Here is a 57671-nt window from a genome sequence, read left to right as displayed (position 1 = left end):
GATAAATCAGTTGCCTCTAGTAATTCAGCATCTTTTAAAAGGCGGAGAATACCGCCTATATGATCGTCATCGATATGGGTAATTATCCAAAGGTCTATTATCTCCTTTTTAATGTTGATTATTTCATCTATTCTTTTCCTTAAGCCGCGTTGGTATAAATCTCCCTTTTCGCTGCCTCCGTCAATTAGAATATTGTGTGTTTTATAATCATTACCGATAAAATTAATATGTATTGCATCTGCACAACCTGCATCTAGAAAATCTATGTTCATCAAAATTTATGAAAGTTTTGTAGGATTCCTTATAAAATTACAATTATTTACTGCATACGCAACTTATTCAGTTTGCAAACTAAATATTATATTTACTTAAACAATATCGACCCTATAACATTAGTAGCGGTTTAATCTAATATTGATTAACAAATAATATTATCGAATTAATCCCTGCAAAATTATTAACCATAATACATAATTTCATGGAACAATATCCAAAAATATATTACCCAAAAAACCAGTTAAATAATGAAGACTTAATTGATTTTGAAAATTATAAATCAGGATTGAGTGAAAGTTACTTTGACTATAAATTAAGCAAATATTTCAAAGGACATATTAAAACAAAAAAAGTTATAGATAATGGTTGGAAATATCCATACCAACCTGATTTTATTTTATATTATCAAAAATATAACTTGTGTATTGATATAGAAATTGATGAACCATATGCAATGGGAAGCAAAAAGCCGATTCACTTTGACGATGATAAGAGAAATAAATTCTTTTTATCAAAAGGTTGGCACATAATAAGATTTGCTGAAGAACAGATTTGCAGATATCCTGATTTGTGCTGTAAAATGATTTCGGAGTTTTTACGGTTCGTAACAGGAGAAAGTATTTGGACTGAAGGATTAGAGGATTTTAAAAGCATTCCAGATATTTCTGCCTGGACAAAAACCGACGCAGAGAAGATGGCTGAGACTTCTTCTAGAGATTTCTATCTAAAATTTCTTCAAAAAATTGATCTGCAGAAACCTCAGGTTTCAATCATTGCTGATGGCATTTTTCTAAATTCTCAGATTATTGAAGCACATACTTTATATAGTGAAATCTGGCCGGAAAAGAAATTTTTAGACAAGGCAAAAGTTTCTCTTTTACTAAAAGAACTACTAAGATATAATTCTCACTTTAACGTTTTAAATTCCCTCACAGGTAAAAAATATTTAGAATTTAGAGTTTATATTTCCACCTATCATTCAATGTATAACTTCACTTTTGATTCCGACTTAATCTATTTTGGTGATTATATCATAAATGTTTACTACGTAAGAACTGAAAAAATAATCTGCTTTGAAATTGATGATTACATTTTAGACAATAATATCAATAATATTTTACTGATAGCCGATGATCCTGCATATCCAGGTCTAATGCCAAAATGGAACTGCAGTGAGATAATGCTAATGAGAAAAAGTCTTAATAGTTATATGCCATTAGATCTAAGATATATCGATTCTTCATTTCCATCAGGAAGAGCAATTGGATTAGAAATAAATGAATTATAAGAACTTTAAAACCTAATTAAAAAAATAAAAAGTTTAGTACAAGAATTTTATTTATGAAATCATGCCTTTCTAAATAGCATAGATGATTTCTAATTGTTTATCTTTTTCTGTTTTGTATTCACATTTTAGAAACTCCGAATTCCCCATTTATCAAGAAAAAAGAGAGTCTGAAAATAAATATGCACTAAATAGAATATCACGATTGACACTACCTTAAAAAGTGCTTGAAATCAATAATACTCACGGCTCGTTTTCTCTCAGTATCTTTTCTATTTTGCTAGATTCATATAAGTAAATATCACCTAGTTTAGTATAAGGGAGTATACCAGTCTGGCGGTATTTTATGATTGTATTATTTGACAGTCCAAATATTTTCTTTAGATCTTCATTTCTAAAATATCTCAGACTTTCTTTTGTATTGTTTCCTTTTATTTTAGAGTCTATTTTTTCAAGCCTTGCATATAAGGGATCCAGCAATTGTTTGATTGCCGTTATATAGGAATTTTTTGTTAGGTTACCTTCTTTAGACATAATCGTTAATTTTTTAGTATCACATTTTCAAATGATACAGATTACCAGCTAATTAGTTTGTTTTTTCTTTTTTCAAGTGTGTTAATCATACTTTCTATAAATTTTATCTGCTTTTCCTTATATGTAAATCCTTTTGATTCAGAAAACTGTTTACTAATTGTGTCTATATCCGTTTGAAGTCCGGAATCTCCTTTATAAGTGAAATTTTCTTCTACAAAAAGCTGAATTTTACTTCTATTGCATTTTTGATCGTAGTCATCAAAAAAGAAAATTTTCTCATCCATAAGCATATAAAAAAATTGTGCCAAATCACTTTTATTCAAATAAGTACTGCATTTTTCTTTATCTAAATGGTACAATGGCGAGTTCTTTCTTTTTAAATAAGGCTTATCTTCAAAAAGTATTTCTATTTTTTTCATCTTCTCATACAATTCTTCAACTGCATCGGGAAGTTCTTCAAAAGTTAACTTTTTCATACTCTAATCTTTTTTTGCAATTTTACTTCTATCTCATTTCGGTTAAGAATTGAAATAAATTGTACTCCGTTGGTTTCTATTTCGTTTTGGCAGATAACTGATATAACCATACTCATTTAGTTCACGCATGCATTTATGATATGTTACAGGTCCCGTAATCTTGGCTAATTTCATAATTTCATTTCGATATACCTGAATAGGATTAACAAAACCTTTTTCTGTTCTAAATTGAAGCAATGCAGCATATATACCAATATGCGTGATACTGATACGCTGGTCTTTTTCTATTGCATTAAAGAAATCCGATAAAGGTTTTAGCATTTTCATTATTTCGCGATTTATTAGCTTACACGCATACCATTTCTTTTGGAATGATTCTCCTGCTGGCTCTCACTCATTTTTTGTATTTGTTTTACAGTTTCCATTGTTTTATTACCCAATGCCGTCGAGAGTGTTATTTTTCTTGAGTGCTCATCATAAATGTTTACCGATTTAAACTGAGGGTTGGCTTCAATATAAAACCGATGTTCATTTCCGTTTCTAATTAAGATTACAGGTTGCCTATTCCCTTGTTTTAATGCATCCTTTAATTTATCCGCTTCAGTTTTATTTGATAATCCCTTTAAAGGAAGCTGCTGTAAGGCTTTTTCAAGATCATAACCATACCCGGAATGAAATTCCTTGATACGGTGATTGCCACTTGCGTCCTTGTCGCTAAGATCCAATTGAATCCAAGTTTTTTCCTTTTGAACCGCTCTTCCTGCCAACAAATTGTAAGCCTGTGTTGTGTCAACAGAATTCCCTTCCTGTAATTTGAAGTACTGACTTCTGTTTTCTTCAAGTTTTAACTCATTAGACAAACTAGCTTTATAACCTTCAAATTGATACTGCCCGCTCTGATTTTTAATAAAAGATAACTCATGATTCAGTCGTTCTTTTTCGTTGACATAATAAGCAACCGGAATAGTAAACTGCTCATGACCCTGTTTGATTTGCTGATCAATTTGATTTGACAAATCTCTAAAACCAATACGCTGCACCTGTTCGTGCAGCGATTGGTTGTTTATTTCTTCCTCTTTTGCATACTTGCGTACTGCAATTTGGTCTATGAGTGGCGCAACGAGAAGTTTACGAACAAGTCGTACTAATATATTAGGGTAAAGCTGTTTTAGTATCTTGCTCTTTTCCTGCTTGAGCATCTGCAAAGCAAAACGTTCCTCAATATTTTTAGTGCCTTTGTACTTTGTTCCAATACGCTCGTAATGATGCAGCTTTTCTTTAATCAGTGACCTATTATTGGTAAGACTGAAATTAAACAGTTTACTAAAACGCTCTTCCCTGGAGCGCCACTGGTCTAATTCCATCTCTACTCTGTTAACGGGAAGTTGTTCATTCATAATTCAATTTTTTTACTACATAGATGCGGAATGATTTATCGTTTTTTTCTTAGCTTTCTTCGGAACTTCAGGAGCATCTTCATCAGTAGTCTGATTTTGTTTTTTGCTGCCTTGTTTCTCCGAAGTTTGTTCTCCTTCAGACTGCTGTTCCTGCTTTGAATGACGGTTATCTATACGCTGCATATTTCCATCATAAATATTAATAGTCTTGAATTGTGGACTGGCATCAATATGTTGTTTGATTTCCTTTCCATCTATTAAGAAAGTTGCAGATTGCAGATTTCCTTTTTTTATAGAATTCATCAAGTCCTCTTTATACTTGGGCGTTTCCAATTCCTTAATCGGATGCTTGGAGAGTGCTGCCTCTAAATCATAACCATAATTTTGATGGTATTGATTTAGTTTAAAGTTTCCATTAGTATCAGTTTGTTTAAAATCCATCTGAATCCAAGAATTGTATTGCTCTCCTTCTTTATTGATAAGATCTTTATTAATAGATCTTCCTTCCATAAGGTTATAGGCTTCTTTCATCGTGATGTTACTGCCTTTATTGATGTAAAAGGTTTGCTCCAAAGCTTCTTTAGAATTTTCTTTCTGCAATTCCACTTTATAAGAATTAAAAAAATACATATCACTCTGATCTGATTTTTTAAAGTTCAATGTCGCATTGGCGGTATCAGTACCGTATTTAGCTGTATAGTTCAAAGTGAAATTGGATTCCTCTTTCTGCATTTTTTCTTTTAATTCGGTCTCTAATGCATCTCCAAAACCAGTGTACTTTACCTGGTCGCGTAAGTATTCAAAATTTTTCTCGTTCATGACTCTATTTTTTAAATGATTAAATAATTTATAGTTTAGGCAGTACAGTGACCTTTACCAGTTTTTTGTTCTTCACATTCAGTTCAACATGCCTGCCGCCATTTTTCTCCATGAGCTGTATTGCCAGGTATTTTTTTTCCGGAATTGTAAATTTTGGAAGTGCAAAAACAAAGGTATTTTCTGCTTCGCCTTCAATTTTAACAACGTTATTCAAGATATAGATTGGGATAATTTCAATTTCCTGAGAAGCCGTTCTTTTTACTTTTTTAGTATCTCTGATAAAAAAACGAAGCTGATCGATATCATAATTGATTTTGGAATTGTTGGTTACCTTTATTCTGTAGTACATTACCTCATCACGAATAAATATTCCATTTAGACTAAAATCAATATCGTAAAAGCTTTCTTTTTCACCTCGCACTTTTTTCTTGTTATAAAAAGCCAATTTGGAATATTCCTGAATATATTGGTCATTTTCAATTTCATCTGAGAAATAAATTTCCTGCCCATCCAGCTTTGTTTTATTCAGGGTGAGATTCAATTGCGGAGACTCTTCATCATAGTTTAGTACAAAAGAATAGAGTTTACCATCAGCAGTGACTACCGTAAGATTGGTCTGAAAAAATCCTTTTTGGGCAGCCTTGACCTGAAGGATATTTTCAAGGCCTTTTGCTTTTTGAACCAAAATATCAGGACTTCCTTTATCGACGCTTTTGATCGCAAAAGGAAATACAATATTGGTCGTTTTTGAATAGGCTATCATTAGAGAGTCCGATTCTATTTTGGATAAACGGTTTTTACTTGTTTGCTGCGCAAATGCACTGATGGTCATTAATAATAAATACCCGATCGTCAATAGCTTAAAATTTTTCATATCTGTGATTATTTAGTTTTTAATTAGACTCCTTTTGTTTCTCATCCCGAAGCAGTACCTTATATCCTGCTTTTACTACTACTTTAACTAACTTTACTTTTTTACTTAACAGGCTTTTAGCTGCTTCAATTCCGGCCCCTGCTGCCTGAGCTGCCCAGGAATCGTCCAGTGATGGAACTCCCAAAGTCTGCATGGAACGATCAGCGGAGGCTTTCGCGACATCACGATTAATGGCTCCCGGAATGTAAATCCCAATAAGCCCATCCATGTCATAAACAGATAAATCCACTGGAAATAAGGAGTTGTTGTATCTAATACTATTTATATTGATGGTCAGCCTTTCTCCTTTTAGGGAAGCTGTTCCAAACAGGAAATTGTCTTTTGGGATTTTAATGCCATTTATAAAAATGTCATTCATGAGTCGGAACTTAACTGTGGCTCCATTTACAATTGTTTGTGTTTCGTGGATCAATGCTTCAACAGCATTTTGTGCTGGATCGATAAGCGCAGTTTCATCCAAAGAATAAAATCCGTTTTGTGCGTATCCATTAGTATGGACCAGGTTGTTTTGTAAAGAAGAAACAGGACTTTCTTCCACTCTGGTGGAAATGGTAAATACCTGCCCACGCTGAGCCTCGGAAGCTTTTCTTAATTTTTCCTGTACCCTGTCGGGATGTTGGATATCCAAAATACTCTCCAGCATTCCACCGAGCTGTTGCAGTTCCGGATCCTGGCTTTCCTGCCCATCATTCATCGACTGCATCATTTGTTCCAGCCTGTCCACATCATTGGAATGTTTTGAGGTTTCATTTGATTTTGTATATCTGACATAATCATTGTTTTGTTCCTGAACTGATACAGGTGTATTGATTGCTTTTTGCAATGCTTCCAATTTCTGATGCACTTTTTCTTCATTCGGATCACGGTGCACTGACGTATTTAAACCAGTTCGTCCTTTTCTAAGAGTAACAGCAGTACTGTCCTCAGTTGAATCAATCTGAAATGATTGACCCAAATAGTTAGGATCTTTCTTTATAAGCTCATCAAGCTTTGCAGAATCAAGCGCCGCCAGGTCGTAGTAATTCATCTTATCCAAAAGAAGTCCTTCTTTAAGGTTCGCATTGGGCAGTTTTACATTAAACCCTTTTTGCTGTGGTGTTGCTGAATTAGCCGCTTCCATTTTTCCACCGCCCAATGCCCAAAATATAGCAGTTATAAATGGCAGGACCAACAGTGGTACTACCAAGAGCATTTTACGCTGCTTTAGTACTTTTAGTGATTTTGTTTTTTGTTCCATGATATTAATTTTTAAGATGTGAGTAATAATAATTTTCCAGCATTGTTAGACTGTCCAGAAGCTCCGGACGGTTTAGCACAATACTGTCATGCGTTTTTTTCCCTGTCGGACTACGCCCCAGACTATCCATATAGCTACGAAAACTTGTGATTTTTTCAAATTCAGTTTCGCTAATAATTGTATTGAGCTCAAGAGGCTTTTCTTTTGTGGGTACCAGATTGGTTGGTTTGGTAATCGGGGTTACTGTTATATTTTTAGTTGTATTACCTGAAAAACTCTTCACAATCAGATAAATACTGCAGCCTCCTGTAAACACTATAAAAGTGAATAGAACCACAATCCAATTGAGTCGGGAAAAATGGGCCGTTTTGCTCTTCAGCCAATTGGCACACTTATATTGCAATTGGACATTAGCCTGCTCAAATTTTTGCCATAGACTATTTTTAGTCTCTTTCCTTTTGCTATGTCTTTTTAGCGTGAATTTCATAATCAATAGTTTATTATTTTCGATTTTCGGTACCTAAATCCCTATTCTCAATGGTATTCCACCTCTCGATTAGAAACCCATGCGGGTTGTTATCGCTTCGCGATACATTGCGGAGATTACCTTCCGTTATCAGGCTGCGATGTGCAATGCTGGTAGTACGTATAATATTTTGAGCAGCATAACACCGGAATCCATACGGATAACTATTGATGTCAATTGTGATACTGTCAATCTTTATCGTTTGGCTGACATTCCCCGATATGATACCGGAGTAATAGCCGTTTTCTTTTAAATCATCGTAAATCCGTTTGGCACTGTCATCAGCCAGATAAAGTGCCTTGGTAACATTACTTTTAATGACTTTGTCATCCGGATCAAGGGTAAAGAAGAATTGGTGAAATGTCTTTACATGATCCCGTGCTTCTACGGGAATATTATCTTTTCGATCTGAAGCATAGGCTTCAAGTGCTTTTCCATTGGCCAGTATATAAACCTTGTTCTGCATTTGGGAGACCAGAGTGAAACTTTTATAAAGCGAAAAGCAGCTGATTAGAATGCAGCCTGAAATAACCAGTATGCTAAAGCCCCGAACATGCCGAAAGGCAGTGTCAATATTTTTCATTTTGCTAAACATAAATTTTCCATTTAGGGTTAAGATTTGCCTTTTAATTTATCGGCCATGTAACTGTCCTTGTCCTTGAAGTAAGGATTAGTAGTGCCGGAATCAGACATACTTTGATACAGTCGTCCGGCGGCATTTCCCATTGCATCTGCTGCCATACCGGCTCCTTGGGAAGTTGCACTCACCACTGAAGTTGTCGAGTTACTGAAAATACTGGTCACTTTTTGTCCGAGCGCGCCGCCGCCGCCGGCATGAACAATGTAATTAGCCACAGAAGGGACAGTAAAATACCCCACAATCCCAATAATCATAAACACCAGATAAGCAGCATCAGTCCTGCTAAAAAAAGTATCTCCATATTCTCCCGCTTGCGCGATGTCGATTTTCAGCATATTCTCCTGAATCTTTCCGATGATACTGCCAAATATATTGGCAACAGGAAGCCATAGATAGATATTAATGTAGCGTGCCAGCCAGACGGTCAGCGTATGCTGGAAACCATCGAAGACCGATATACCAAAAACGAGCGGCCCTAAAATAGAAAGCACTACTAATTGAAAAGTTCTAAGCGTATCAATGCAGAGCCCGGCCGCTTCAAATAAAACCCGCAGTACCTCGCTCAACCACTCTTTTACTGAATTGCGAAAATTATAAGAAGCTTTACTCATGGCAAACTTGATGTCATTTCCAATACTCGCCAATGCACCTTCTCCCTGTGGATCAGCATCATCATGAGTGTATTTATACCACTTGTCCCGGTCGCCACTTCCGTCCGAACCCACATACATTTTCCAGGGATCCGTTTCCTTGAGCGCTTCTTCTTTTTCTTTGAGCAATCTTTCAATCGCTTTATTTGATCCTTCCACCATTGAAGCAGTTGCTGTAACAGTAGGTTTCATAATACCATTAATCATGTCTAAAACAGACGGAAAAATCATAATGCAAAACCCTATGACAAAAGGACGAAACAGCGGGTAAAAATCTATAGGTTCTGCGCTGGCTATATGCTTCCAAACTCTTGAAGCGATATACCAGATAGCTCCAAAACCAGCAAGGCCCTGACCAACCCCGATCAGGTTACTGCACAAAGGCATCATCTCATCATACAATTGTTCCAATACACTATGCAGGCTGTTCATGTCGTCTGCCATTGTTTGCGCGCGACTCATAAAGGGTAATAAAATCACCATAATAACAAGTAATATCTGCTTATTTATCTTTATCATAGCATTGGATATTTTAATTGTTAAACTTGTAAATACTGCGCATGGCCGTTACATCATTACGCTCTTTTGCACGCTGCAGTGCCAGGACAGCCGTATTATTGTTGAAGTTTCTCAGGAACAAAAGCTTATCCTGCATATCTGCATATATTTTGTCAATGGAAGCCAGTCGTTCATCATCCGACATCCGCATTTTATTAGCGGTAATAACCGAGGTCAGCTCATCAAGATTCCTAAGGCTTTGTTTAAAAAGATTATCATATACCCTTTCGAGATAAGCAATTTCTTCAGCATTGAAATTTTTACTGTCCCGAAATCGACCAAAGGCTGACTTATATTCTTTTACCAGCATCACCTGATAATTCACAATGTCACCAATACGACTGTAATTCTTAACTGTGGGGCTAACCTGCATCAGCGCATCAAGAAATGTTTCATGAAGGCTGAAATTTCCTTCAGACAAATCTTTTACCGTATTATAACCCCCACTGAGTATTTCATAGCCCTTTTTCATATCCTTTAAAATCTGTTTGAACTGGGCCAATTTCTCTATGTTCAAAATCAATTGCTGGATTTCCTGTTTTTGAGCGGTTATCTGAGATGGAAATAGCAATCCGGTAAACACAATTCCTATAATCAGTAATTTTTTCATGGCAAATCAGTATTAATGCCGTTTACGACACGGCTGTTTTTTGCTTCTTTCAATTCGGTTGCTTTTGATACAGCCAGGATTTTAGTTTCATTACTGAAGCTCTCAGAAAAAGCGTAGTTATCCAGCATATTCTGGTAAATCATATCAATGCGTTTCATTCGTTCATCATCTTTCATTTCTAACTTTCCGTCCGTAACGATTGTTAGAAGTTCATCCAGATTGGTATCACAATTTTTGATTAACCTTTCAAAAACCCTTTTGATATAATCGACTTCATCTCCATGAAACAAATCATCCTGCTGGATTTGCTGATATAAGCTTTTGTAGCTTTTCATTATTTTGATCTGGAGCCCAATAATTTCTGTTACCCTGGCATACTTTTTTATTTTGGGGTTGACTGCCTTTAGAGAATTCAGATAATCAGTATGAAGATTAAATTCTCCACGTTTAAATTCGCCTATGGTATTCAGCCCCTTTTTGACGGCGGAATAGCCTTTTTGAGCATATCCGATATAGACTTGCAGGGCTGCTATTTGTTGTAAAAGCAACCTTTGCTGTTTTGCCTGTGCCTGAAGATTTCCTGTAATCAGTGTAGTAAAAAGCACTAGTAAAAATATTTTTTTCATGTTTTTTGATTTATTACGGAATTCCGTAAAATTGTTTAACGGATTTGACATCATGCTCTGTTTTCGCTCTTTGAAGACTCAGTAGTATGTTCTGCCTATTGAATAGCGTCAGGTCATCATAATTGGCATCAATCTGATCTGCAGCACTGTTTATGATCTCCAGTCTTTTGGCATCACTCATCTGTGTGGTGAAAGAATCCAAAACCAAGAAAATCTGATCGATATTTTTCAGGCTTTCATTTAATATTCCGGAATACACACTTTGCATATAATCGAGTTCGCTGGAATTAAAATGAGCATCTTTTTGAAACAGGTTCCATGCTCTTTCGTATTCATCTACCAAACGAACCTGCTTTTCACTGATATCTTTGATACGCTGGTAATAGGTAATGATAGATTTGACTTTTGCCAGTTCCTCGTAATAATTCCTATAGAGCTCTTTTTGTTTCTGGGTCCAATCGGAAATCTCATCCAATTTTAGTTTGGAGAGTATATTTTCTATCTTTTTCTGCGCATTCTGCAGCCAGATCGTTTTGTTCTGCAGTTTTTGAATCCAAAGGTCAATAGCCTTAATTACCTTTTTAGCAACCGCTTTTACAATTTCTAAAATTGGTATTGCTGCAACCGTTGCCGGTCTTGCCGGAGTGCTGATCAGTAAAAAGCACAACAGGCAAATCATGATTTTCTTCTTTGTTTTCATAAGTAGTGTAGTTTAGTTTTCATAATTTTTTATGCTCTTAAGTCATTGGCAAGTGCTGCAATCCCTTTTCTGATGTCACCATCAAATTTCTTAGCATACGCCTGTACTTTTACTTTTTCAGTTTCTTCGGTTGTGTAGGCGTAATATTCTTCAACGGACACTTCTGTACGGTATACTTTCGACTGCATGCCTCCAAGTGAGATGAATACTTCTTTGTATTTCTTATCAGGATCATTGGCTTTGTTTACCGAGAGTACCAGTGCTTTTTCTTTGTCGGTAAGCCCAAGCAGTTCTTGGATTTGCTCAAACTTATTTTGGTACTTGCTCTGGTCCAGCAATATCTTGCAGTCACTGTTATTAATGATAGCCTGCTTGACCACTGGCGAGGATATAATATCTTCGACTTCCTGAGTCACTACAATGGCTTCACCAAAGAATTTACGCACGGTCTTGAACAAATACTTTATGTATTCCGACATACCTTCCTTGGCAATGGCTTTCCATGCTTCTTCAATTAGGATCATTTTTCTAATGCCTTTAAGCTTACGCATCTTACTGATGAAGACTTCCATGATGATGATAGTTACCACAGGAAAGAGTATCGGATGGTCTTTGATGTTATCGAGTTCAAAAACAATAAAGCGTTCTTTTAATAGATCCAGATTCTCAGTAGCATTTAAGAGGTAATCAAATTCACCTCCTTTGTAGTAAGGACGAAGCACATAAAGGAAATTATTCACATCAAAATCCTTTTCCTTTACCTTGTCGCCCTCCAAAATGGTTACAAAATCATTTTTAAGAAATTCATAAAAAGTGTCAAAACAGGGAAACAAATCCAAATTGCTGTCTAACTTTTCAAAGTATAATTGTAGCGCATTGGACAGTGCCACATACTCACTTCGATTGAAGGTTTCATTGTCTTTTTTCCAGAGAGCTAATAACAATGTTTTAATACTTTCTTTTTTCTCCGTATCCAACGTATCACCTTCGCTGATGTAAAATGGATTAAACCTAATCGGGTTCTTTTCATCGTAGGTAAAGTAGTAACCCTTTACCATATCACACAATCCTTTGTAACTATGTCCTACATCAACAAGTACAATATGAGTTCCCTGCTCATAATAGCTTCTCACCATATGATTGGTAAAAAAAGATTTTCCGCTTCCAGATGGCCCCAGTATAAATTTGTTCCGATTGGTACAAATACCCATCTTAACTGGCTCATCACTAATATCCACATGAACAGGTTTGCCGGTCAAACGATCTCCCAAGCGAATTCCAATTGGACTAAGGGAAGAGCGATATCCTGTTTCCAGATTCAGGAAGCATGTGGCTTGTTCTGTGAACGTATCGAAAGTGTCATTCATTGGGAAATCTGCAGAATTACCGGGAATTCCTGCCCAGAAAATCTGTGCAGCGCCCACTGTCTCTTGTTTCGCAGCTGCATCCATCTGAGCCAGTGCAGACGAAACTTTGTTCTTCAGGTCTTTCAGTTCTTCTTTATTGTCCGTCCAGATCAGTACATTAAAATGTGCTTTAACAGGCAGTCGCTGCTGGCTGATAGCCTCGTTAAGAAAATCATTAGTGGCATCACGTGCAATCAGGTTCTCCCTGCTATAGGCTGATAAGGATTGTAGACGCAATCTTTTACTTTCGAGTTTTTGCAACGTTTTCTGAAAATCCTCTATAAAAATATATTGATTGTATATGTGATTACAGGACAATAATTGACCAAGAGTCGAAGCAAATCCGATACTGAATTTTGTCTTATCGGTGGAATACCTGTCATAGTTGATTCGAGAACCACATAAGGCAGGCAGATCAGCTGCATCCCCTAAAGTATAAATCTGGCAATGCTTGTCACCAACCTGCAGGCCATCGTCAAAAGCAATGTCCTTAAAAACAAATGAGTTTTGTTTTTCAGACAAAAAACAATATTGTTCAATGATACCGATCTTTCTACTGTGACTTCTGAGCTCATCGTTTCCAAGACGGGTCAGTTTCACAAAACCACTGTCTTCCAGTATACGTCTGAATTGTCCGGTACTGTCAATAAATTCCTGACGCAGCTGCGCTTTTAATGTTTCTTCGGGAACTATTGAACTTCTAAGTAAATTAGAGAATAAGGAACTGGACGTTTTTCTGCCTGCCGGTTTTTTGGTCAGGAAAATATAACACGAATGATCCAGAAATGGTCGTTCATTAAAAAATCGCTCACTGCTGCGGGTCAGAAAACTAGAGTCTTCACTTGTGAAATCCGGCTCAAAATTACTGTCTATAAACCAATCTTGTTTATGGAATACGCTAAATTTCGGAAGCAGTTTTATTGCTTTGAGCCATGCCTGATGAAATGCCTCGTATTCCTGATCCGACAAAGTAAATATTTCGGGCAGTTCTGCTTTGAATACCACTGTTACATCTCCTTGTTTGGACAGGATGCAATCGTGCTCTACATCCATAATCGGTAAAATATCATCTATCATCTTTTCCATCTTCATTTTTATTTACCACTCATTTCATTTTGAGCAAATTTTATTTTCGCATCATAAATACCTTCCTGCTCTGGGATTTCACTGCTTTGGGAACCTGACGTTTTGCTAGTGCTTTCATCATTCCATGTTCGCCGTATTGCTGGCTCATCTTATATATTTTCAAAACCCATAATGTCCCCGAAATACCAATTATTGCTATGCAGATAAGTGAAGGCAGTCCAGCTATGTACACAATAGCAAACAGTATCATGAGCACAATAACACCGCCGCCCAAATACCAGATGTATTGTGCTTTTAATCCCTTAAACTGGATACTTTGGTTTATTCCCTTGTTGATTTGATAGACACTGTTTGACATATTATTTATTTTAAAATTTCATTCTGTTGCTGCGCCTCATTTCCGAAAAAGAGCGTTCCTGCCATTTGTCAGTATTACTTTCGGCAGTTGTGCAAACCTTTGCCTCTTCACCGTTCTTTACCGGCAGTTGAATTACCGGCACTGTATCGGTTAATTTGGTTTCATTACTGAGCTTATCATCCTGCGGATTGGCTTCCTTCAATTGATTCTCTTGGATTTTTAGGGCTATTTCCCTTTCCAGACTACTGAGATCGCTTTTCATTTTTTGCAGTTCATCTTCCTGGCTAAATACTTTTGTACTTAATTGCTGTAATTCCGGCAGCTGGTTTTCAATATCCTTTAAGGAGTTTTGGTACTTTTCCTTTAGATGTTCCACCTTATCAATTGCATTTAGAAAATGGCGGGCTGCCAACTTCGGATTGTCCATATTTAGAGTTCCTCCATTGGAAGTATATTTAATACCATCTTCCAAACGTTGCGCATAAAAGCTGTTAGAGTAACGATATTGGTACAAACCATCATTTTGAAACGCTTCACGTTCTCTTTTTATATAGAGTCCAAAATCATATAATTCTCCAATCTGCTTGGCCTGATTTTCACCTTCAGGAGGCTTCCAGTTTTTGTAGAGCAGGATAATTTCTTTACCGATACTTTCCGAATCTGCTGTCCTGCAGTCGTACAACTGTATAGGATTCGCTTTGGAACCATCAGGTTCATACTTCAGACTGTTTTTGTAAATACTGTGATCAGCAGTTAGTTTGTCAAGTGTTCTAGAGGTGATTCCTTTTTCCTCCATTAGGTATTCAACCTGATATTTAGTTCTGGAAATTTCTTTATAATGAGCTTTTTTAAGGCTTTCCATTACCGCTACTTTTTTCTCCAGTTTTGATTTTTCCAGTAATGAAGTATCACCTGATAATACTGCGATATATTCTGAAAAGTTCATTCCACTTTGCTCATCCATGGCTCCCTCATCAATAGTCCTCACATTAAGTTCACAGTTTTTCATCTGACTGATAAAAGTCTGTTTGTTCTTCAAAAGGTTGAATTTGTAATTGTCCAGGGATTGCTCTGTGGCATAGATGAAGTTCTTTACTTTATTACCATAATGCTGTTTCGCAACTTCGTTCCCTTGTCTGCTGCCTCGGCCATTGCGTTGTCCCAGATCTGATGGTCTCCAGGGAATATCCATATGATGCATCGCCACAACACGCTTCTGCACATTAAGCCCGGTACCTGCTTTTTCTGTACTTCCCAAAAGAACACGTATCTCACCTGTATTCATTTTAGAAAACAACTCTGGCTTCTTCTTATCAGTCCAATCGTGTATATAGGTAATCTCATGAGCCGGGATATTAAAATCCCTTACCAGTTTTTCTTTAAGGGCATCGTACATATTAAAGTCATCCGGCTTGGGTGTCCCGATATCCGAAAAAACAATCTGAGTGCCTTTATGCTCCATGGAAGCATGGTGAATTTCAGCCACATTTCTGGCGCATGTATTCACTTTATTATTCGGATGATCACCATATCCTTCATTTATCAGCCTCATATCGGCGGCCATTTTTTTAGCGTAATTAGTAGCTATAAGCATCCTGCCTTTATCTTCCTGCGTGGTAAGGGGTGCCCTGCCGATAAGTGTCGCATTACCTGTTTTGGCAAACTGCATGAGCTGGGTAATAAACTCACTTTGCTCAGGTGTAGGACTGATATTGATAAGCCGTTCCTCAATGTCAGGTTTGTCCAGATCAATATGTTTGGCTGTTTTGTAATCGGTAATCTCATTATAAAATAGTGCCAGTTCCGGAACTTTAATAAAATGGCGAAAACGCTCCTTGGCAATAATCTCATTGGTGACAGAAAACTCAAAATCAGTCGTTTTTCTGGCAAAAACAGCTGCCCACCCGTCAAAGTTTTCAATCTGCTGGCGTTCCATTTCTTTAGGGCGCAGGTATTTGAAAAGCAGATACATTTCTGTCAGACTGTTTGAAATAGGAGTACCTGAAAGAAAGGTCACACACAGATCCGAATCGAATTTTTCCTGAAGCGTGCGTACCGCAAATAACATATTAAGCGCCTTTTGGCTTCCCTGCATATTTCCAATTCCGGCAACACGGTCATGACGGGTAGTGAAAGTCAGATTTTTGAATTTGTGAGATTCATCTACAAACAAATGATCAATCCCCATTTCTCTAAAGTTGATGCCGCTGTCCTTTTTATCTTCTATATCTTTCAGCAGTGTTTTTAGCCTGCCGTCCAGATTATTTTTTCGTATTTCAAGACCTTTTAATATTTTCTTGGAGATATCGCCTCCCAGATCTTTGGCCGTATCAAGGTCCCGTTCTATATTATCCAGCTCATTTTGTAAGATCTCTTTTTGTATTTCGGGTGACTGCGGAATTTTACCAAACTGATCGTGGGTTAAAATGATACAGTCCCAATTATTATTTTTAATCTCATGGAAGAGTCTCATTCTTTTAGCAGGAGTAAAATCATTTTCACCAGGTGCTAATATTCGTGCATTGGGATAAGCCTTTCGATAGGTTGATGCAATTTGATTTACATTGGCATTCAATGCCAGTATTGCAGGTTTGTGAATAATCCCTAATCGTTTCATTTCATTGGCAGCGACAATCATGGTAAGCGTTTTACCAAGTCCTACCTCATGATCGATTAAAGCGCCGTGGTTTTGAATAATACGCCATGCCGCATTTTTCTGAGAACTGTACAAGTCATCGATTTCAAGGGCTTTTTTATCCAAACCCGGAAAACTCAAATGGCTTCCGTCATACTCGCGTAATACATAACAATTGAAGGTATTATTATAGAGGCTTTCCAATTCATTTTTATCATTTATTGGTAATTCCTGCAGCCATTCAATAAACCCGTTACGGATGTTCTCAATTTTTTGATGTGCCAGCTGAATGGCTTCATTATCCGGCAGTCGGATCGGTTTACCTGCCGGTCCAGTTACTTCGTAGGTAAAAAACGGAGCAGTATTTTCCAGAGCGTGTTCTAATATAGTGTAGCCGTAAGTGGTTCGCCCGCTCTTTGGAGTTACGGCAAATTCCCTATCGATCTTGGTATTATGTCCCGAACTTACTTTAAAGGTGTCCAGTGATGGGAAGTAACTTATTTTTGTTTCCTGATCAAATAATTGTCCGGCAAAATTTTCATAGTAATCAATAGGTATCCATCGCTCACCAAGATTAAAATCAAGTAATTCAAAAGGGATACGCTCGGGTTGCACCTTTTCAAGCGCATGCATTCCTTTATAGTATTGCATGTTTTCAGGATACTGTTGTACTGCCTGTTTAGCCTGTAGCAATTTTTCCACGACATTACCACTAAGGTACAAGTCCGAGGTCTCCCAATCCTGACGCATGGGGTTTAGATAAATATAATGGTTCAGATTCTCTATAACCTCATTTTCTTCAAGACCAGTTGCTGCACTTATAAATCCTAAATCCACATCTCCTTTTTCATTGAGACAGCGGGCAAGCGCTTCAACCGGATCGTCTGTATAATAACGCTCTTGCTCTTTTACTACAGATTCACTTAGGATATCGGACTTTATATAACGCTCTGCTTCTTTGCGTTCCAACGAAGAAAGAATAGTAAACCCAAACGCGGAATCCTGCATAATCAGCCTGCGATTCTCAGGACTGTTAAGAATTCCATAGCGAGAAACAAAGTCTGTATACTGCTTATCCAGATTTTCCCGAATTTCTTTATTGTCAGCGTTCTCCAATTGTTCTTTTTCAAACAGGTCCAGGTAATGATCCCGAATGGCAATATAGGAGTCGTAAAATTTTAAATTACCTTGTGATGCTAATGGCTGGAAAAAAGCCTGCTTGTGTTCGCTGTTGATATCACTTATAATTCCAACAGCTTCTCCAAGGCGAACCAGTGTTCCTTCTTTGTAGAACGGTTTGAATGAAAGATTTTCTTCATAAAGTTGTCTTTCCAAATTAAAGGCCGATTCAAGGGTTTGATCTCCTTCGTAAATATACTTGTGATCGTAGTATTGAAGGGTATTGGACAACCCCAATAATTCGTGAGGCAATAATCCGCCATTCATCCAATTGGCTGAAAAACCATCAATTTCTTTTACATTAGAATATAATTTATATAAATATCGATTGGACTTATTTTGTTTGGCGGCAATGAGTACGACATTTTCATGAGATGGATTATCAGCTGTGCGTATGGTGCTCAGTATTCTTGCTGTTTTTTTGTCCACTATTGTTTCATCGAGAGGAATTATATAATCCATCGCACGATTGATGTTCTCTGCCGGTGCAGTGTCAAATAATCCCAACTGAACGGAAATACCGCTTGCCTTACTCTCCGGCATGGGCAGGTAATTGAATTTTCGTGTGCTGACTTCAGGCTGTTGAACAATGCCTGATTTTTGAGCCTGTTCAAAACGCTCTAAACTGAAATTATATTTTAAACCACTCGTAATATTTTGCGCCAGAGGATTTTCAATAGAATTAATATCGCCACTTTGTCTAATGCTTTGATGTGCCTGACCATATTGGTTTTTACCGGCAAACACTTCATTCCCAATTAGGAGCTCTGGTCGATTGTGCAGGTATTTATTGGTACTGTATTTTCCAAACTCATTTTCAAGTTCAACAGTTTGCAGCAGCTCTTTTTCATTGTCAGACAACGTTTCTTTGTGCTCATTTTTCTGAACGATCAACAAGTGATTGGGCGCATCTGTATTTCCTGTTTCCTTCATCAGGTTGTCAGGCATAACTGCAGCACTTACAAAATCTGCATTTTGAAAAAGATATTCTCGCACGCTCTGATTGGAAGGACTGTTTAAAAAACCGTCTGTCGCTATGTATGCCATAAGACCACCATCAGCGAGTTTATCTAGTCCTTTTGCAAAAAAGTAATTGTGGATTTTTCCTGAAATGGCTTTATAGGGATAGGCTTGGTCATACACAGAAAAATTACCAAAAGGAATATTGCTGACCACAAGATCATAACTTCCATTATCATTTATTGGAGCTTCTTCCAGCCCTATTACATGAGTGGTGTTTTTGGTTGAAAGTGTACTGTTTAATGCAGAAAGCACCAGTCCGCTCAATCGGTCTTTTTCGACAGCGGTAATTTGTTCCAAATTTTGGAAAGCCTTTTCTGCTTCAGTAATAAAAATTCCTGATCCTGCTGATGGTTCGTATAATCTTTTAGGATTAATACCTTGTTTTTCCAAAGCAGTGTACAAAATTTTGGGTACAATATCCGGTGTATAAAATGCTGTAAGTACACTGTTTCGCAGCGAAGAAACAACTGCATTATAATCCTTTTCAGAATAGTGTTCCTGCAATAATTCGTGCATCTGAGTTATCTGAGAATGAAGCTTCAGATCTTCTTTAGTTGCCCCGGATTTAATCCAGTCTTCGGTAGACCCATTTGGATAAAGTATAGCCTTTATTCCCCCAAAGCCTGCATAAGCTTTAAGTGCCAAAACTGCTTCTTCCGATAAAGCATCACCTTGCTGCCATTGCATTGCAATGGAAATCGCCCTGATATTGGCATTTAGTTTTTGGGATAGATTGTAAGCCATAATTACTACTTTTCATACTACATACTGCTGTAAACAGCTCAACTCACATAGTCAGCAATCTGACCGATAAGGGCATTTCTCAAAATGGGATCTTCTTCATTTTCTTTTGTAAAACCAATGGTTTCGAAAATTGGTTTGCAGCTTTCCATAAGGTTGATTACCTCATAGGTCAGGATTCCTGATTCCTGAAAAGCGAAATAGTCTTTCTCAAACTCATCAGAAAGCAACGAACGGATATATAGAAATCGGGAAGGTTTCAGGTCTTCGGTAAGTACATTGAGACAGATTTCTTCAATGATGTATTTAGGTGTACCATCAGATAACATATCGTCTAATATGGATTTAACACTAATTATTTTCTCATTGAGATAATCCAATACACTATAATCTTCCTGAAGTGTAAACATCAAATCGGGATTGTTATGGATAATGTAGAGCCATAACTTTTCTTTGAGTAAATCTTCCATGACGACCAGTTTTAGATACCAAAGAAGGATTTGATTACGGTAGCCACTACTACCAGAAAAACACAACTTCCAAACCAGGCAGCAGCCACTTTTCCGGTATCAGGATCACCTGCATTCCATTTTTGATATACTTTTACAGCACCTATTAGTCCCAATATCGCTCCGATGGCATACATAAGTTCAGTTCCTGCGTCAAAATAACTGCGTACCTGTTGATTGGCTTCATTGATTCCTGCCAGACCGTCCTGGGCGTAGGTTTCATAACTGATCACAAAAAGTAATTGTGCCAGAATTATGCAGATCTTATTTGTTTTTTCTTGAATAAACTTTTTAAAATTCCAGTTCCATTTTTTCATCACACATTATTTAAAGTTTAAAAATTCAGATAAAAAAACGGAGGTGCTGCCGCTGTCGCGTTCCACTTTCCTTTTACATCTGTCCTACTGCGCCGGGATGGACAGGAGCATTTCCTCCGTTATATTGTTTTAGATTTTTCAATTCCATAACCCTTCTGCTTCTGCCTGGGTAACACTTATAGATTCAAGTGTTTTGCATTCTGTCACAATAAGTTCGCTGACAGAAGAGCGAAAAGCAGAATCTTTTACAGATGGATATTCTTTTAAGATGAGTTGGATGTAGTCCAGGAATTCTTGTTTGAGCAGTTTTCTTTTTACAGCATCTGCTATAAAACTTTTTAGTCGGGCAACCAGCGCATCAACATCCTGAAAGGTGCTGTCAAATTCGCCAAAAGAAGTTTGATTTGAAATTGCTTCAGGCGACCCCTGATAGCTTTCTTCGGATTGAAAGTCTCCGTAATTGGGGGCTCCTAATCTGCGGAATTGAAATTTCCGCTTTCCTGATAGGACGTCTTTGAATTCATCAAAATAAAATCGAAATCCAACAAATAAATACCAGCTTGCCAGTAGCAGAATAACTACAACTATGTAATTACCCCATGAAATGTTTGTAAACATACCTCATCATTTTATCGTTCTACATTAGTTTCTCGCAATCCAGAATTCTAAATCCGGATCTTCATCATTACAGGGCAAAGAAACAATAGACAACAGACTGCCACAAGTACAACTTTTTGTTGTACCCCAGTTGTACCCCGTTGTACCACTAGTAAAATCAAGGAGAAAAAAAATAAAAAAAATAAAAAAAATAAAAGCCTCCCGAGTTGGGAGGCTAACTTGAATTAATGTATGGTGATTGTTATCATATAAGTGTCAACAAATATCCGATTAATGAACCGCCTAAAACCACACAAGCACTATTTAATTTCTTGAATCCAAATGCAATTACGATACTTAAAAATGCAATCAAAATTGTACGCCAATCGGTGATAGTATCTTTGCCCATTTCAAAACAAACAGCAATAATTATTGCTACTGATGCTACGTTTACAGAGTCTAAAAAAGCCGCAAACAGTTTTGAATTTCGCATTTTCCTTATGATTGGATTGAGTAACGCTACAAATATAAATGAAGGTAAAAATATAGCGATTGTTGAAATGACTGCACCTGTCAAACCGTTGATTTGATATCCGATAAATGTTACCGATGAAAAAACGGGTCCGGGTGTAAATTGTCCAACTGCAATAGAATCAATTAATTGTTGTCTTGTCAAAAGTCCTGCCGAAACTAATTCTGTATCTAGAAATGCGAACAAAACATAGCCACTCCCATAAAGTATTGCACCGATTTTTAGAAAAACCCAAAACAAGTTTGTATTAGTTGCAGAAAGTATTGTCGTATTTGTGATTTGTAGTAATGTTAATGGAAAAAAACTGCTTATATTATTTGGGTTTCTGTCCCTTAAATATGCCAAAAACAAAGCGAATAAACCTGCTCCAAACATTAAATAAATTTCGTTGATGTTTACAAATGATCCAAACAAAACAAGTACTCCGATGATTATTAGTTCTAGCGATTTTAGCGATTTTTTTGCCAATGGAAAAATTGCTCCTAAAATAATGGCGATAATGGCTGGTTTTATTCCATAAATAAATGGTTGTACTTCGGGAAATTGTCCATAAAGTTTGTAGAGATAAGCAAAAATTCCTGTAATAAAAACCGCTGGTAAAATGAAACAAAGGCCTGCAATAAGCAAACCCTTCCAACCTCCTTTTTCGTATCCGATATGAATTGCCATTTCTGTACTGTTAGGTCCAGGAATTAAATTAGTTGCACCAATCAAGTCCAAAAAATGCTGTTCAGTTAGCCATTTTCTTTTCGTAACCACTTCATCTTGCATCATAGCAATATGTGCAGCGGGACCACCAAAACCAATAATACCCAGTTTTAGAAATAATCTTGCGATATCTTTTAAGGTCGCTTTATCTACCATCTTTGGTCAATGTATTATCAGCCGACCAAAAGCCACCTCCTTTAATTAACAGAAATACATTTCCCAGAAGCATCGCCCAATCGGTTCTGCTTCCATGCATCATTCCCCAAAAACCTTTTTCGGCTAAAACTTCAGATTTGGTTGTCGCAATAGCTACCAACATTATAATGATAAGTGGAATACTTGCTAATCGTGTAAAAAATCCGAAAAGAATTAACGTTCCACAAAAAATTTCAAAAACGCCCACAAAACTCGATAAAAATTCAGGTAAAGGCAAACCAATTTTTTCGAATCGTCCAGCACCAAGTGTGTCAGCAAATAAAAATTTTTGAATTCCTTCAGAAAGAAATACAGCTCCAATCATAAGTCTAATTAATATTGTCGTTTTTGAATTGTCTGTATTTAATATTAGTTTTTTCATTTGTCGATTCATTATCTGCAGATAGTTATTAATAGGCTGAAACAGAAATCATAAATGCCATCTAAAAAATAGTATCAATAAAATTTTTGATTGTATTTCTGCATTAAATTAACTTTTGTCAAAGCGAATATAAGAAAAGTTTTATCACATTTTTTTTGACTTTTTTAAAATTGAAATAAAAATATTTTTTTTAGTTTTAATCTCATTACAATTTTTCCAAATCATCTATGAAATGATTTCAAACAGTACAATTCATATTCTAAAATGATAAAAATTCAATCTCCGACTTCTTATCCAGAAGCTTCCAGCCATCCTCGTTTCTTATAAAATAGACTTCATGCGTCAATGTATCTTTCAATCCATTTTTAATTGCAGCAGCAAAAATGTTCTTTTTTCGAATTGTAATGTATTCAACAATTGCCTTATTACCGGAACTCATAATCCTTATTGCTGTAATTGATCCAAAAACTTCATCTGCTACTTTTACACGTTGAATTTTACTTATTTTATCAGATGTCGGTGTAGGCAGTAAATACGGTTTTGCTGCAGAGGTAAAACTTACAAACGAAGTTGTATCTCCAAATTTTCTGGTTTGGAGTACCTTTACAAATCCTTTTTCTACGAGTCCCGATTTAAAAATAGTATTAGCATGTGCGGGATCTCCACAGAAAATATCATGATCTACAATTGCAGGATAATGATTTTTCTCTAAAATAAGCGTAGCAGCCAGTTTCTCATCCAGCTTTTTAGGTTGACAGCTTGTGATTATTAAAATCACAATAGTTAAAATGTACGATAGCTTTTTCATGGTTTTTAATTTTTAAATTATTTAGTTAATATTCTTTAATCTGTTTAATCATACTCTCTAATGTTTCGATTACAATCTCTTTATCTCTTTCTTCAGCAGCGTATGATTTACTTCGCATAGCATTATAAGAAAGGTCAGCTTTGTTTGGAGTGGAAAGAAAAGGAACAATTGTTTTAAATAAATGATTCATTGACTTTGAAATAAGAATCTTTAATTCATCGGAAGCTCTTAATATAAGGGCTGTTTGATCAGTTGAAAGTTTACATAAAACTTTACCGGAAGTGCTATTCACTGTTATTGGACTGCTTGTCTTCCTTTCAACAATTTGAAAAGGCACTGTTAAATAGTTGGCAAATCTTGATTCAACAAAAATTATTAATTCATCCAAACAGGATATCAATGTAGTTGTCACCTCTTTTAGATTATCTCTGTGTAAATCATCATTATTATTTATTTCTGTGATTTTACCCAAAAGAAATAGTAATGTTGAATAATAATTTCCAACTAAAATTTTGATTTGTTTCTCTTTGGTAAGTGAAAAAACCTGTATAGTAAACTGTGACTGAATGAAAAATGTTTGTTCGGTTGCCATTTCAATAATTGCTCTTGATTGAATTGGCGTAATCATTGAAAGATCTGTTTTGTTGGGATTAAGGGTTGAAGTTACCGTTAAGTCCATCCATTCTAAAAGATAGGTTTGAGTCATTTCTTTTACTTTTATTTAGTAAATATTTCTCCCGACTTGCAATCGACAGTACTCTAAATCAATGCTTATAGAACATTCTTAACCCAGTCAAAACATGTGTTGTTAATATTTAATTAGAATTTAATCGTAAACGGTATTCAGAAGGAGACAGGGAAGTATGCTTCTTAAAAAAAGTACTGAAAAAAGAAGTATTGGCAAATTTCAGTTCTTCTGAAATATACAAAATGGTTAAATCATTATTTTGAAGCAAGATTTTGGCCTCCAGAATGATTGCATTTTCGATGCATTGTTTCGCTGTGATCTCCGTAACCTGTTTGACAGTTTTAGTAAGATGCCCTACAGTAACATTTAAGATATTTGCATAGAATTTCACACTGTGTTCTTTTCTGCAGTGTAGTTCTAATAACCTAAAAAAATGGATAACTATTTTTTCATTTCCAGTATGTTTAACATTATCGTACCAGGATGATCGATAGTATGTTCCTGCCAGTTCATAAAGAAAAAGATTAAAACTCAAAAGCAATGTTTCCTTTTTCAGAATATTCTTATTTGAACTTCTAACCTTACTATTGATTAATTTAAGTAAATCTACAAGTAATCCAATTTCTTTATTTTTGAGAAAAATCTTGGAAGTATTTTTTGCAATAAAAAATTCAAAATATCCAATATGCGGCAATCTTATGCTATTAGCAAAAGCAAACTCCGAAGAGAATGAAAGCTGGCATATTTGCAATTGATTGCTCATTATTAAAACTTCACAAATAGACTTTTTTGGAATAACGATTAGTTCATTGATAAATAAATGAATCTTTTTACTGTTGATCAACAGGCATACTGCTCCGGAATTTATAATCAAAACGGTAAATCGATTCAATATAATTGATTCTTTAAAAGCAATTCTGGAGGAGAATGTTTCAAAAATGTAGACTTGTAAGCCTGATGGGTTATATTTTGATTTTAGAGATGCCAAAATAAGCGCTTTAAAATGTTTAATTTAATTATGCTAGAAAGTATTACTTATCAAATAATCTGGCCATCAATGAAACGCAAACGAAAAATAAATTTGAAATGCCGTTTACAAAAAATAGATAGGCCAATTTTCTGGGAGAATCAGTTTTTATCCCACCATCAATTAAATAGCCTATTATTTCATCATAGGATAATAGGTCTATGATGAAATAAAGGCTTACAATATTGAAAAGAATCAAAAACACGCAATACACATATTGCAGGTATTTTTCAATCGACTCAGTTATATACATGGCTAATCTGTTTGGAGATTTTGAATTAAGAGCCCTGTAACAATTGATTTGTTAACTGCACTTGAAGAATTTGCCAAAGCACCTTGTAAAGCTCCAACACGATTGCCAACAGAAGTATCCCAGTCTTTATCTTTGCGTTCTATGGCGTAATACGATGAATATCTTGCTATAGAGGAAGTGGTAAGAATGATTCTTTTGTCCTCAGTGCTAAACTCTGTGTTGGATATTACGGACGCTTCGAATGTAGTTATGGATTCATGAATTACAGCATAATCATTTGTTTCCCATAAAAGCATGGATGCCATAAAGTTGGAAAGAGAAATTTTGGCACCATTTGTCATTGATGAGTTTGCAATCGCCTGCTCTAATTTTATTTGAGGATTGTCAATAATTTCTTGTATCTCCTGAAAGTCAATAGGAAGATGCGTTTCCAAATTTAAATAATCACTATTCAAAATTGAGATGGAATCCACCTTTTGACTGACTTGGCTGATTGTATTGCAGGAATAGGTACCTGTCAGATAAACATCAAGAATGTCATTATGTATTTTACCTGCTATGTCATATATATTAGCAGGATTTTCAGGGTTAAGATTCTGAAGCAGTTTTGCCGTTTTTTTAGACTTCTCTATTGGTAAAGTACTGCTTAGAATTTCTGTATGCTCCATATTCTCATTGGTACAAGAAACGGATAGTGATGTAAGGATCACTAGCAATAATAAAAGATTTTTCATGATTAAAAGTGTTAAATGCAATGACTGTTTTTTTTCAGTCAGTTCATTTCACCCGGGTTAGCAGAACTTTAATCCGACACGATGCCAAATATTTTTTGCTATTGAATTCAGGACAAATCTATAAGTAGATTTTTTGATTTGCAAAACGTTGTATGTGGATTTTCCGAATATAGGATATCGATTTTCCGAAAATCGACATACCTTTTTTATTAGAAAAAATACTAATTATCAGCATGTTACGTTATTGTTAATGCTGTGTTAAGCAAAACGTAATATTTATTTACTCAGTAGTGTTTTTTACTACTAAAAATGCATTTTTAAATCAAATAATGTCTCATTTTTTAATTTAAGTTATGATTAAAAGATATATAATAGTGGTAGTTCTTTGCTTAATGAATCAATTGTATGCGCAGAAAATGGAATCTAAAATTTCCGATACGCTTCAAAGAAAAAGTTACGATTACCTCTTTGAACGCATAGAAGCAACGGCTAAGGATAAAGCTAAACAAGCACACTATCTTCAATACTTTTTGAACAAGGCGAAAATTGATCAAAATTCAGAGGAAATTGTAAATGGGTATAAAAATTATATATTCTATTTACCTGAGAAATTAAAATTGGTATATGCAGACAGTATGATTCATAGTGCCAAAAAAGCAAATGATAATGCTCTAATTGGGGCTTCTTATCTTTCAAAAGGAATAGTCTACTACGGACAGAAAAAACATAAATATGCTCTTGATAATTATCTTATAGCCGATAATTATATATCCAAAACCAATGATAAATATTTGATATATAAGGTCAAATATAACATTGCACACATAAAATACTACCTGGGGTTTTATGACGAGGCAATTTCTTTATTTAATGAATGCATTGATTATTTTAAAGAAAATAATACAAGAGCATACTTAAATTCTCTGCATTCACTTGGTTTGTGTTATAACAGAATTGGCAATTACGGCTTATGTTCGGAGATAAATGAAAAGGGTATTCAGGAAGGAATAAGATTAGACAATAATGAAATGAAAGAGTACTTCATTCATTCAGAAGGTGTTAATGAATATTTTAAAAATAACTATACCACAGCTATTAAAAAGATCAGCGCAACAATTCCAACGATAAATAAAAAAAAGGATTTTGCAAATGAATCTGTAGGGTATTTTTATATCGGAAAAAGCTATTGGAATCTCCACAACCGCGAAATGGCTTTACAGTATTTTTTTAAAGTTGATAAGATTTTTGATGACAAAGAATATATACGTCCCGACATGCGTCAGAATTATGAGCTGATTATCAAATATTATAAGTCTAAAAAGGACCTTAACAAACAACTTTACTATATTGAGAAATTGCTTAAAGCAGACAGTGTATTGGATAACAGGTTTAGATATCTTTCTGGCAGAGTCCGTAAGGTGTACGATACGAAAGTATTACTAAAAGAGAAGCAGGATATTGAAGATTTATTTAACAAGAGGCAGTATAATGATTTTATTTTTACCGGTATAGTAGTTTTATTCTTTTTAATCGTGTCATTCATTACTTATAGACATATCACAAACAAGAATATTTACAGAAAAAAATTTGAGGAATTGATGGAAAAAAACGAAGCTGTTCCTAAAACGGAAGTCAAAAATGGAGATAACGGAATTGGAAACATCAATAAAGATACTGTGGCAGACATACTGAAACAATTGGAAAAATTTGAAAAAGATAAAAAATTTTTAGCAAAGGATCTGACTTCGGCAAAGCTTGCTTCAATCTTCAATTCCAATCCAAAATATTTATCAATGATAATCTATGAGTACAGAGGAAAGAAATTTGTAAAATATATTGCTGATCTTAAAATCGATTATCTAATAAAGTTGTTGAAAGAGGACGCTAAAATAAGAAAATATTCAAATAGTGCATTGGCTGAAGAAGTCGGCTTTAGCAGTACCAAAACATTCACCCAAGCTTTTTTTGCACAAGCTGGGTGTCCAACCTCTTATTTTATTGGGGAACTAAATAAGATTTCTCAAGAAAATGAGATTCTCTAATAAAAAAATCAGGAAATGATTTCTATACAATTTATGAATTAAAAACGTTTTTATTTTTTGCAGCAAAGTTGGAATATAACAAGCAAAGTTTTATTTTCGCTGCCTTAATTTAATAAAAACATATTATGAAAGATTTAGTAGCCAAAATAAACACCGAAATCGAAATATTTAAAACAGAATCAGATTCACTAATTGAAAAAGGTGTTAAAGCAGCGGGAGCTAGAGCTCGGAAATCAACTTTGGAAATTGAAAAACTTTTAAAAGAGTTTAGAAAAGTTTCTATCGAGGAGTCGAAAAAATAATTCATTCTTTACTTTACTTAAAAAGCCTTTCAGACTTTCTGAAAAGGCTTTTTTTATAATAAGTAAATTGATTATGAACCTTGTAATAGATCTTAATAAATCTGTAAGTAACTTTAATTCCTGCGACTCTAATATTAATAAAAGTCTCAATTAGAACTTAAAAGAATAATTCCAATTATCTGTTTGGTTATCGACTGTTACCTACAGTTTCTAACTTTAGAGATTCACTAAATTTTACATGCTTTTCAATTTTTGGCCTCCATTTGTCTTGTGTTGACATCGTATCGCAAATTTTTTCATGAAAATAAACCTGAAACCATGTCTTTTTATGGAACTCACAAACATTCTGATATGTTTTTTCAGAATGTATCATTAACTTCAGAATAAATTCTTCTTTAGGTTCTCTATGATTGTTTATGACTTGACTTAAACTTACCGGAGTTATATCAATATCTTTTGCAAAACTACTTCTCTTATTGTAAATAGTATCAATATATGCCGACAAGAATTCTGAAAAATAGTGGTGATTATCATAAGCTGGTTTGCTTATATAAGCTTCCATTTTTAATTTTAGTTGTAATAGTTTTACACGAATAACCTGATCTGCGGATAAGTTTTTAATTCGTTGTAAACGTGCTTCCATTAAAGCCGCTCCATCGGTATCACGTTCTGAATTTGATTTGTATCTTGAATCTACTCCAAATTCAATATCTTCAATATTTACTTTCTTATTCATTATCGTATGTTTTTATCAAGTTTAAAATTTCCGGAACCTCTAGACTCAAAGTCATTCCGGTTATATTCATATTGTATTTGTCGATATAATGCTGGGCAATAGTACTTTTTGGTTTAAGTGATACACAGGCTAACTCTGCATATTCTGCTACTGCAATTTTCGCAGCATGGGTAATTAAGTTTGCAGCAATATTATCAAACTTCTTATTAGAACCTTTATTTTCTACTGAAACAGTCAGAAGTCTAATATGGACTCTCCATTCCTCGGATATTCTTTCCAAAGAAATAATTCCTAAAATATCATTTGAATTGATAATTTTTAACTTATAGATTTCATAATTCTTTTCAGCCTTCCAATCGAAAAAATAGCGTTTTTTATCTATAGACTTAAAATCAATATCTTCTACTGGCAGAATTTCTACATTGTAAATTTTTCCCGAAGAAGTTTCTTGAATTGTCATTTCACAAATTTACAAATAGTTTACTTAAAACGGAAACATTTATTGTTAAGTTTACGTTTTTTGGAAAATATCAGGTAATTTCTATTTACTAACAATTTAAGTAATTTTGCTGAAACGGATGCAGAGAATGTTAATCAGAGCTTTTAATATCAATCTATATTGTCTAAGTAAAATATTTGTTTAGGTATTCTCACTATGAGCATTAAAAAGACTCTTTTGACAGTAAAAAAAATCAGGTATAAATGAGAAATATAAAAGATTAACGACGTAAGGATTAAGTTCAGTACGCTTTCTTAAATATTCCTTTTCACACTTTTCGATAACCACATAAAGGATCGATGTACAGCAGTTTCATTCAATAAAAGTTTGATTGTTGTCCCTGTTAGCCCAACTAAACCTTAACTGTTATATGACACTTTTTTCTTCAATATTTTCTAAAATATGATTTCTTGTAAATGCAAATATTCCAAGACTAACTAGACTAATTATTGAGATGGCACCCGTTGAAAAATCTAATTTATTAAAAATTAAAATGTTTAATCCAATATTTGTTAATCCGATAATCCAAAAATAGGTTTCACAAATGTTTTTTAATTGTGTTACTCTCTTTCCTAATCTTAAATTTATTTCTGTAAAATATCGTTTTTCATCAGGAAAAATCATGAAAAACTTATTTGAAATTAGTTTTTTGTAATCTCTTTCAGAAACAGTTTTTATATATGCTAAATCGTTGAAGTTTATTTTTAATAAAAGAATTAAGTAAATATTAGTTATGAGTATTGTTACGATAATCATTGCTAAAAATTGAACTGAAACTTGAATTTTTTCTAAAGCAAACAAAGTTGTAGCAATAACAATTGGCAAACCAATTATTTTTTGGGTTATATTTGAGAGAATTTCTGAAATTTCCTTGAAATATTTAGATTTATATTCGTCATATTCCTTTTTAATAGAATCTATGGATAAGTTATTCAAATAAATTTCAAAGTTTATTTTTGCCGTTTTTATTATTGTTCCTAGATTTTCAAAAAACTCGTAAATTCTTATTTCTTTTTTATTTTTTGCTGAAAACTCTATAATTGAATTTTTCAAAAATTTTGGCAAATGTAAATTCTCTTTAGTAAAGCAAGTTGTAAATTCTTCAAATGAAATACTATAATCAACTTTATTGTCAAAATGATGTATTTCATTAAAATATTTCATAATTAATCTTCCTTTTTCACTTAAACTTGTGAACACAATTTTTCTATTAGTTTTATTTACATAATCTACAAAATGAAATGCTTCGTCAGAATCTATTTCTTGAGATTTCATAAATTCGATAAATTGATTGAAAGATTTTGAATTTGAAAAGAAAAAATTATTTTCATCTGGAATAAAATTGGTAAAAGTTTTATTGTCAATAAAAGAAAACGGGGTGTTTCTTTTATTAATTATTAATACATTTTCACTTTTAACTACTTCACTTAATTTTAGATAATCTTCTAAATTTTCATAAATATTTAAATTCAAATCACTTTTTTCGACAGTTAAAGTCTCATTTCTAATGTTTAAAATTTTTATATTTAAATCAGAAAATTGTTTTTCAATCTCGGCAGAATATTTAAAAACAATATCATCTGGATTTATTGAAAATTCAGAATCTTTAAATATCTTATATATGTTTTCTTGATAATCTATCATTAGTTGTTTTCTATTTCAACTCTTAATGCATTTGCAAAACTTTGTGATTCGATTATAACAATATTTGGGTCTTCTTCAGAAATTCTAATTTTTTCGTTTAAAGTTCCTCTTGAAAATTTTAAATTGATACCATCTCGATTAACTTCAAGCTTAACAAACTTTTTAAGCTGTCTTTTATTATATCTAAATTCCGTGTCCAATGATATATTATTTGCATTTGCATAATCCGAAACCGTATTTGGGTTTCCGTAAAAATGTTGGCTTAAATCTCTAATGTTAACAGTATCATTTGGACTTGAAGAAGCGTAACTGTAAACTAAATTTCTAAAAGTTTCAATTGGGTAGGGTAAAGTAGTTTCCGGGTCAATTGGTGGGACAATTTGCGTAATTATTGTGTATAAGGCTTTAGTGTAATCACTACTGCTTTCAATCTGTTGAATAGAAATCCAAGCTTTAAAATATTCCGAAACTTCTTGTTGCCTTAATTGTGTAAATGAAAGATAATTTATTTCATCTTCATCAATTCGATTTTCATTTATTCGACAAGCCATTGCAAGATTTTTGGTATCTACATACTCAACAGTCTGAATTGAATATGAATTTCGAGTTTTTCTTAAAATTTTACCTTCAACATCGCGAATTAAAAAAATTGATACAAAATTATAGCCATTTTCACTATATTCTGCAAAAATAACGTATCCACCTGTTGCAAAAATAACTGGTTTTATAAATCCAACTAAATTACCCATTACAAGTTTAGTAAAAGAAATGAAATCGGTATCATCTCTCTGGGCATGTCTGTATTCAGAAAATTTTTCTGGAAAATATTTTCCTTCTGTATTGTCAAATATTGCATATAAAATTCTATCGCTTCTATAGCTATCAGATAGTGCCGATACCAAAGCTGTCGATTCATCATTATTGGGAATTAATTCCTCTGACAGTACTATTTCAACTTGATTACTTTCTTTTTCTTTTATTAATTCGTGAATTATTAATTTCCTTAATTCCATTAATTATATCTTTTATTTTTTACAGTATGGTCGTTTATGATTTCCACTAACATTTCCTTGCAAGGCAGAGGCTCGGTATTAAGCTTTATTCTTGGATTTCCTAAATAATCCCCAAGTATAAAAACATTTTTAAATTAAGCAGATTGCCCAAACTTATTGAAGCAAATCCTGTAGGTAGTGATTCTATATATTTTCTATACTCCAAATTTCTTTGATTAAATTATTTATTGCTAAAGTTCTGTTATCAATTCCTTCTTTGAAGTTTGTAAGTGAGGAAAAACCCTTTTGAATTAAAAAATCCTGGTCATCTAACTTGTTGTAATAATTATTAGTTAAACAATTCGATAATTTTAATTCTTTTTTAAGTTTACTAACTTTTGTCAATTTATTATCTGGTCCAAATTCAATTGAAGTTGGATTAGGAATTAGTAAAAAGTTACCTAATTTTTTTTCAGTTGCAAAATAAGTTTCTTCATTTTCAAAATGACTGTTATACTTATTATATTCCCATATAATTGGTGTTAATACAAATCTATTATATTTTCTAGTTGCCATCAAATCATACATTTCGATTTCATTATTAGAATATATATTATTTTCAATATAAAGAGTGCAACGAGCTAATAGATAATGAATAAACTTTCTATTACCATTATTATAGAAAAACTTATCAACCTCATTAATGCTCTCTTTACTTGAAGATAATCTTTCTTTTAAAATTAATTTTAATTCAATAACACTTGTATTTCTTATGTCTTTAACTAAAGTATAGATTATGTATCTTAAAAATGATTGAGAACTACCTTTGTAGTTAATTGCTCTGGTTACTATCAAAATGTCAATAAAAGTTGAAACAGCTTTAAGTTTCTGTAAAATAGTTTCTTCATTATCTAATTTATTTATTGATGACATCAATAGAGGATAACTTAACGAAGAAGCAATACCCCAATATGAAGTTAAATAAAGTCTTTCAATTCCATAATTATATGAACTTTCGTATATTTTTATTTTTTCATATAATGTCGAATAAAATTCAAAATCACCTTTTATAAAATAATAAAATTCATCAGAACTTGAGAGCCCAATTTTTTTGTGGTTATCTTTTACCCAAGTATGAAATCTTGTTCCAATTTTTTCAAAATCCTCATTTTCAGCACCACGAGCACCGCTACGAATTGTGTCTGCATATTGACTTCTTAGCCATGCTCTAATAAATTCTAAATCTTCCTGAGTCGAGTATTTATGTAAGTTTGAAATTTTTTCTTTCCAAATAACATTTAATTCATCTATTTTGATAGGATCTTTTAAATGTGTCAATAAATAACCTTTCAACATTTCTGTTGGAGTTAGGTTTAGACCTCTATCATTCATTGTTTCAAAAATTGTATAAGCATTTTCATCACTATATGCTAGAATTTCAACAAAAACAACTTTCTCTTTAAGCCATTCAATAAATAAAGGCAATTTGTCATTTTTTAACTCATCAGAAAATATATTAGAAATATCAGTATATCTTTCAAACATATTTTTAATAGATTCATCAGTCTCCTTACTTACATCATAATCTTCACTATTAAAAAGTGCTTCTAAAATTTTAGTTCTATCTGGAACTTCGATATTATAAGTTTTTCTGCCACCTTTTTTGGAGTATATTAATGGAATAATATCTTCTGGATCAATACTGTCTTTTTGAAGGTTATGAAGATAGATAAGCAATAAAGTTATTGAAGTAAGTCTTTGTTGCCCATCCACAATTGAACGAATACTACCTTTTTCACAGATTACTACAGGACCTAGATAATATGAATTATATTTACTATTAATATCTAAGATTGTATTCCCAATTTCATAATTAGATAAAAAAGATGCTTCTAAATCAACTAACAATTGTTCAATATGTTTGTATTCCCATTTATATTCTCTTTGAAAATAATCAACAATATATTTATTTTGTAGTAATTCAAATAATTTTCTAGCGTTTGCTTGTATGTTATTGCTTAAGCTCATAATATTTTAATCTAAAGATTTAATTAGTAGTTTTAACATATAATATGCTGGCTCATATATTTTTAAATTGTCTTTATTGGGTTGGATTTCTCCATGAAAAAGAATGCAACGTAAATTATATATTATTTCTATTATTACTTGCGATAACAAGTTTGTGTCGTCTTTAAAAAATACACTTCCAATATTTTGTAATGAATCTTTCTTCTTTTCAACAATTAGGGATTCTTTTATTTTAGGATTTATTTGTTTGAATCCATCTTTTAAAATTTCCTTATTTTTTTCGCTTAATGCGATAAAAGAAGGATCATTAATAAAGTGCTCAAAATCATATTTTGTATGCTGATAAGCATAGATTGTGGCTCTTCTATTTTTTAAAACATCTACACGGATTTTTATATTATGTGGTTGAATAGGAACTAAGAGCTCAATTTTGAAGTTAAATTTATTGTAATCTTTTGTGAATATTGGGTTTGGATTTGTTCTAAAATTTATTGATTTAAAACTTAGTGAATTTGCAATATTTGGAACTTTACATCTTTCTAATTGCTTATGAAGTGTTATCAATTGATTTCTAAAAAAAACAGAGTCCTCGTCATCATTTTCGAGTAAAGAAATTAATCTTGTTCTAAAAAGATTATTATCAGTTTTAACTTCCCGTAAAATTGCACTATCTTGATTTTTAAATTGAGGATAGTTGTTACAGTACCATGCATTAAAAGGTAACCAACATTTAATAAATAATATAGGATATTCAAAATCACCGTTTGCAATTTGAAGCCATCTGTCTTTTTGATCTATGAAATTATTAGCCATTTATATATTTAAAGTTCTTTTTACTACGAATCTTATTTACCCACAACTTATTTATTGGAATCGTAAAAGGCATAGTTTTAATTTGGTTAGATTTAAACCATTATATTTAACTTTATCAAACATACAAAGCCATTTACCTATTATTTTACGGTTTTCCATAATTGAATTTTAAAATCGCAAATTAGTTTTTTGGTATATAAAGAAACCAAGTATAAATACCTGTTTTAAGTTATCATTGCGCATAAAAAAAGATGCCTAAGCATCTTTTCAAAATTTTTCATCTTTATAATTGAATTTCGAAATCAAATAAATCTCTTGGGCTTGCACCTAAAGCAATAAGTAACTCTAATATTGTTTCTAGAGTAATATTCGCTTCTCCTTTTTCAATTTTACTGATGTAACTATGATCAATAGTTTCACAAAGGGTCGCTAATTTCCGATAACTTAGTCCCTTTGATTTACGAATTTTATTAAGTCTCTTACCGAATCTAACTAGAAACTCTCTTTTTACATCATCACTAATCATTTTCTTTTTTATGCAATTTGTTTAAAACCAGCAACAAAACAGTGGTAATATATTGCTACATTAAAAATTATTATTATATTTGGACTTAATTATTATATTTGCGATACTTCATGTAAAAACATTTGAAGCATTCGCTTTGAATCTCGTCCTCAAAAACTGGTAATTTTAACACGCGAGATGATAAGTTTAAATGCTCACGCTTTAGGGCGTGGGCTCACTTATTCGCGTGTAGGTATACCAGTACCTTGAGGGCAATAAGCTGAGTTCCATGCCTTTTTTTATGTCATAAACTTTTCTTTTATTCTTAGTGGTTTTGCTTCTTTTTTTATCTAAAGTTTCGTTCTTATTCAAAGTCGAACCTTTTAAAATATTAGTGCCTGTGTCTTAAAAAAAATCTTCCTTCATGATCATTAAGCCGTTTACTTAATGCATAAAAAATGGCCCTCTACTGCAGCGACTAACTAGTGTAGAGGACCGTAGCCAATCAAACTATCGTTTAACTAACCAATCCAATATTATGAATAATATTTCATATTACAAGGATGGGAAAGGTCTTTATTGCCTGTTTTTTATCTGGCTTTTAATTTCTTTTTCATCTGTTTATGCCAGAAATACAATCCGGTACAGCACTGCTTTTACTCAACAACATCAAATTCAGGGAACTATTACCGATGGGATTAATCCGATTCCGGGTGTAACTATTGCCGTAAAAAATAAATCAGGTACCTCCGCAATTTCAGATTATAACGGTCAATACATCATTTCCGCTTCAGCTACCGATACGTTATTGGTTTCGTTTATAGGTTTTAAAACTGCCCTTGTACCAATAAAAGGGCGAAAAACCGTAGATATTCAATTGATTTACGATACTACAACTTTAAAGGAGGTTCGTGTGAATGCGGGATATTATTCTGTAAAAGAAAGTGAACGCACGGGAAGCATTGCCAAAATAACTTCCAAAGATATCGAGAACCAGCCCGTTACAAATGTTCTGGCGACCATGCAGGGACGCATGGCAGGAGTCAATATTGTTCAGACTACAGGGGTTCCCGGAGGAGGATTTGATATTCAGATCCGTGGACAAAATAGCCTGCGGACCAATGGAAACAATCCTCTTTATATTATTGATGGAGTTCCATACTCTTCAGACCCGATTGGCACAGGAATAAATTCGGCTGTCCTGCCCACACAGCCAAGCCCGCTAAATAGTATAAACCCAGACCAAATCGAGAGCATAGAAGTCCTTAAAGACGCAGATGCAACATCAATCTACGGATCTCGTGGCGCAAACGGTGTGGTACTTGTTACCACAAAAAAAGGCAAATCAGGAAAAACCAAATTTGCTGCCAGAATGTCAACAGGTACTGGAACCGTAACACGCTTTATGGATCTAATGAATGCGCAAGAGTATCTCAATATGCGAATAGAAGCATTTGCCAACGATGGAATTTCTCCTATACCTGATTATGCTTACGATGTAAACGGTACATGGGATCAAAATAGAAATACAGACTGGCAGAAAGAACTCCTTGGCGGTACAGCTGTAATCACTGATATTCAAACATCACTTTCAGGAGGTTCTGAGCAGACACAATTTTTATTAAGTGGGAATTTCAATAAACAGACAACTGTTTTTCCGGGGGACTTCAATTATAAAAAAGGGAATCTGCACTTGAACGTAAACCATGAATCTGAAAACAAAAAATTTAGAATCAACACATCCATTGGTTATACCATACAGAATAATAACCAACCCCGACTGGATTTAATGCGGGAAGCTGTGAAGATATCCCCTAACGCTCCGGCACTTTATAATACAGATGGTACTCTCAATTGGGAAAACAACACTTTTAATAATCCACTTAGAAACTTAGAAGGAAAATACTCCTCCAAAACAAATGATTTGATTGCCAATGTTATGCTGTCTTACAACTTAACACAAGACCTGCAGCTGAAATCAAGTTTTGGATATACTACTCTTAACAACACGGAAACCACCGCCAATCCATCAACAAGATATAATCCCGCCTTTGGGTTAGGTCCGGAGTTTTCAACGCTGATTGCCAGTGGTGCAGATCGTAAATCATGGATTATTGAACCTCAGCTCAATTGGAATAAAACCATTAGACAAGGCAAACTCAATATACTACTGGGAAGCACATTCCAATCACAGCAAAGTAATCAGCTGGTTCAGTATGCATCAGGATTTTCAAGCAACAGCCTTATTTATAACCTTTCCTCAGCATCTAATATTTTCACAATGGTAAGCGAGGAAACAGAGTATAAATATCAAGCTTTTTTTGCAAGGCTAAACTACAACTGGCAGGAGAAATACATCCTTAATCTTACCGGGAGAAGAGATGGATCAAGTCGTTTTGGTCCCGGAAATCAATTCGCTGTATTTGGTGCAGTAGGTGGCGCATGGTTATTTTCTAAAGAAAATATATTTAAAAACAATGCATTTTTAAGCTTTGGAAAACTAAGGGCAAGTTACGGAATCACAGGTAATGATCAAATTGGCGATTATCAGTATCTTAATACCTATGCTTCTACAGGAATTAATTATGGCGGTATTGTTGGGCTTCAGCCTACAAGATTGTTCAATCCTAATTTTGGATGGGAGACGAATAAGAAATTTGAAGTTGCACTCGAAACAGGATTTTTTAATGACCGTGTTTTTCTGACTGCAGCTTGGTACAATAATCATTCTTCAAACCAATTAACGGGAATCCCACTGCCTGGAACCACTGGTTTTTCTACTTTGCAAGGCAATCTTGATGCAACCGTACAGAATAGAGGAATCGAACTGACACTGCGCACTGTCAACATCCAAAAGAATGATTTTAATTGGAGTACCAATATCAATCTCACCATAGCCAGAAACAAACTGCTTCAATTTCCGGATCTTGAAAGTTCTACTTATTCCAACCAATATATAATCGGCCAGTCACTCAGTATTCAGAAAGTATATCATTTTACAGGAGTTGATCCTCAAACAGGTATCTACACCTATGAAGATGTGAATGGCGATGGGCAGTTGTCAGGTATAGAAGACAAAAAAACAATAAAGGATTTCAGCCCTCAATATTATGGCGGATTGCAAAATACGCTGAGATATAAACACTGGCAGCTGGATTTTCTTTTCCAGTTTGTAAAACAAATCAATTATAATGAGTCTATCTATTTTGGAGTTCCGGGCTCTTCGGGGAATCAGCCTAAAGCAGTACTAAACCATTGGCAGCAATTGGGAGATATTGCTGATTACCCAATCTATACTGATGGAACAAACAGTACTGCCGTGGATGCTTACTACAAATATTTTGAAAGCGACGGTGTTATCAGCGATGCTTCTTTTGTACGTCTGAAAAACATTTCCCTTTCGTATGAAATACCACTAAAAGACGTGCAATGCAAGTTGTTCTTTGAAGGACAGAATCTATTGACTTTCACAAAATATAAAGGAGCCGACCCAGAGTTCAAATCGTCGGGATATTTACCGCCGCTTAGAGTACTTTCTGCCGGAGTTCAGTTTAGTTTTTAATTTAAAAATGAAAAACATGAAAAATTTCAATATTAATAAGTTACAATCAAGGGATTCCAATCCTACTATTTGGAAATCGATACTTTCTCTGTCATGCCTTACCGTATTTGTCATCATGATAAGTTCTTGTGATAATTTTGTAGAAGTAGATCTGCCCGGATCTCAGCTTACTGCTAATGCTATTTTTGAAGAAAAAGCAACTGCAAATGCTGCAATGACTGATATTTATTCAAAAATAAGAGATGCTGGTGTACTTACGGGTTCCGCTTCAGGGCTGTCCCATTTACTTGGAAATTATTGCGATGAACTCAAATTTTATGGGGATCCACAAAATAGTACCGTTGCCTTTTACAACAATTCCCTAATAGTCTCCAATACAGAAGTAAAAGGATTGTGGGATAGTAGTTACAATCAAATTTATGCCGCCAATGCTGTTATAGAAGGTATGGATAAATCGGTTCATTTACCTGAAGTCGATAAAAAACAACTAAAAGGCGAAGCTCTTTTTGTAAGAGCCCTGCTTCATTTTTATCTTACCAATTTATTTGGCGATGTTCCTTACCTAACCTCTACTGACTATGAGCAAAATAGTATCGTAAAAAAGAAGTCTGTTACTATGGTTTACACTAGTGCCAAAGAAGATTTAGAGCAGGCAATACAGCTTTTACCGGAAAATTATGTTTCCGAAGACCGTGTGCGGCCTAATAAATATGCTGCCCATGCATTATTGGCCAGAGTAGATTTGTATGCCGGATTATGGGATGAAGCTTCTAATGAGGCATCAGCTGTGCTGAACAATACTGAACTTTATAATAACGAAGGCGATCTTGATAAAATTTTCCTCAAAGAAAGTACAGCCACTATTTGGCAGTTAGCTCCCGGTTTCAGCAGAGGGAATACATTGGAAAGCGTTACGTTTAATTTTACCAGCGGACCACCGCCTCTGTCTGCCCTTAATGATAGTTTTATGTCAGCATTCAACGACAATGATCTTCGAAAAACACATTGGATAAAAGCAGTTACAGATGGTACAACAACATGGTATCATCCTTTTAAATACAAATATTCCGATACTGAATCATCAAGAGAGTATTCCATCATCTTTCGTCTTGCAGAAATATACCTGATACGGGCAGAAGCCCGGGCACAGGCAGGCGAACTTATAGGTGCTAAAGAAGATTTGAACAAGATTAGAAATAAAGCAGGGCTCGGGGATACCCTTGCCGGTACACAAAGCGAAATCCTCGATGCAATATTGCACGAAAGACAGATGGAATTATTTACCGAATTCGGACACCGCTTTTTTGATTTAAAAAGAGTGGGTAAAATTCAGTCTGTTTTATCTATTGCAAAATCAGGTTGGGATACCCGAGATGTTTTGTTCCCAATTCCGGAAGTGGAACTTAATCTCAACCCCAATTTAAAACCTCAAAATTCGGGATACTGATGAATACGATTATGTCCAACTGCAAAATAATTGGAATTAGTATTATTTTGTTTTTGATAACCTGTCTGGTAAACGGACAGGTTAAAAAAACAAGGAAGCTGACTCCGACAGATTTTCATTTGTGGAGTACGCTCAAAGCAGAGGCTGTTTCAGATTACGGCAATTGGGTCAGCTATTCACTTACATACGAATCGGGACTAGATACCCTTTTTGTTAGAAATACCAACAATTTAGAAATCATTGCTTTTGCAAAAGGCTGCAATGGAAAATTTATAGCGGAAAATTGGTTTGCCTGTATGACTTCTGATGACATATTCCAAATGGTTAATTTAAAAACAGGAAAAACTCAAAATATTGAGAATGTACGGGCATTTTCATTTTCAAATTACGGAAAGTACCTGATTCTATATAGCAAAGAAATTGAAGGCAAAATGAAGATTGAAATTAGAAATGTCAATGGAAATTTAATTGATAATATTCACAATGTCACTTCCTACAATATGAACCCCAATAGTAGTATGCTTGGCTATTGTACTTCAGAATCTAATAAAAGCACAGTTGGTCTGCTTAAATTTGGAAAACAAATTTCCAAAACTATAGTAGTACAAAATACAGAGAGACAATTTGAAAATATAATCTGGCAAACAAAGGGAAAATCGATTGCCTTTGTGAGTCGTTTAACTTCTGGAAAACCTTTTACTGCCGATACGGTTTTGTTCTATAAAATTCAAGAGAGTCAACTTTCTGAATATGAAACTACTGTCGAAAAAACATGGCCAAAAGACCAGGTCCTGGACGCTAATTACACTTCATCACTTGGGATTTCAGAGGATAGTAAACGTGTCTTTTTTAGGATCAGAAAAAAACCGGATGAAAATGTTGTTAAGAATGACTTGGATGTACAAATTTGGAATGCCGCGGACAAAGAGTTGTTTCCATTTCGATCCAGTTACGGCAATGTTCAGGATATTTCAAGACTAGTTTACTGGGAATCAGAAAACAACCATTTTTTGCAAATTGGCGATGATAAGCATCCAATAGCTTTATTGGGAGAAAACCAACAATTTGCGCTGATATATAATCCCGATACCAACAAACCTTCCTTTAAACAGGAAGCCGACAGAGACTATTATCTTTTAGATTTAAAAACCGGTACAAAGACAGAATTTTTAAAACAGCATTCTGGCACATTTGGCAAATTATATTTCTCCCCCTCTGGTAAATATATAGTTTATTTTAAAGAGCATAATTGGTGGATTTATGACTATGAAACTGGTATTCATAAAAATATAACATCAAACACAGCTGTTTCTTTTTATTACGATTCCGATGAAGAATCTGGAGAACCTGATCCTTATGGTTATGCGGGATTCGATGCAAATGATCAGTCCGTACTGCTCTATGATAAATTTGACATCTGGCAATTTAAGTCCAATGGAACACTGGCTAAAAAACTAACCTGCGGCAGGGAGAATCAGCAGGTTTTCAGACTGGCCGATATTGATAAAGAAAATGGAAATCAAATTGTATTGAAAGGAGAACTTTTAGATCTTACCTCTAATTTAATATTGAAAGCACAAGCAATTGACAATAGCAAATCTGGATATTTTTATTTGGATAAAAATCAGCAGTTACAGCCTATAGTATACCGGTCAAAATTAACCAGTTCAATTCATAAATCGAAAATATCAAATGCTTATGTGTATTTGCAGGAAGATTTTAATGAGCCTCCGGCATTGTTTTTTAAAAGAGGCAATGATCCGCCAAAGACTATTTATAAAAGTAATCTGCAGCATAATTATTACAGCTGGGGTAAATCTGAACTTGTAACGTATAAAAATTCCAAAGGAACGGCTATGAAAGGCGTCTTATTTTATCCTTTTGACTATGATTCCAAGAGACAGTATCCAATGATTGTAAATATATACCAAAAGCAGACAAAAGCACTTCATACTTATGTAAATCCAAGCCTGCTCAATGGCTCTGCGTTTAACGTAACTTATTTTACAAGTTTAGACTATTTTGTCTTGTTACCGGACATAATTTATCAAATAGGAAACCCGGGATATTCTGCAGCAGATTCTGTAATAGCAGCTACCAAAAGTGCAATAGCAACGGCCTCGATTGATAAAGCCAGGGTCGGATTAATTGGGCATTCCTTTGGAGCTTATGAAGCTGATTTCATCATTACTCAAACGAATCTCTTTGCAGCTGCGGTTGCCGGTTCCGGTGTCTCAGATTTAATCAGTGGTTATTTATCAGTAAATTGGGGATACAAAAACCCAAACAGCTGGCGTTATGAATATCAGCAGTTACGCATGAGAAAAACACTTTTTGAAAATTATGAAGGCTATCAAAAAAATTCCCCTATCCATTTTGCATCAAATGTCAAGACCCCATTATTATCCTACACTGGAGCTGACGACTCACAAGTAAATCCATCCCAGACAATGGAATTTTATCTGGCGCTTAGACGACTTCAAAAGGAACATATTATGATTCTTTATCCAAAAGAAAGTCATATTATACAGAGAAAAGAAAATCAAATAGATCTAACATTCAAAATTTCTGAATGGTTTGGATATTATTTGAAAGGCGATACAAAACCGAAATGGTTTGAGCCAAAATAAGAGAAACCACTAAAAGTCAATAAAAGAACAATGCAGTTCCTAACAGAAGTTGGAGCTGCATTGCTTTTAAAAATAATCCGAATAACTAATAATTAGTTTGGGATTTTGTACAAAGGCACATCACAAACATTGACATTTGGATTGGCTTTACCAAATAATTGGGCACCTCCAGAAGTACAAATGTTAGCATTAAAAGTATTACTACATTGCTGTTCGGCATGACACGGATCTGCTTGTGATACATATCTATAGCCCTGTACATTTGCAAGTGCTTTTGTACTGCTCATTGAGGTAGTTGCAAAAGCACCACCCACACCTAGAACCACAACCGCCGCCGGCATCATGATTCTTTTTAAAAAATTTCTTTTCATAATAAAAATATTTAATCATTATGACCTACTCTTTTTTACAGGTTTTCGATCTTACCCCTGACATCGCGCGATATATTTTAATCATTGCTGATCTTTTTTCATTTACTTACAGGACTGCTTTGTGTAAGATGTCCCCTCAGTTTATAACATACTATTTTTTCGCCAATCAGTGCATACAGGAGACCATGCAGCACATACATACTTCTTATTTTTTTGTCTCCTATATTGTAAATTGGAAAACTTGATCGATATGTTTTATTTGTGAGGTCATATACATCTATAATACTCGCTGTCTTCCAAATATCTTCTGACTCATACAACCCCGGCAAAGCGGAGTTGACATACAATAGATTCCCTTCCATAGTAATTAATTTATTAACTATTAGTGGCGGTTTAGAAAAGGTTTTCATGGTACTGTTTTTAAGCTTTACTAATTTAATTTGAGCGCGGCTTACAGTATCAATAGTATTTCCTCTGTAATCTAAAGTAAGATCCGGATTAAAAACTATGAACTGGTTCCGGTACAGGTACACATACACTATTTTATTAAGCTGCTTATTGAAATGAAAACTCCCATCTGTATCAAATATGCCATCAAACTGTTTTTGCAATAATAATGGCGCAAACTTTACCTTTGTGGTATCAGATAAATTTAAGGTCCCCATAAGGCTTTCTCCTTTTTTTGGTTTCATATATCGAATAGCCATGTTCACGGAATCCATCGGTTCTAAGTGCGAAAAGTAATAACCGCTGTTTATTCTTAAATAAGCTTTCCAATTAGCCGTATTCCCTTTAAATATATAAGGAACGATTCCCTCAAAAACATAAAAATTATGATCTTTCACTCTTATTTGAGGAGAACGAAAAGCGAGGTGTTGCTCCTTTAATTCTAGATGCTGAATTTTTCTAATTTTTAATGTGGAATCAAGCTCCATTATCTGCAATGGTGCAGTGTAATTACCAAGGTATATTTTACCGTTACCGCTTCCTGCAAAATAATAGGAATTATAAGTTAAATCTGCCTGATGTATCTCCTGGGCAACATGCTGTGGAAATCGTCGAATAAATTTATTTTCATAATGAATCATATGCTCTGACAGATTAAAAAATAGAATCACAACACCAGCGCTAAAAACAGTGCAGACAAATAATATGATAATCTTTAATTTGTTATTCATGATTTCCAGATTTGTCGGTTATTGATATCTTATGTTTCGGTGCCAGTATGATACCTATTATGGCTAATAGGACAAAGCAGATATTGAAAATCAGATGTTCTCTCCAAGTCATTTTTTCCAATATCCCACCACAGGAACACGGCACAAAAGCACTAAAATTCAAAATAATATAGATGTAAACTGTAAACATTATCATAAGCATGTAAGCAGCACAAAGTCCTATAAGTCTATAATTTCTAATAAATAATACGACCGCTATAATAAGTTCTGAAACAGGCACAGTGATAGAAATCCAGTTTGCAAAAGCGCTCAATAATGGAGACTGTCCTAATTGTATTTTAAAATTTTCAAAATCGAATAGTTTACTGGCAGCAGCATACATAAAAAGGAGTGCAAATACTAAACAAATTATGTCCAGTATGAGCGTCTTGAGGTTTATATTTGATTTCACTCGAATTAGAAATTAATTTAAAGAAGTAATTCTTTATAAGGTTTATTTAAAAATCTACATCTGTCATAGAATAAATAAATTTCAACACATAAACTAACGACTTGAAATAAATACTTAATTTACAATGACATAGACAAAATTAAATCACTTGCTGCTATAAACTATTATCAAAAACCTGCCAAGATTTTTCAATAACATTCAATCGTAGTTAAAAAATGCAATAGGGTTCCCTTTACAATAAAAAAGATGCCATCAGAAATTATTTTTCTAATGGCATCCGCTAATTTGTTGATTTTAATTGTTGCTACTTTATGGCATCACCAAGTACACTTAGTTTTTCACTGAGTTCTATCAGTCCTGCTTTTTGTAAACATTCCTCTCCAAAGAGTTTTAATTCCTGAAAGTTTTCTTCTGCAATGCTAGTCAGAAGAATTGATGGTTTATCATTATCCTTCGAAGATAATCCACGTTCAATAACATGGTTTAATAACAATACATTTTTTCGTGAAATTTTCAAATCAATCTTCACTACATCATTCATACCAGGGATACTAAGCACAGTATCAAAAACCTTGGCCACATCATTTGTTGTCATAATCTTCACGTTTTTAATTAATAATTTATTGATACAAAGGTATGGATGGAGTTCTAAAGTGTCATGGACATAATATGTCCATCATAGGCAAAATCCATTTCGCTTGCCTAATTTTGTCTCTGAAATAAAAATAAAGTTAAAAATGACCAGCCAAAAACCTTCCTTAAAACAGTCAGGATTTTGCTTTTTAAAATGGGTTTACTGCTTTGAAAGAGCACATTTTTCAATCTAAAATACAGAGCATAAATTGGCATTACAATTACCCAGGTTACAGTAGTTCCTAATTATATGCAGTGTGCACTTTCCTTGAGTTCTAAAAATAAAAGAGAATTAGATTTTATAAAAAATACTGAAATGTTAATGCCTTTATAAATAGTGTATTCACTTCCATAATAATACAGTTAATACATCTCGTAATGTAAAAAAGGTAATAAATGGTAAAACGGAGTTGGAAACATTTTAGAAATACTGCAATGTCTAAGAAAAATTTGAAGTATCAGGGGAATTGCAACGTTCCTGCAATCGGCAAGATGTCCTGTTGTTAAACAACAGCCTTCTTGCTGCTCTACACTCGGAACTCGTGAGCAGTGATACTGAAAGGATAAATTAAGGTTTGATAACAATGAAAAAGAGAGAAAATGAAAAGAGAAAATTCAAACAGAACACGTATAGTTGGGTTACGCTTTACACCCGAAGAGTATTCGAAAATTGAGAAAAAATGGAAAGCTAGTACTTGCCGCAAGCTGAGTGATTATATTCGCAGGCACTTATTTGAGAAATCTATAAACACCATTTACAGGAATCAGTCTTTAGATGATATGATCCATGAAATGATGCAGTTATTCAAGCAATTAAATGGCATTGGAAACAACTTCAATCAGGCAGTAAAAAAACTACATACTCTAAATCAAATTCCGGAATTTAAAGTATGGATTATAAGTGCTGAACTGGATAAAAAAATCCTTTTTGATAAGATTGATGAAATCAAAAATTATATCCAGAAAATTTCGGAAAGATGGTTGCGATCATAAAAACAGGATACTCTATACACAAGGTTTTCTATTACAATGAAAACAAAGTAAAAGAAAATGTGGCGAAGTGTATAGGTGCCGGAAATTATCCGATTGATGCCGATAAAATGGGACTCACAGTAAAACTGAACCGTTTTCTAAAACAGCTGGAACTAAATGAAAATGTAAAACGAAACAGTGTACATATTTCGATCAACTTTGATCCTTCAGAAAATTATTCCAAGGAAAAATTAATGGCTATCGCGGATACTTATATGGAAAAAATCGGATTTGGCGAGCAGCCTTATTTGGTATATCAGCACAACGATTCCGGACATCCGCACATCCATCTGGTCTCCATAAATGTTCAAAGGGATGGTAAACGAATTGACATGCAAAATATTGGTAAAAACCGATCTGAACCGGCAAGAAAAGAAATCGAAGAACGCTTTGGACTTATTAAGGCGCAAGGGAATAAAAACAGTACTGATTTTACGCTTAAGCCAATCATCTCACAAAAGATTAAATACGGGCGAAGCGAATCGAAAAAGGCTATTACAAATGTACTCAATCAGGTGCTTTCATCGTATAAATACGCCAGCTTTCCAGAACTCAATGCTGTGCTTAAACAATACAATGTTTTAGCTGACCGAGGCAATGAAGATTCAAAAATGTTTAAAGCAAAAGGATTAATGTACAGGATACTTGATGATGACGGTAAACCTATCGGAGTCCCCATAAAAGCCAGTCTGTTTTACAACAAGCCAACACTGAAATTTTTAGAAGAAAAATTTGCGTCTAATAAAACAAATGAAGTCTCAAATATAAGAAGGGTAAAAAATGCCATTGATATGGCATTCTTTAAAACTCAAATATCGCTCGCAGAACTAGTTCAAGTACTGCAAAAAGATGGAATCAATACTGTTTTTAGAAAAAACGCAGAAGGATTAATTTATGGGATTACCTATGTAGATCATACCACAAAATGTGTTTTTAATGGCAGTACACTTGGTAAACAATACAGTGCTAAGGCAATACAGGAATGCTGTACATTCATTAATCCGGCCGAACAAAAAATGACAAATTCGGTTAGTGAAAAATTACACGAAATCACATTTGAAACACCGAAATCGGAAATAGTTGCAGCACTGTTTGGTGATGATTTTAGAAATAACAAATATGTAGGGTCCAGCACAATAATGGGGCAATTAGCAGAGATGCTCACTCAATCTGAACAGACAGCTAATTACCTTCCATATGAGTTGAGAAACAAAAAGAAAAAAAGAAGAGGACAGTCTAATAATCGATAAAACATGAAATCATGGCTATGCAGACAGGAGAAAACGAACAGGCACTAAGAAAGATCTTAGATATGACAAGACTTATCAGCATCATTATTTTAGTAATCCATTTTTATTATTACTGCTATGCTGCCTTTCGAGAGTGGCATCTGGTCAGCGGATTTAGCGATAAAATTATGAGCAATATTTACCACACAGGATTATTCAGTAATTTTCATAAATCCAAACTCTTTGCTTTGGGATTTTTAATAATCTCACTAATTGGAGCAAAAGGGAGAAAAGATGAAAAACTGAGTTATAAAACAGCTTTTGCTTACATCATTACGGGGATTCTGATTTACTTTATAAGTTGTCTTTCACTATACTTGAAAATAGAATTAATGTTGGCAGCAATTGCCTATATGACCATAACTTCCAGTGGCTTTCTTCTGATGCTTTCCGGAGGTACGCTATTGTCTCGTATTATAAAAAACAGGCTGAACAGCAAGGATATTTTTAATAACGAAAATGAAACTTTCCCCCAGGAAGAAAGATTCTTGGATAATGAATATTCCATCAACCTTCCGGCCCGTTATCATTTAAAGGATAAGATAAGGGACAGCTGGATAAACATTATTAATCCCTTTCGGGGATTGCTGGTTTCCGGCACACCAGGATCTGGGAAATCTTATTTCGTCATACGCCATGTCATTACCCAGCACATCCGTAAACAATTCACCATGTTTGTCTATGACTTCAAGTTTGATGACCTAACCAAAATTGTTTATAATACTTGGCTTAAATACAAACATCACTATCCGAAATTGCCACAGTTTTATGTCATTAATTTTGATGATTTAACTCGGACTAATCGGTGTAATCCGTTAGAGCCTTCAGGTATGAGTGACATTACGGATGCCTCAGAATCGGCACGTACCATTTTGTTGGGACTCAACAGGGAATGGATCAAAAGACAGGGTGATTTTTTTGTAGAGTCACCGATTAATTTTCTTTCCGCCATAATATGGTATTTACGAAAATACAAAGACGGAGAATTCTGCACACTTCCCCATGTAATTGAACTCATGCAGGAAGATTACGATAGTCTCTTTACGCTGCTTAGAACCGAAAAAGAAATCGAAGTACTTATTAATCCCTTTGTGAATGCCTACTTAAATAATGTTATGGACCAATTAGAGGGGCAAATTGCTTCTGCAAAAATTGCCATGGCACGGCTTTCCTCTCCACAATTGTATTATGTTTTGTCGGGTAGTGACTTCACATTGGACATCAATAATCCGGACGATCCTAAGATCGTATGTATGGGCAATAATCCGCAGAAAATCCAAATATATGGAGCTGTATTGTCACTTTACGTAAACCGATTGGTAAAGCTGGTGAACCAAAAAAACAAACATAAAAGCAGTCTGATATTCGATGAATTTCCAACTATTTACCTCAACAATATGGACAGCTTAATTGCTACAGCTCGGAGCAATAAAGTAGCAACTTGTTTGGGTATTCAGGACTTTAGCCAGCTGCGTAAAGATTATGGACGAGAACAGGCGGACGTAATTATGAATATTGTTGGAAACATAGTCAGTGGGCAGGTTACAGGTGATACTGCCAAACAATTGTCAGAGCGTTTTGGAAAAATTATGCAGGACAGGGAAAGCCTTTCCATTAATAGCGGAGATACTTCTATAAGCCGGTCCAAACAATTGGAATCGGCAGTGCCTCCATCCAAAATTTCCGGACTAAGTTCCGGTGAATTCGTGGGTATGGTAGCGGATGATCCTGATTGTAAAATTGAACTCAAAACATTTCATTCTGAAATAATAAATGACCATGAAGCATTAAAAAAAGAACAGGATCAATATGTCGATATTCCTATTATTCGCAAAGTTGATAATGCAATGGTACAGCGGAATTATCTGCAGATAAAAAAGGACATCAAGGACATTATTTATGCAGAAAAGGAAAGACTACTAAATGATATTGAACTAAGCCATTTAGTAATTAAGAAGTAAATAACAAATGAAAAATTAAATATAGAAACAATGATACAAGAGCAATTTACCGATATAATCCAATTAATAAAACAATCCAGATCAAAAGCTATTACAACAGTTAACACTGAAATGATTAATCTGTATTGGAATATTGGTCAGTATATCCATAATCGGATAGAAACGGCACAGTGGGGAAAATCAGTGGTACAAGAACTGGCAGTTTTTTTGCAAATAACTGAGCCTGATTTAAAAGGCTTTTCAGATAAGAATCTTTGGAGAATGAAGCAGTTTTATGAGACATATAAAGCTTTTCCAAAACTCTCAGCACTGCTGAGAGAAATTAGTTGGACCAACAATCTCATTATTTTATCCAGGACCAAGTCTATCGAAGAACAGGAATTTTATTTGCGCCTTTCAAGGCAGGAGAAATTTAGTTCAAGGGAATTGGAGAGACAGATAAATAGTGGTGTTTTTGAAAGAACTATTATAGGAAACACAAAAGTCTCATCAGTGATGAGAGAATTACATCCCAATATCACAAACACATTTAAGGACAGCTACATATTTGATTTTTTAAACCTTTCAGACACCTATAACGAGAGTGACTTGCAAAAAGGTTTGATCAATCAGATGAAAAATTTTATACTTGAATTAGGTAAAGATTTTTTATTTATAGGGGAAGAGTATCAAGTACAGGTCGGGCATAGTGATTTTTATATTGATCTGGTTTTTTATCATAGAGGATTACAATGTTTGGTAGCATTTGAATTAAAATCAGATAAGTTTAAACCCGAACATCTGGGGCAGTTAAATTTTTATCTCGAAGCATTAGACCGGGATGTAAAAAAGAAAAATGAAAATCCAAGCATAGGCATATTATTATGCAAAGATCAGGATCATGCCGTTGTAGAATACGCTTTGAATAGAAGTCTTTCTCCAACAATGGTTGCCGAATACAAAGTACAGTTGCCTGATAAACATTTATTGAAACAAAAATTGCAAGCCTATATTCACTGAAAAAGTACTCTGATAAACGATTTTTTATACACCTTGCAATTAAAGTGTAAAAACAATTTGAAATTGAAACTTAAATTATCCAGCATAAAAAAAAATCATATTTAAAAGTAAGAAACGAATGAAAATATTTGATAAGTTTTTTCTTTGAAATCTATTTTTTGAATCCCGTCATTCCTTTAGAATATGGGTTTTATACAATTTGTTATGATTTAGGACATTGTAAGTTTAATATTTTATTACAATCTACACTAATTTTATCCTGTAGCTACATTACTATGCGAGTATTACCCACCACACGCCTTACCCACAGGAGCGTGAGATTAATCTGCTTAGACATAAAATGAAAATTTATATATGAACTAAACATATGAAAATCTTTAAGTTAACAACGAGTGAAAATAAATTTTGACAGAAGTAATTCCAGCTTAAAAAATTAACGTAATTTGCAGATTAATATGAAAATAAAGCCTCTTAATAGGATCAAAGCTGTATTGGCTGAAGAAAACAAAACCAATAAATGGCTCGCTGAAATACTGGGTAAAAACGTCACTACAGTTTCAAGATGGTGTACAAATGAAAATCAACCAGCACTTGAAACATTAATAGAAATAGCCAAAGCGCTTAATATTGATGTCCGCGAGCTTATAGCTTCCACAAATACTGTTACAATAGTTAAATCTATAGATAAATGATTATGACTCACTTGCAACAAATATTTGAAAAACTTAATCTTACTGAAGAGAACGGCTTATTTATTACTTCTGAGAATAAATGGGCTAATATGTTCTCGAATCGGGTTGAAAGACTAATTAATGACGTTATTAAACCCGATGCATTTTTTTCCATTGATAATAAGCCCTTTATCTTGTTTTTCGAAAATGTACTGAATAAATCAGAAAAACTGAAACAAATATGGAATTTCAATGAGTCGCCAGTTATTATAATTCTGGAGAATGATTCGGTTGAAATTTATAACGGATTTAATTTTGAAACTGATAAAGATGCACTTCAGTTATTTGGTAAAGAAGAAAATTTAAATGATTTTAGTTATTTTGAATTAGTTACAGGAAATACTTGGATTAAATATCAGACCGATTTAAAATATAGTAATCGAGTTGACTATCATTTGCTAAACAATATTAAGGACGCTAGAGAACTTTTAATTACAAATAAATTAGATGTTGATTTAGCTAACTCGCTTATTGGAAAGATTATTTTTATTAGATATTTAATAGACAGGAAAGTAAAACTTAATTTTGAAAATAATTCACGCCATTGGGATAATGATGACCTTTGCTCATTATTAATAGATAAGGCAAGGGTTCAGGCTTTTTTTGAATATTTAAAAGAAAAATTCAATGGTGATTTATTTCCTATTGAAAATGAAAAAATTAATATAATCCCAGATGAATGTTTTAATATATTAATTAATCTTTTACAAGGTAATAAACTTTCCACGGGACAGATATCCTTATTTAATTTATATAATTTTTCAATTATTCCTGTTGAATTCATAAGTAATGTCTACGAATTATTTATTGGCCAAAAAAAACAAGAGATCGAAGGGGCATATTATACTCCTTTATTTTTGGTAGATTATATTTTAACGAGCACGATAGATAAAAAATTTCTAAAAGATACTCAGATAAGCTTTTGTAGAGTTCTCGACCCTGCATGTGGTTCTGGCATTTTTCTGGTTGAATCTTTAAGAAAAATAATTGAAAGATATCAAGATTTTAATCCTGAATATGCTTCTGATATAGATCTTTATAAAGAGACTTTAAAAGAACTTACATTGAATAATATTTATGGAATTGACAAGGACAAAAGTGCAATTGAGGTAGCTATTTTCTCAATCTATTTGACATTACTTGATTATCAAATGCCTTCCGATATTGAAACTTTTCATTTTCCAGAGCTATTAAATCAAAACTTTTTTGTTTCAGATTTTTTTGATACTGATGCTACTTTTAATTCTAAATTTAAAAATTTAAGATTTGATTTTATTGTTGGAAATCCACCGTGGAAGCGAGGGAAAGGAGTTGAAGAAAAGCCAAAATTTATTGAATACATAGCTAAAAGAAAAAGAAACGAAAAATTTAAAATAGGGCAAAACAAAGCAGAGATAGCAATAAGCAACAATGAAATAGCACAGGCGTTTACTTTTAGAGCCAGTGACTTTTGTGATGATAATACACAATGTGCACTAATTGTTACGAGCAAGGTCCTGTACAATACTAATGGTAAAAATTATCGCCAGTACCTGTTGGAAAATTATTTCATAAATAAAGTATTTGAGTTGGCACCGGTACGAAAAGAAGTATTTGAAAAAGTAATTAGTGATTCATCGGAAGGACCTGCAGTTGTGATTTTTTATAAATATGCAAATGATAAAGATACAGAGCAGAATATTGTAGAGCATATTACATTAAAAGCTAACCGATTCTTTTCATTGTTTAAAGTTTTTACAATTCAAAGAAATGATTATAAAAAAGTTATTCAAAAACAATTAAAAGATTATGACTATTTATGGAAAGTTTTAGTCTACGGGAATTATAATGATTTTAATCTATTAAATAGAATAAATGAAACATATTCCAGTTTAGAAAGTTTTATAGAAGAAAAATCTTTTGTAAAAGGTCAGGGTATCCAAAATGGAGCAGATGAAAATCCAGTTAATGAATTGATTGGAATGCCATTCGTTCATTCACGCGATATTAACGAATTTTCTATTGCTTCAGATTACCAGACTAAATGGACTAATAAATTTGCGCACAGGGTTAGAAATAAGGATCTCTATAAGGCACCAATGCTTTTGATTAGGAAAGGGCTGTCAAATTCTTTTCATAAAATAGCTGCTATTTCTTTGATAAATGTTGTTTTCAAAGACTCGCTCACTTCTGTTAAAGTTTTTAAAGATGAAGATATTAAATATTTGAAAATAATTAATGGATTATTAAGTTCTGATTTATTTTCATATTTCGTTCTTCATACAGGTAGTTCTACTGGAATTGAGAGGGAACAGGGGTTTAACGAAGGTATGTTTTCATTTCCTTTTTTAGATATACCTTTATTAAATGATATTGTTACCGAAATTGAAAACGAAAAAGAAAAAATTCGATCTTTAATATTAATTGATCAAGAGATTATAGAACGAATTTGCCAATTAAAATCTCAACTTAATAATCTCATTATCGATTATTTAATTCCATCGAAAGTTGAAAGAAGTGTAATATCTTATGCTATGGATATTACCATTCCACATATTATGAGGCACAAAGGCTATGAGAAAATCTTTAGCGCATTACTATTTGAAAGTAAAGAAATTATAAGTTATGTTGAACTGTTTTTAAATAGATTTAATCCTATTCATAAAAAACGTGGATTAAAATTAATCTGTGAGATAAAACATTCAACACAAATTGTTGGCGTATTTTTTAGATTAGTTGAAGCAGATAAAGATATTTCACAAATAACATGGACAAATGCAGCAGCAAATGAATTTATCCAAATTGCCTCTTCATTAAGTATTGAAAAAATAACTGATAAGCTATTTATTCAAAAAGATATTAGAGGTTTTGAAGAGAACGGTTTTTATATTATAAAACCAAATGAGCAAAAATTATGGCATGAAGCTATTGCTCATTTAGACCTACAGGAATTTGTAAATGCAATATTAACTACTGGTAAAAAAAGTATTGTAAATGTTTAGTTTAGATGCATCTGGATACAGTGAAAGCTCATTTTTTTATGAATATGAGTTTGAAAGAATTCTTTCAAAAATAGTTATTTGCTATCAAATGATGGCAAAAGATACCTTCACTTTATCCAATAATGAGAATGCAATCAGGGATTATTTATTACTTAATTATCTTAAAAATGATACTTTAAGACGTGATATTGATTTATTAGATTACCATTTTGAAAGAGAAGTGCCAGAAGATTCATCAATAGGAAGAACTGATATTAAAATTATTTCAAAAAATACTTTTGAAGTGCAGGAAGCATATTATATAATTGAATGCAAAAGATTAAATAATATAAATATCAGTGGTACCACAGGGCTAAATGCAGAGTATATAAAAAATGGTATATACCGATATACTACTAATTACTATAAATCTTATTATAGGGTAAATGGAATGATAGCTTTTGTGGTTGACGATATGAACATACAAGAAAACATTAAAATGCTGAATATATTGATGACAACATCATTTACTAATTCAAGGGTTCAAAAGGAAATCACAAAAGATAGTTTTGTTGAAAATTTCGATTATCATTACCACTCACAACATATTGACAATGACAACAATATTTTAAAATTGTATCATTTGATATTTAACTTTAAAGATAATATATTAAATTAAAAATGCCCTCCTTAAAAAAACTGGTTTTAGAATCTTTGTAAATTGACATTTTTACCATCTGATTCTTTAAATCTATTTTTAAGTTTTCTTTTTAGTTCGGAAAAGCTTTTTTTTTTCTGCGCTTAATTTTGCGGAACCACGTCCACAGAAACCTGCTACTCCAAATTCAAGAAACTCCTGTCTCCATTTAGTCATAAGCGACGGTACTATACCGAGCTCCCTTGCAGCCCTTGCCTGACCTTTCTCATACCCTAGGACTGCTTTCACTTTGAAATTTCGGTCGTAAGTTTTGGTGTTTTTTTATTTATGAAGTCTCAGATTCTGCATATGTGAATTTAAAAAATATAAATCACATAAATTCACAAATAATTTGGCGCTTAGTTAACGTGTATTCAATAAATAAATTTTAATGAATTGAATAATTATCTCGCATAATTAATAAAGATAATGGGATACTGGGCATGTCATTATCTAAGTTTTTTTATTTTCCGTTAAATTATTTTCTATAATCCTCGATTTGAATTTGAGTTTCATCTTTTTTTTAGATGAGATATACTCAACTATTTGAAAAAAAATTTACTTAAGCTTTCACTCGAAACGGACTAAAAGGGCAGCTAAGATAGTGACTTAAGCATGTTCCGTGCGCATAATGGCTGCGCTCCCCTTGCCACCCTTCGGGACTTATAGCACTTACCCATCCTTAAGCCACTTACATCTTGCTTTCTTTTTTCCCGTTTTTTCGTTTTGAAAACAATTTTTGTGGGAGCAGGATTAGAGAGAAAGTAAAGAATAGTAATCCTTAAAAATTAAAATTATGGAAATCACAGGACGAGTAACAGCAGATGCATCAGTTCAAAAAGTGAACAATGAAAAACAAGTGGTCAATTTCAGTATTGCCATCAATGACAATTACAAATCTAAGGGCAGTACCGAAGTAAAGGAAGTAACAACCTATATCAATTGCTCTTATTGGTTAAATACTAAAACAGCGCAGTGGCTTAAAAAAGGAACACTCGTACAGCTCTTTGGGCGTATAGGCATGAATGTTTACAATAACAGCGAAGGTGTAGCAGTAGGCACTTTGACCTTTCATACCAACAATATTAAAATTTTGGTTTTTCCTAAAAAAGAACAAACCGTTACAGCCAATTCAGCAGTAAAGGAAAAGAAATCAAAAAAAACAGCAGACGTACCTTTTTAATAATAGAGTAATCATTTAAAATTTAGCATCATGGCACACAATATAAATTACAACGAGCAGACAGGAAAACACAGTTTTTTCAGCACTAAGGAAAAAGCATGGCACAATTTGGGGCAGATTATTAACGATTACCCAACAAGCGCCGAGGCAATTACCCAAGCAGGTTTGGATTATGAGGTAGAAAAACGCGAACTGTTTACAGCCAGTTCTTTCGAAATTATTTTAGATAATGATATCATTCACAATAAAATAGAAGTACCAAATTACTATAGTACGGTGCGAACCGATAATGATGCCGTACTCGGTGTGGTAGGCAAAGATTACCAGATTGTACAAAATAGGGACGCCTTTTCTTTTTTTGACAGTATTGTATGCGGTGACGGAATCCTATACGAAACCGCAGGGGCACTCGGAAAAGGTTATGGAAAGTAAAGAATAATGTAAAGTAGAATATGACTAACCATTACTTTTGTGATAATTAAGACATTCTACTTTACATTATATCTTATTTAAAATTCTTGAGCCATTCTAAAAGATTTT

The 57671-nt window shown here is 33.8% G+C and carries 52 protein-coding genes and 2 pseudogenes (1 of these 54 running past the window's edge); 15 read left to right on the top strand and 39 right to left on the bottom strand.

Translation table 11 applies throughout. The features are described from left to right. On the bottom strand, positions 1–272 hold the start of the coding sequence (locus tag D0817_RS20320; RefSeq protein ID WP_127340255.1) for a ComEC/Rec2 family competence protein. It extends 772 nt beyond the left edge of the window; 272 of the gene's 1044 nt are visible here — the first part of the coding sequence; it begins with the start codon at positions 270–272; its stop codon lies off the left edge, out of view. Between the two features lie 206 nt (positions 273–478). On the opposite strand from D0817_RS20320, the gene D0817_RS20315 reads away from it, so the two are divergent. Continuing rightward, entirely contained in the window at positions 479–1564 is a 1086-nt protein-coding gene (locus D0817_RS20315) for a putative endonuclease domain-containing protein (protein WP_127340192.1), read from the top strand. A 240-nt stretch (positions 1565–1804) separates the two neighbouring features. Here D0817_RS20315 and D0817_RS20310 read toward each other — a convergent pair whose 3' ends face one another. From D0817_RS20310 to D0817_RS20185, 26 genes are all read right to left on the bottom strand, one after another. Continuing rightward, positions 1805–2095, bottom strand: a complete 291-nt coding sequence (locus D0817_RS20310; RefSeq protein ID WP_127340191.1) for a helix-turn-helix domain-containing protein — start codon at positions 2093–2095, stop codon at positions 1805–1807. Between the two features lie 41 nt (positions 2096–2136). Further along, positions 2137–2571 carry a hypothetical protein gene (locus tag D0817_RS20305; protein WP_127340190.1) on the bottom strand — a complete coding sequence of 145 codons (435 nt, stop codon included), beginning with the start codon at positions 2569–2571 and terminating at the stop codon, positions 2137–2139. A gap of 42 nt (positions 2572–2613) precedes the next feature. Next, positions 2614–2898, bottom strand: a complete 285-nt coding sequence (locus tag D0817_RS20300; RefSeq protein WP_127340189.1) for a hypothetical protein — start codon at positions 2896–2898, stop codon at positions 2614–2616. Positions 2899–2912: 14 nt separating this feature from the next. Continuing rightward, complete coding sequence (locus tag D0817_RS20295; RefSeq protein ID WP_127340188.1) at positions 2913–3968, bottom strand: hypothetical protein; 1056 nt, start codon at positions 3966–3968, stop codon at positions 2913–2915. 15 nt (positions 3969–3983) lie between these two features. Then, positions 3984–4787, bottom strand: coding sequence for a hypothetical protein (locus D0817_RS20290; protein WP_127340187.1), 804 nt, complete (start codon positions 4785–4787; stop codon positions 3984–3986). Between the two features lie 28 nt (positions 4788–4815). Next, a complete protein-coding gene (gene traN, locus D0817_RS20285) occupies positions 4816–5661 on the bottom strand; it encodes a conjugative transposon protein TraN (RefSeq protein WP_127340186.1) in 846 nt (281 codons plus the stop codon). Between the two features lie 19 nt (positions 5662–5680). Beyond that, positions 5681–6958, bottom strand: a complete 1278-nt coding sequence (gene traM / locus D0817_RS20280; protein WP_127340185.1) for a conjugative transposon protein TraM — start codon at positions 6956–6958, stop codon at positions 5681–5683. 4 nt (positions 6959–6962) lie between these two features. Next, positions 6963–7445, bottom strand: coding sequence for a hypothetical protein (locus tag D0817_RS20275; RefSeq protein WP_127340184.1), 483 nt, complete (start codon positions 7443–7445; stop codon positions 6963–6965). A 13-nt stretch (positions 7446–7458) separates the two neighbouring features. Beyond that, on the bottom strand, positions 7459–8067 hold the full coding sequence (gene traK / locus D0817_RS20270; protein ID WP_238160917.1) for a conjugative transposon protein TraK: 609 nt from the start codon (positions 8065–8067) through the stop codon (positions 7459–7461). Between the two features lie 29 nt (positions 8068–8096). Further along, a complete protein-coding gene (gene traJ, locus D0817_RS20265) occupies positions 8097–9236 on the bottom strand; it encodes a conjugative transposon protein TraJ (RefSeq protein WP_238160916.1) in 1140 nt (379 codons plus the stop codon). A 70-nt stretch (positions 9237–9306) separates the two neighbouring features. Then, positions 9307–9942, bottom strand: a complete 636-nt coding sequence (locus D0817_RS20260) for a TerB family tellurite resistance protein (protein WP_127340181.1) — start codon at positions 9940–9942, stop codon at positions 9307–9309. Continuing rightward, on the bottom strand, positions 9939–10568 hold the full coding sequence (locus D0817_RS20255) for a hypothetical protein (RefSeq protein WP_127340180.1): 630 nt from the start codon (positions 10566–10568) through the stop codon (positions 9939–9941). The genes D0817_RS20260 and D0817_RS20255 overlap by 4 nt, the downstream gene beginning before the upstream one ends. A gap of 13 nt (positions 10569–10581) precedes the next feature. Further along, positions 10582–11268 carry a conjugal transfer protein TraI gene (locus tag D0817_RS20250; protein ID WP_127340179.1) on the bottom strand — a complete coding sequence of 229 codons (687 nt, stop codon included), beginning with the start codon at positions 11266–11268 and terminating at the stop codon, positions 10582–10584. 29 nt (positions 11269–11297) lie between these two features. Then, complete coding sequence (locus tag D0817_RS20245; RefSeq protein ID WP_127340178.1) at positions 11298–13760, bottom strand: TraG family conjugative transposon ATPase; 2463 nt, start codon at positions 13758–13760, stop codon at positions 11298–11300. Positions 13761–13800: 40 nt separating this feature from the next. Continuing rightward, positions 13801–14118: a DUF4133 domain-containing protein gene (locus D0817_RS20240; RefSeq protein WP_127340177.1), complete on the bottom strand. Its 318-nt coding sequence runs from the start codon at positions 14116–14118 to the stop codon at positions 13801–13803. Between the two features lie 10 nt (positions 14119–14128). Continuing rightward, entirely contained in the window at positions 14129–19699 is a 5571-nt protein-coding gene (locus D0817_RS20235) for a helicase-like domain-containing protein (RefSeq protein ID WP_127340176.1), read from the bottom strand. A 38-nt stretch (positions 19700–19737) separates the two neighbouring features. Further along, positions 19738–20166, bottom strand: a complete 429-nt coding sequence (locus D0817_RS20230; RefSeq protein ID WP_127340175.1) for a DUF1896 family protein — start codon at positions 20164–20166, stop codon at positions 19738–19740. 11 nt (positions 20167–20177) lie between these two features. Next, positions 20178–20522, bottom strand: coding sequence for a DUF4134 domain-containing protein (locus tag D0817_RS20225; protein ID WP_127340174.1), 345 nt, complete (start codon positions 20520–20522; stop codon positions 20178–20180). Between the two features lie 138 nt (positions 20523–20660). Next, positions 20661–21140, bottom strand: coding sequence for a hypothetical protein (locus D0817_RS20220; RefSeq protein WP_089477523.1), 480 nt, complete (start codon positions 21138–21140; stop codon positions 20661–20663). Between the two features lie 244 nt (positions 21141–21384). Next, positions 21385–22515 carry a chromate efflux transporter gene (gene chrA, locus D0817_RS20215; RefSeq protein ID WP_127340173.1) on the bottom strand — a complete coding sequence of 377 codons (1131 nt, stop codon included), beginning with the start codon at positions 22513–22515 and terminating at the stop codon, positions 21385–21387. Then, positions 22505–22936, bottom strand: coding sequence for a DoxX family protein (locus tag D0817_RS20210; RefSeq protein ID WP_089477521.1), 432 nt, complete (start codon positions 22934–22936; stop codon positions 22505–22507). Before D0817_RS20210 ends, chrA begins: the two co-directional genes overlap by 11 nt. 259 nt (positions 22937–23195) lie before the next feature. After that, positions 23196–23744 carry a hypothetical protein gene (locus tag D0817_RS20205; protein WP_127340172.1) on the bottom strand — a complete coding sequence of 183 codons (549 nt, stop codon included), beginning with the start codon at positions 23742–23744 and terminating at the stop codon, positions 23196–23198. A gap of 25 nt (positions 23745–23769) precedes the next feature. After that, a complete protein-coding gene (locus D0817_RS20200; RefSeq protein WP_127340171.1) occupies positions 23770–24450 on the bottom strand; it encodes a hypothetical protein in 681 nt (226 codons plus the stop codon). 109 nt (positions 24451–24559) lie between these two features. After that, on the bottom strand, positions 24560–25420 hold the full coding sequence (locus D0817_RS20195; protein WP_127340170.1) for a helix-turn-helix domain-containing protein: 861 nt from the start codon (positions 25418–25420) through the stop codon (positions 24560–24562). A gap of 43 nt (positions 25421–25463) precedes the next feature. Then, on the bottom strand, positions 25464–25712 hold the full coding sequence (locus D0817_RS20190) for a hypothetical protein (RefSeq protein WP_127340169.1): 249 nt from the start codon (positions 25710–25712) through the stop codon (positions 25464–25466). 2 nt (positions 25713–25714) lie between these two features. Continuing rightward, positions 25715–26428, bottom strand: a complete 714-nt coding sequence (locus D0817_RS20185) for a hypothetical protein (RefSeq protein ID WP_127340168.1) — start codon at positions 26426–26428, stop codon at positions 25715–25717. A 434-nt stretch (positions 26429–26862) separates the two neighbouring features. On the opposite strand from D0817_RS20185, the gene D0817_RS20180 reads away from it, so the two are divergent. Next, a complete protein-coding gene (locus D0817_RS20180; protein WP_238160915.1) occupies positions 26863–28488 on the top strand; it encodes an AraC family transcriptional regulator in 1626 nt (541 codons plus the stop codon). A 125-nt stretch (positions 28489–28613) separates the two neighbouring features. Then, complete coding sequence (locus D0817_RS20175) at positions 28614–28790, top strand: BF3379 family histone-like protein (RefSeq protein ID WP_089477515.1); 177 nt, start codon at positions 28614–28616, stop codon at positions 28788–28790. 187 nt (positions 28791–28977) lie between these two features. Here D0817_RS20175 and D0817_RS20170 read toward each other — a convergent pair whose 3' ends face one another. The 7 genes from D0817_RS20170 to D0817_RS20140 form a co-directional block, all read right to left on the bottom strand. Continuing rightward, positions 28978–29526 (bottom strand): hypothetical protein, encoded by a 549-nt coding sequence (locus tag D0817_RS20170; RefSeq protein WP_127340166.1) that lies wholly within the window; start codon positions 29524–29526, stop codon positions 28978–28980. Further along, complete coding sequence (locus D0817_RS20165; RefSeq protein ID WP_127340165.1) at positions 29519–29986, bottom strand: N-acetyltransferase; 468 nt, start codon at positions 29984–29986, stop codon at positions 29519–29521. Before D0817_RS20165 ends, D0817_RS20170 begins: the two co-directional genes overlap by 8 nt. Positions 29987–30391: 405 nt before the next feature. After that, positions 30392–31669, bottom strand: a complete 1278-nt coding sequence (locus D0817_RS20160; RefSeq protein WP_127340164.1) for a hypothetical protein — start codon at positions 31667–31669, stop codon at positions 30392–30394. Next, positions 31669–32682 carry a nucleoid-associated protein gene (locus tag D0817_RS20155; RefSeq protein WP_127340163.1) on the bottom strand — a complete coding sequence of 338 codons (1014 nt, stop codon included), beginning with the start codon at positions 32680–32682 and terminating at the stop codon, positions 31669–31671. Before D0817_RS20155 ends, D0817_RS20160 begins: the two co-directional genes overlap by 1 nt. Before the next feature lie 183 nt (positions 32683–32865). Further along, entirely contained in the window at positions 32866–34689 is a 1824-nt protein-coding gene (locus D0817_RS20150) for a DUF262 domain-containing protein (RefSeq protein WP_127340162.1), read from the bottom strand. Between the two features lie 6 nt (positions 34690–34695). Next, positions 34696–35502: a hypothetical protein gene (locus tag D0817_RS20145; protein WP_127340161.1), complete on the bottom strand. Its 807-nt coding sequence runs from the start codon at positions 35500–35502 to the stop codon at positions 34696–34698. A 283-nt stretch (positions 35503–35785) separates the two neighbouring features. After that, entirely contained in the window at positions 35786–36028 is a 243-nt protein-coding gene (locus D0817_RS20140; RefSeq protein ID WP_127340160.1) for a helix-turn-helix domain-containing protein, read from the bottom strand. Positions 36029–36545: 517 nt separating this feature from the next. Between D0817_RS20140 and D0817_RS20135 the strand changes: the two genes are divergently transcribed. The 3 genes from D0817_RS20135 to D0817_RS20125 are packed head-to-tail and all read left to right on the top strand — an operon-like array spanning position 36546 to position 43646. Further along, positions 36546–39569 (top strand): SusC/RagA family TonB-linked outer membrane protein, encoded by a 3024-nt coding sequence (locus D0817_RS20135; RefSeq protein ID WP_127340159.1) that lies wholly within the window; start codon positions 36546–36548, stop codon positions 39567–39569. Positions 39570–39585: 16 nt separating this feature from the next. Further along, positions 39586–41016: a RagB/SusD family nutrient uptake outer membrane protein gene (locus D0817_RS20130; protein WP_127340158.1), complete on the top strand. Its 1431-nt coding sequence runs from the start codon at positions 39586–39588 to the stop codon at positions 41014–41016. Continuing rightward, positions 41016–43646: an alpha/beta hydrolase family protein gene (locus tag D0817_RS20125; protein ID WP_127340157.1), complete on the top strand. Its 2631-nt coding sequence runs from the start codon at positions 41016–41018 to the stop codon at positions 43644–43646. The genes D0817_RS20130 and D0817_RS20125 overlap by 1 nt, the downstream gene beginning before the upstream one ends. 92 nt (positions 43647–43738) lie before the next feature. On the opposite strand, the gene D0817_RS20120 is transcribed toward D0817_RS20125, so the two are convergent. The 4 genes from D0817_RS20120 to D0817_RS20105 form a co-directional block, all read right to left on the bottom strand. After that, positions 43739–44017: a DUF6520 family protein gene (locus D0817_RS20120; RefSeq protein WP_089480674.1), complete on the bottom strand. Its 279-nt coding sequence runs from the start codon at positions 44015–44017 to the stop codon at positions 43739–43741. A 98-nt stretch (positions 44018–44115) separates the two neighbouring features. Next, positions 44116–45195 carry a hypothetical protein gene (locus D0817_RS20115; RefSeq protein ID WP_127340156.1) on the bottom strand — a complete coding sequence of 360 codons (1080 nt, stop codon included), beginning with the start codon at positions 45193–45195 and terminating at the stop codon, positions 44116–44118. Next, complete coding sequence (locus tag D0817_RS20110; RefSeq protein WP_127340155.1) at positions 45188–45646, bottom strand: MauE/DoxX family redox-associated membrane protein; 459 nt, start codon at positions 45644–45646, stop codon at positions 45188–45190. The genes D0817_RS20115 and D0817_RS20110 overlap by 8 nt, the downstream gene beginning before the upstream one ends. Positions 45647–45950: 304 nt before the next feature. Continuing rightward, positions 45951–46241, bottom strand: coding sequence for a hypothetical protein (locus D0817_RS20105; protein ID WP_306462224.1), 291 nt, complete (start codon positions 46239–46241; stop codon positions 45951–45953). Positions 46242–46879: 638 nt separating this feature from the next. On the opposite strand from D0817_RS20105, the gene D0817_RS20100 reads away from it, so the two are divergent. The 7 genes from D0817_RS20100 (at position 46880) to D0817_RS20070 (ending at position 55930) form a co-directional block, all read left to right on the top strand. Continuing rightward, complete coding sequence (locus tag D0817_RS20100; RefSeq protein ID WP_127340154.1) at positions 46880–47272, top strand: plasmid mobilization protein; 393 nt, start codon at positions 46880–46882, stop codon at positions 47270–47272. Beyond that, positions 47257–48561, top strand: a complete 1305-nt coding sequence (locus tag D0817_RS20095; RefSeq protein ID WP_127340153.1) for a relaxase/mobilization nuclease domain-containing protein — start codon at positions 47257–47259, stop codon at positions 48559–48561. The genes D0817_RS20100 and D0817_RS20095 overlap by 16 nt, the downstream gene beginning before the upstream one ends. 17 nt (positions 48562–48578) lie before the next feature. Further along, complete coding sequence (gene mobC, locus D0817_RS20090) at positions 48579–50561, top strand: conjugal transfer protein MobC (RefSeq protein ID WP_127340252.1); 1983 nt, start codon at positions 48579–48581, stop codon at positions 50559–50561. 30 nt (positions 50562–50591) lie between these two features. Next, positions 50592–51560 (top strand): PDDEXK nuclease domain-containing protein, encoded by a 969-nt coding sequence (locus D0817_RS20085; RefSeq protein WP_238160914.1) that lies wholly within the window; start codon positions 50592–50594, stop codon positions 51558–51560. 455 nt (positions 51561–52015) lie between these two features. Next, entirely contained in the window at positions 52016–52252 is a 237-nt protein-coding gene (locus D0817_RS20080; RefSeq protein ID WP_127340152.1) for a helix-turn-helix transcriptional regulator, read from the top strand. Further along, a complete protein-coding gene (locus D0817_RS20075; protein WP_127340151.1) occupies positions 52249–55272 on the top strand; it encodes an Eco57I restriction-modification methylase domain-containing protein in 3024 nt (1007 codons plus the stop codon). The genes D0817_RS20080 and D0817_RS20075 overlap by 4 nt, the downstream gene beginning before the upstream one ends. After that, positions 55265–55930, top strand: a complete 666-nt coding sequence (locus D0817_RS20070) for a hypothetical protein (RefSeq protein WP_127340150.1) — start codon at positions 55265–55267, stop codon at positions 55928–55930. Before D0817_RS20075 ends, D0817_RS20070 begins: the two co-directional genes overlap by 8 nt. 78 nt (positions 55931–56008) lie before the next feature. Here D0817_RS20070 and D0817_RS26535 read toward each other — a convergent pair. After that, positions 56009–56212, bottom strand: a pseudogene (locus D0817_RS26535) (IS3 family transposase); the annotation flags it as partial. A 532-nt stretch (positions 56213–56744) separates the two neighbouring features. Here D0817_RS26535 and D0817_RS20060 point away from each other — a divergent pair. Together D0817_RS20060 and D0817_RS20055 are read left to right on the top strand one after the other, a co-directional pair. Further along, complete coding sequence (locus D0817_RS20060; RefSeq protein ID WP_127340148.1) at positions 56745–57131, top strand: single-stranded DNA-binding protein; 387 nt, start codon at positions 56745–56747, stop codon at positions 57129–57131. Positions 57132–57161: 30 nt separating this feature from the next. Continuing rightward, positions 57162–57551: pseudogene (locus tag D0817_RS20055) on the top strand (DUF932 domain-containing protein); the annotation flags it as partial. Positions 57552–57671: the final 120 nt, after the last annotated feature.

Source organism: Flavobacterium cupreum (assembly GCF_003996965.1).
Lineage (GTDB): Bacteria > Bacteroidota > Bacteroidia > Flavobacteriales > Flavobacteriaceae > Flavobacterium > Flavobacterium cupreum.
Note: the sequence above shows the minus strand (reverse complement) of the source record. Positions and strands in the feature narration are given on the sequence as shown.

What these genes read in the sequence shown, in the direction of transcription:
- D0817_RS20315 (WP_127340192.1), top strand. Translation starts at nt 479, where the DNA reads ATGGAACAATATCCAAAAATATATTACCCAAAAAACCAGTTAAATAAT.
- D0817_RS20310 (WP_127340191.1), bottom strand. Translation starts at nt 2,095, where the DNA reads ATGTCTAAAGAAGGTAACCTAACAAAAAATTCCTATATAACGGCAATC.
- D0817_RS20305 (WP_127340190.1), bottom strand. Translation starts at nt 2,571, where the DNA reads ATGAAAAAGTTAACTTTTGAAGAACTTCCCGATGCAGTTGAAGAATTG.
- D0817_RS20300 (WP_127340189.1), bottom strand. Translation starts at nt 2,898, where the DNA reads ATGAAAATGCTAAAACCTTTATCGGATTTCTTTAATGCAATAGAAAAA.
- D0817_RS20295 (WP_127340188.1), bottom strand. Translation starts at nt 3,968, where the DNA reads ATGAATGAACAACTTCCCGTTAACAGAGTAGAGATGGAATTAGACCAG.
- D0817_RS20290 (WP_127340187.1), bottom strand. Translation starts at nt 4,787, where the DNA reads ATGAACGAGAAAAATTTTGAATACTTACGCGACCAGGTAAAGTACACT.
- traN (WP_127340186.1), bottom strand. Translation starts at nt 5,661, where the DNA reads ATGAAAAATTTTAAGCTATTGACGATCGGGTATTTATTATTAATGACC.
- traM (WP_127340185.1), bottom strand. Translation starts at nt 6,958, where the DNA reads ATGGAACAAAAAACAAAATCACTAAAAGTACTAAAGCAGCGTAAAATG.
- D0817_RS20275 (WP_127340184.1), bottom strand. Translation starts at nt 7,445, where the DNA reads ATGAAATTCACGCTAAAAAGACATAGCAAAAGGAAAGAGACTAAAAAT.
- traK (WP_238160917.1), bottom strand. Translation starts at nt 8,067, where the DNA reads ATGAAAAATATTGACACTGCCTTTCGGCATGTTCGGGGCTTTAGCATA.
- traJ (WP_238160916.1), bottom strand. Translation starts at nt 9,236, where the DNA reads ATGAGTCGCGCGCAAACAATGGCAGACGACATGAACAGCCTGCATAGT.
- D0817_RS20260 (WP_127340181.1), bottom strand. Translation starts at nt 9,942, where the DNA reads ATGAAAAAATTACTGATTATAGGAATTGTGTTTACCGGATTGCTATTT.
- D0817_RS20255 (WP_127340180.1), bottom strand. Translation starts at nt 10,568, where the DNA reads ATGAAAAAAATATTTTTACTAGTGCTTTTTACTACACTGATTACAGGA.
- D0817_RS20250 (WP_127340179.1), bottom strand. Translation starts at nt 11,268, where the DNA reads ATGAAAACAAAGAAGAAAATCATGATTTGCCTGTTGTGCTTTTTACTG.
- D0817_RS20245 (WP_127340178.1), bottom strand. Translation starts at nt 13,760, where the DNA reads ATGGAAAAGATGATAGATGATATTTTACCGATTATGGATGTAGAGCAC.
- D0817_RS20240 (WP_127340177.1), bottom strand. Translation starts at nt 14,118, where the DNA reads ATGTCAAACAGTGTCTATCAAATCAACAAGGGAATAAACCAAAGTATC.
- D0817_RS20235 (WP_127340176.1), bottom strand. Translation starts at nt 19,699, where the DNA reads ATGGCTTACAATCTATCCCAAAAACTAAATGCCAATATCAGGGCGATT.
- D0817_RS20230 (WP_127340175.1), bottom strand. Translation starts at nt 20,166, where the DNA reads ATGGAAGATTTACTCAAAGAAAAGTTATGGCTCTACATTATCCATAAC.
- D0817_RS20225 (WP_127340174.1), bottom strand. Translation starts at nt 20,522, where the DNA reads ATGAAAAAATGGAACTGGAATTTTAAAAAGTTTATTCAAGAAAAAACA.
- D0817_RS20220 (WP_089477523.1), bottom strand. Translation starts at nt 21,140, where the DNA reads ATGTTTACAAACATTTCATGGGGTAATTACATAGTTGTAGTTATTCTG.
- chrA (WP_127340173.1), bottom strand. Translation starts at nt 22,515, where the DNA reads ATGGTAGATAAAGCGACCTTAAAAGATATCGCAAGATTATTTCTAAAA.
- D0817_RS20210 (WP_089477521.1), bottom strand. Translation starts at nt 22,936, where the DNA reads ATGAAAAAACTAATATTAAATACAGACAATTCAAAAACGACAATATTA.
- D0817_RS20205 (WP_127340172.1), bottom strand. Translation starts at nt 23,744, where the DNA reads ATGAAAAAGCTATCGTACATTTTAACTATTGTGATTTTAATAATCACA.
- D0817_RS20200 (WP_127340171.1), bottom strand. Translation starts at nt 24,450, where the DNA reads ATGACTCAAACCTATCTTTTAGAATGGATGGACTTAACGGTAACTTCA.
- D0817_RS20190 (WP_127340169.1), bottom strand. Translation starts at nt 25,712, where the DNA reads ATGTATATAACTGAGTCGATTGAAAAATACCTGCAATATGTGTATTGC.
- D0817_RS20180 (WP_238160915.1), top strand. Translation starts at nt 26,863, where the DNA reads ATGGAATCTAAAATTTCCGATACGCTTCAAAGAAAAAGTTACGATTAC.
- D0817_RS20175 (WP_089477515.1), top strand. Translation starts at nt 28,614, where the DNA reads ATGAAAGATTTAGTAGCCAAAATAAACACCGAAATCGAAATATTTAAA.
- D0817_RS20170 (WP_127340166.1), bottom strand. Translation starts at nt 29,526, where the DNA reads ATGAATAAGAAAGTAAATATTGAAGATATTGAATTTGGAGTAGATTCA.
- D0817_RS20165 (WP_127340165.1), bottom strand. Translation starts at nt 29,986, where the DNA reads ATGACAATTCAAGAAACTTCTTCGGGAAAAATTTACAATGTAGAAATT.
- D0817_RS20160 (WP_127340164.1), bottom strand. Translation starts at nt 31,669, where the DNA reads ATGATAGATTATCAAGAAAACATATATAAGATATTTAAAGATTCTGAA.
- D0817_RS20155 (WP_127340163.1), bottom strand. Translation starts at nt 32,682, where the DNA reads ATGGAATTAAGGAAATTAATAATTCACGAATTAATAAAAGAAAAAGAA.
- D0817_RS20150 (WP_127340162.1), bottom strand. Translation starts at nt 34,689, where the DNA reads ATGAGCTTAAGCAATAACATACAAGCAAACGCTAGAAAATTATTTGAA.
- D0817_RS20145 (WP_127340161.1), bottom strand. Translation starts at nt 35,502, where the DNA reads ATGGCTAATAATTTCATAGATCAAAAAGACAGATGGCTTCAAATTGCA.
- D0817_RS20140 (WP_127340160.1), bottom strand. Translation starts at nt 36,028, where the DNA reads ATGATTAGTGATGATGTAAAAAGAGAGTTTCTAGTTAGATTCGGTAAG.
- D0817_RS20135 (WP_127340159.1), top strand. Translation starts at nt 36,546, where the DNA reads ATGAATAATATTTCATATTACAAGGATGGGAAAGGTCTTTATTGCCTG.
- D0817_RS20130 (WP_127340158.1), top strand. Translation starts at nt 39,586, where the DNA reads ATGAAAAATTTCAATATTAATAAGTTACAATCAAGGGATTCCAATCCT.
- D0817_RS20125 (WP_127340157.1), top strand. Translation starts at nt 41,016, where the DNA reads ATGAATACGATTATGTCCAACTGCAAAATAATTGGAATTAGTATTATT.
- D0817_RS20120 (WP_089480674.1), bottom strand. Translation starts at nt 44,017, where the DNA reads ATGAAAAGAAATTTTTTAAAAAGAATCATGATGCCGGCGGCGGTTGTG.
- D0817_RS20115 (WP_127340156.1), bottom strand. Translation starts at nt 45,195, where the DNA reads ATGAATAACAAATTAAAGATTATCATATTATTTGTCTGCACTGTTTTT.
- D0817_RS20105 (WP_306462224.1), bottom strand. Translation starts at nt 46,241, where the DNA reads ATGACAACAAATGATGTGGCCAAGGTTTTTGATACTGTGCTTAGTATC.
- D0817_RS20100 (WP_127340154.1), top strand. Translation starts at nt 46,880, where the DNA reads ATGAAAAGAGAAAATTCAAACAGAACACGTATAGTTGGGTTACGCTTT.
- D0817_RS20095 (WP_127340153.1), top strand. Translation starts at nt 47,257, where the DNA reads ATGGTTGCGATCATAAAAACAGGATACTCTATACACAAGGTTTTCTAT.
- mobC (WP_127340252.1), top strand. Translation starts at nt 48,579, where the DNA reads ATGCAGACAGGAGAAAACGAACAGGCACTAAGAAAGATCTTAGATATG.
- D0817_RS20085 (WP_238160914.1), top strand. Translation starts at nt 50,592, where the DNA reads ATGATACAAGAGCAATTTACCGATATAATCCAATTAATAAAACAATCC.
- D0817_RS20080 (WP_127340152.1), top strand. Translation starts at nt 52,016, where the DNA reads ATGAAAATAAAGCCTCTTAATAGGATCAAAGCTGTATTGGCTGAAGAA.
- D0817_RS20075 (WP_127340151.1), top strand. Translation starts at nt 52,249, where the DNA reads ATGATTATGACTCACTTGCAACAAATATTTGAAAAACTTAATCTTACT.
- D0817_RS20070 (WP_127340150.1), top strand. Translation starts at nt 55,265, where the DNA reads ATGTTTAGTTTAGATGCATCTGGATACAGTGAAAGCTCATTTTTTTAT.
- D0817_RS20060 (WP_127340148.1), top strand. Translation starts at nt 56,745, where the DNA reads ATGGAAATCACAGGACGAGTAACAGCAGATGCATCAGTTCAAAAAGTG.